We start from the raw sequence: 57,671 nt of genomic DNA, 5'->3' as shown, positions 1-57,671 counted from the left end.
CTCATTAAAGACCAATACCACTTCATCATACTTACCTTCAGCAAAATCAGCCATGGCTTCTTCGGCAGCTGCACGGGCAGAAGCAAAACTAAGTCTGGTGAAAATATCGGTATGATGGGTGTTTACTTTAAAACCTCTGCGGGCAAAAGCCTCTCCACCTTTTTTACCTAAAGCAAGTATCTCTACATTACCGGTTGCTACTAAAGAAGGGTACTTTTCATTGATAAAAGCGGTAGTCGCTTTAACAATGTTAGCATTGAAAGCTCCGCAAAGACCTCTGTCGGAAGTGACAACAACTATCAATACGTTTTTAAGTTCACGTACCTGAGTGTAAGGACTTTGAGAACCCACTTCAGTGTTAGCCGAAACGGTTGAGATTAAGTCATTAAGCTTATTGGCATAAGGTCTCATCTGCAGGATGCGATCCTGAGCCCTACGCAATTTTGCAGCCGCCACCATTTTCATGGCTTTGGTGATCTGCATGGTCGAGTTAACCGAACCTATTCTGTTTCTTACTTCTTTTAATGAAGGCATGGTATATCCTTTTGAAAACTATTTAATCCGGACGACTGAATCAGTCATCCGGATTTTCAAATGAATTAAGCGTATTTTAAAGCAAGCTCTTTTCCTGTTTTTACAATATAGTCTGTAATTTCAGAATCAAGTTTACCTGCAGCAAGGCTGCTTACAAATTCCGGTTTGGTTGACTTCAATAAAGTCAGGAATTCGCTTTCGAATTCTTTTACGCGTTCTACAGGAACGTTATCCATGATTCCGTTGATCGAACCATAAATGATAGCGATTTGCTCTCCTACAGAAACCGGCTGATATTGTCCTTGTTTCAAAATTTCCTGGTTACGACGACCACGCTCGATAACGAGTTTGGTAGCAGCATCAAGGTCTGAACCGAATTTAGAGAAGGCTTCCAATTCACGGAACTGAGCCTGATCCAGTTTCAAAGTACCTGCTACTTTCTTCATCGATTTAACCTGGGCATTACCACCTACACGTGATACCGAGATACCTACGTTGATCGCAGGACGGATACCTGAGTTAAACAAGTTAGACTCAAGGAAGATCTGTCCGTCAGTAATTGAGATTACGTTAGTCGGGATGTAAGCCGAAACGTCACCTGCCTGAGTTTCAATGATCGGAAGGGCTGTTAATGAACCACCACCTTTTACTTTCCCTTTCAATGAAGGAGGAAGGTCGTTCATTGCCTGTGCGATTTCGTCAGATTCGTTGACTTTCGCAGCACGTTCCAGCAATCTTGAGTGAAGGTAGAATACGTCACCTGGATAAGCCTCACGTCCCGGAGGACGACGAAGAAGCAATGAAACTTCACGGTAAGCTACCGCTTGTTTTGACAAATCGTCATATATTACTAAAGCCGGACGGCCAGTATCTCTGAAATATTCTCCGATGGCAGCACCTGTAAACGGAGAGAAGAATTGCATTGGAGAAGGATCTGAGGCACCTGCAGCAACGATAACTGTGTAGTCCATAGCTCCGTAACGACGCAAAGTCTGCTCAACAGCTTTGATCGTAGAGGCTTTCTGTCCACAAGCTACATAAATACAGTAAACCGGCTCACCTTTGTCGTAGAATTCTTTCTGGTTGATGATGGTGTCAATACAAACAGCTGTTTTACCTGTCTGACGGTCACCGATAACCAACTCACGCTGACCACGACCGATCGGAATCATCGCATCAATAGCTTTGATACCTGTCTGAAGAGGTTCTGTTACGGGCTGACGATAGATAACACCCGGTGCTTTACGCTCCAAAGGCATTTCAAAAGTTTCTCCCTGAATCGGACCGTTACCATCGATCGGCTCGGCCAATGTGTTCACTACACGTCCAACGATGCCTTCACCTACTTTGATAGAGGCGATTTCACCTGTACGTTTTGCAGTAGCTCCCTCTTTGATCCCTGATGAGTCTCCCAACAATACCGCTCCAACATTATCTTCTTCAAGGTTAAGGGCAAGAGCCTTAAGGCCGTTTTCGAATTCTATCAATTCACCGGCCTGTACTTTTGAAAGTCCGTAAATACGAGCTACACCGTCACCAATCTGGAGTACGGTACCAACTTCTTCGAGTTCCGCTTCGGTTTTTGAGCCTGCCAGTTGCTCACGCAAAATAGCCGAAACTTCGTCTGGTCTAACTGATGCCATGTTTATTTATGATGATTTTTTTGATTAATAACAAAGAGAAGAATGACGGATAAAAATAAAGTTTCATCAATTAGTCTTCTTTTTCGGGTGCGAAATAACTAAAAAAATTTCATAATTCCGATAAAAACTGAAAAAAATGTCTCCAAACCTTGCACTTTTTATAGATGTTGCCCCGTTCAAATGCCGGCTAACCTGCCGGATCTCTTTCAATCACGGAGACAAAAAATAGTAAAGTGTAGATGAGTGCATTCAGCTCCGCGGCTTATTCATCGAAAAAACAGACTTTTGTAAAGTATAAACAGGCATAACCTTCATACTTTTAAAGGCTTGACCAAGCCCTGAAATACCACTTATGTAATAAAAAAATGATTTATTCTTCAAAACCGGGGACTTATCAGATCTCTTTTCTGAAAGCAAAAAAGAAAACAACCCCGAAGGCCATAAAAACAAATCCGAGCCCGAATAATATCCAGAAAACGATGGATTCTCCTTTAATTCTGACATCACGGTCTTCGTCGGGATTTACGAGTATCTGGACTTTCTCACCGATCTCATAAGAAGGCGGGGTAGTATAAACATTGTGGTAATACAACCTGAAAGATCCGTCTTTGGTTTGATACTCAATCACCGGGGCCATTCCCCGTGACCTTCTCCCCGAAGATTCATAGTCAACCACCACTCCGGTCTTTTCGATGGCCTTTTTAGCAAAACTCCGGTTAGAATTGAAAATATACCCTGATATGCCCAAAAGCAATACCCCTACCAGGATGAATGTTAATATGACGTATTTCATGGGATAATAATGGTTTATTTTAGTTTAAATGTGACGCGTTTGGAAGCCAGGCCAATGACCAGGAAAATCAGGCCCATAAAACTTAAGATGGCCATAGCGATATAACTGTAACCCAACATGACATCCTCAGGATTTTGAGGATCATAATAGAGGGTGGTCTTTTCTCCTATGTGATAAGACGGAGGATTGGTACCTTCGGGATGATGATAAGTGTGCTTCAGGTTATCCGGTGTGTAATATTCAAATATGGGTTGGGGCAACCTTTTCCCTTGGGGTATTTCAAAATCAACGACCTCAGCCGTAGTCGTTTCCGCAGTCTTCATAAAGCGGGACTGGGAGTAGAAAATCCAGAGGACCGCCAGGAAGAAAAGTGATCCTGTCATGATAAAAATGAGCTTGAAATGCTTCTGAAAAAATGTTTCAGGAGGTTTTTGCTTAAATGGTATCTTGCTCATTACCAAGGCGATTTTTTATAATAACTCACATAGGTATCTCCATCAATCACTATCATAGGATCTCCGTTTTTAGGATGATTTCTTTTTTGAAAAGAATAGGTTTTATTGCCTTCAGACCTGGACTGCACCTGGATAGCATTGCCTGATACCCGCCAGGTGCCGCTGTCTGAACTCTGGCTGCTTGAACCCCCGTATCCGCCGCCTCCATACCCGCTGATTGAACCTTCTGCATAGTATTCATAGGTGCCGTTTCCGTTAATGACAATACATTTACTGCTGTTGTAGCTACTGGAATAGGTGGACGAAGTATTGACCCAGCACCACTTACCTACAATACTCTGGTCAATTCCACCTCCGGAATTTTGGCTATATGACCCTCCCGAGTTTTGTCCATAGGTTTGGTTATTGCCGGACGGTGCCGAATAGGCCGTCCCACCCTGGAGCATAACGGTAGTTCCGTTTCCACTGAGCGTCAGATAGTTTCCGTTAACTGCGAATTGAAGATCCGAAGACCCGGATGAACTTGAAATGGTCAGAACATCACCGCTGGTGGTGTAATTAAACGCAACACCATTGTACAATCCTTTTCCCCCGGCCTGAAAAACCATGGTTTCGCCATTTCCGCTCCAGGTGCCAGTAAGACCAGCCGCTGTATTTTTTGTATTACCGGGCTTCACCAAGGTTGTCGAATTCGGTGCAGGGCCGGAAACAGACGTGCCGTCCCTGGAAAAACTCAGGGGGGCGTCCAGGTCGCCTCCGGATAGGGTAAGTTTCCCGCCTTGAAGTGAGTAATTGTACCGGGTGGTTTCACCGTCCTGTTTTACGGAAAGGATATTGGAAGTGCTGGTGTAGGTTATTTTCTCTCCGTCAAAGCTTCCGCTTCCATCCTGATTCAATTGCAGGATCATCGCAAATCCGAATTGGTTATTGGTCCATTTGCCACTGAGAGAAGTTTTGCCTGATGGTACTTTGGAGCCGATCTGGGCCATCAGGAAAGTGGGAAATAATAAGCAGATGAATAAAGTTTTTTTCATGGCAGTGTTTTTTTAATCAGCCTGGTCTGTGTCTGGAAGACCACTTGTTTAGCTTTGACAAACCACCAAAAAAATTGCGATTCATTCAATACCTCAAATGTGGTATTTTGACTAAATTGCATTAATGTTACCTAAAAACCTGCTATTAATCATCTTGTTCCTTGCTTTTCCTCTTCAGGGAATTGCTGAATATGTAGTTGACAACCGGCAGCAAAAAGAAATTTTAAAAGACAGTCTGTTCGTTTTTAAGGACCAAAGCCAGTCTCTGACCATTCATGAAATCACTCAGCAGCCCTTTTCACTTTCCAAAACCACCATTCCAAATTTCGGGTGGGGTAAATCTGTCTGTTGGGTCAGGTTTTCTTTCAGTACTTCGGGGACTGTTTCCAATGAATTTCTTCTCCATGTCAATTCTGCCATTTTTGATGAAATCAGCTTTTATCTTTTTGAAGAAAATAAGATCGTGGATAAGTTTGAAGAAATCAGCAGCAAAACTCCCCTGACCGGGAGGTACTATCCGCATCGCGATTTTGTTTTTCCATTGAAAATACAACCCGGCCATCGTTACACGGTTTACCTCAAAGGGCGGAATCTTTTTAATAACAATAAATTCCCTTTGATCATCTGGGAAAAAGATGCTTTTGAGCAAAGCGAACGGATGTCCAATTTGTTCTGGGGTATTTTCCTGGGCATTTTCCTCCTGATCGCCATCCTCAATTTTACGATCGGATTTGTTTCAAAAATGAAAGTTTTCAATTACTACGGCATGTATGTCATCAGCCTCATGCTTATTTTCCTGAACCTTGAGGGCTATTTTTATGAATATGTCCCGAAAGGAATATTTCAGAACAGCGTTTATAACATTTATCCTTATTTTAATTACTCTTCCATTTTCTGGACAGCCCTGTTCATTCTTTCTTTTACCAAACTTTCCCTTACTTCAAAGCCTTACCTGGAGCGTGGACTAAGGATTCTGGCCATTTTTTTCTGGGTGTTACTGATACCATCGATATTCAGTCCGCTTTGGCAGAATGCTGCCGGCGACACCTTCTTATTGATCTGGGGCTGGTTAGGACGGATATTTATCCTTATCATCCTGGTCTGGTCTCTGGTTTCTATTCTTTACAGCACCTCCGGAAATCAAATGGCGGTGATTTACCTTATTGCAAGCATCCCTCCTATCCTGTCCTATATCATCCCCCAGTATTTTAACCCGGTGTTCAATTTCTGGATTGTACAGCCTTATGCATACCTGGTCGGCTTCCTGATCGAAATCATCATTTTGTCGGTGGCCATGATTTTCAGGATAAGGGCTTTTTTATTCCGCACCGAAGAAATACCGGAAACAGGTAAACCGGAACCGAAAGTCATCAGTGAATCCAACGGTATTTTATCAAAGCGGGAAACGGAGATCCTGAAAGCCTTTGCCAACGGATTTTCGTATCAGGAAATTGCCTCAGCCATGTTTATCAGCCCGCACACGGTCAGAACGCATATCAAAAATATATATACAAAACTGCAGATCAACTCCAAAGCAGAAGCTGTCCGGTATATCGTAGAACAGGAAAGAGCCGGTGATCAGTGAACCGGTTTATCCGGTGCGGGAGCAGAGGCATGATAGCCCAGGTCATAAATCATCCTGGCATACTTATCCAGCAGCTCAACTACCCTGGCCCTGCTGTCTGATTTTACAATGAGACCGACATGGTATTCATCATCCATTTTCCAGTAAATTTCCTCGTCATTAAAGGCCGATAAATCAGGATGCTGATGACTGGACAGGGAAATAATGATCCCGGAATACATTTTTTCAACCGGAGGAAGGGTATATGGTTTATTTTCTGCCACAGAAGTCTCTATCTTGGCCCACTCTTTCCACAGGTTTATGCCTGAAGAAGCCTCGACCATCTCGGCCAGATGTGCCCCACCTACCCTGGATGCCGTTTCCAGGAAATAGTAGTTGCCGTCTTCATAACATTTGATGACTTCGGTATGCGAAGCACTGAATTTCATACCAAAAGCCTTCATCACCTGGTAATTAACCAGGGTAAGGGCCTGTTCATCCAGAGAAGCATGTTCAACAGTGACCGACCCGAAAATCCCGCCACCATGGGCTACTTCAAAAGGAGTACTCAGGTACTGACTGCAGCGGCTGAAGACCACTTCACCACCAATGATCAGGGAATCTACATGGTATACATCACCGGGCTTGAATTGCTCTATTAAGAAATTGTGGCGTTCTTCTCCAAGGCTGTGAACGGTGTCCCAGGCTTCCTGAAACGCATAGACTTTCTTGATTCCCGCCGCAGAAGCTTCGGAACGGGGCTTGATCACCCATGGCGGGGTTGTTTTATGTAAATACTCTGTTATTTCAACGTCATTAAAAAGAGGACTGAACACCGGCACAGCGATGCCTTTATCTTCAGCCTGCACACGCATGGCCAGCTTGTCCCTGAAATATCTGGCGGTGGTCTGACCCATTCCCGGAATCCTGAAGTGTTCCCTGACCAATGCTGCTTTTTCCACATCAAAGTCGTCCAGTGCCACCACCAGGTCAATTTTTTTTGATCTCATCAAAAAAGACATCCCGTCTATGATCTTCCTGTAGGTGTCAAAGCTGTTTTCAACATTGTCAAGAAAAAAAAACTCATCGATACTTTCTCTGGGCCAGGGTTTGTATTCAAGGGCTTTGTTGGTCAGAAGCAGAACGGTGTTGCCCTCGGCTTTGGAGGCTCTTAAAAACTCGGCCCCTTTAAAGAATGTGCAAATGCATAGTATGGTCATAAGTTTCTTCGTTTTTTTTGAAATTCAATATAAAAGATTAAAAATTCAAAAAAAATAAAAGGCCATTCATTTTTAGATGAATGGCCTTAAAATTAATACAGGAATATATTATCTGGATCCGCTGCCTTTGGCATTAACAGACCCCTTGATGGTCAGAATTACAGTTCCGTTTTCAGCATTGCTGGTAACAGTAATGGTTTTGGTAAAGTTACCCGGACGACCCGCAGTGTTATAACCTACTTTGATAAGCCCTTTAGCACCTGGCATGATCGGATCTTTAGGCCATTCAGGTGTAGTACATCCGCATGAAGGCTGAGCGTTGTTAATGATCAACGGAGCAGTACCGGTGTTGGTTACTTCAAAGCTGTAAGTCGCGATCGGACCTTCGCTCAATTTTCCGAAATCATGAGCTTCTTTGTTAAATTTAGCACGTGCCTGAGCATTTGATGCCGCTGCAAAAGCCACAATGGCCATCAAGGTAAAAAGGAATTTTTTCATTGTTTTAACAGTTTTTTGTTTTGGTATTCTAATTTAAGTCTTTCTTGTTCTTTAATTTATACGCAAATAAAAGCCCAACTTCTGACAATCTGCAAATTTTTAACAATGCATTAACAAAGAACCAAACCTGCCCCTGCATATTGTAAACTCAAAAAAAAATCGTATTTTTACAAAAAATAGTTGTCATACTAATTATTCAATTGCGCCCTATGGGAGAATTATTGACTGAGTATTACACTTCATCTGATCTTATTATCTCAAGGAAAGAATTATTGGATGATTATCGTCTGGCTTGTGAAAGCAGGGCAGTCAGTTTATTAGGCAGGAAAGATGTTTTTATGGGCCGTGCCAAATTCGGAATTTTCGGAGACGGCAAAGAGATTGCCCAGATTGCCATGTCTAAAGTTTTCCGTAAAGGAGATTTCAGGTCCGGTTATTATCGCGACCAGACCTTTGTTGCGGCTGTAGACGGCCTTACCTGGCAACAATTCTATGCACAACTTTATGCCCATGCCGACGTCAAGCATGACATTTTCTCCGGAGGAAGGGCCATGAATGCCCACTTCGGCAACAGATGGATCGATGACAACGGTGAATGGCTGCCCCAGACAGACATGTATAACAATGTCATGGATGTTTCTTCAACAGCCGGGCAGATTCCCCGCAGTATAGGAATTGCCTATGCCTCCAAACTTTACAGGAACAATCCGGCATTAAAAAATCAGAATAAATTTTCTGTTAATGGTAACGAAGTGTGTTTCGCTACCATCGGCGATGCTTCTACCTCCCAGGGAATGTTTTTCGAATCGGTTAATGCTGCGGGCGTCCTTCAGATTCCTGTCGTGTTTTCTGTGTGGGATGATGGATACGGTATTTCTGTGCCGATTGAGTATCAAACTACCAAAAGCAGCATTTCAGAAGCCATGGCGGGTTTTCAGAAAACCGCCGAGTCAAATGGTATACATATTATCAAGGCCAGGGGCTGGGATTATCCCGAACTCCTCAGGGCTTATCAGCAGGCCGCCAGATTTGCAAGGGACGAGCATATTCCTGTACTGGTTCATATCACTGAAATGACCCAGCCGCAAGGCCATTCGGCATCCGGGTCGCATGAAAGGTATAAATCAAAAGACCGTCTGAACTGGGAGGATAAATTTGACTGTAACAGCAAATTCAGGGAGTGGATACTTAAAGAAGGCTATGCCAAAACCAGCGAACTGGAAAAAATAGAAGCCGAAGCCGGAGAAGTGGCTAAAAACGCCAGAAAAGACTCCTGGACTGCCTACAGGTCGGCTATTGATACAGAAAACAGGCTTGTTTTTGATATTCTCAATGAAGCAGAAAAAACATGCGTCAGAAAAGAAGAAATACGTCAGATCAAGCTCTCGATAGGGAAAAATCCTAACCTGTTAAGAAAAGATGGCATAGCAGCCCTCAAAAAACTGATCAGAATAACCCTCTCGGAAAAAGAGAGTTTTAAAATAAAGCTTCAGGGATTAATCAAAAAACTTGAAGAGAAAAACGAGTACAGGTACAGTTCACATCTTTACAGTGAATATCCTACTTCACCCATGCTGGTGAAGGAAGTAGCTCCTGAATACCTGCCTACCAGTCCGTTAAAAGACGGCCGGGAAATCATCAATCTCTATTTCGACAGTCTTTTTGAAAATAATCCCCTGGTATTTGCCCTGGGTGAGGATGTCGGAAAAATCGGTGATGTAAACCAGGGTTTTGCAGGTTTACAGGAAAAACACGGCGAACTGCGAATCACCGATACGGGTATCCGTGAGACCTCCATTATCGGTCAGGGTATTGGTGCAGCCATGCGTGGACTTAAACCTATCGCTGAGATACAGTACTTCGATTATATCTACTACGCATTACCGACCTTAACCGACGATCTGGCCTGCCTGAGATACAGGTCATTCGGTCAGCAAGCTGCTCCGCTGATCATCAGAACCCGCGGACACCGTCTGGAAGGTATCTGGCATTCAGGCTCACCTATGTCTGTTATGCTTCATGCTTTAAGGGGTATTCATATCATCGTGCCCCGTAATTTTGTTAAAGCAGCAGGCTTTTACAATACCCTTATCAAAGGTGACGACCCAGCCCTGGTTATCGAATGCCTCAACGGTTATCGCCTTAAAGAAAAATGCCCGGAAAACCTGGCAGATATCTGCGAGCCTTTGGGAATTCCCGAAGTGATCAGGGAAGGATCAGACATTACGATCGTTACTTACGGTTCTATGTGCCGCATTGTAATGGATGCTGCCGATCAGCTGCAGGAAGTCGGCATTAATGCGGAGGTCATTGACGTACAGACTTTGCTTCCTTTTGACATCAACAACCGCATCCTGGAATCCATCAAGAAAACCAACAGGGTTATTTTTGCGGATGAAGACATGCCGGGAGGAGGGTCTGCTTACATGATGCAGCAGGTGCTGGACAAACAGGACGCTTATCATTACCTGGACTCAAAACCGATAGCTATCAGTGCCAAAGAACATCGCCCGGCTTACGGTTCCGACGGGGATTATTTCTCAAAACCAAACGCAGAGATCATCTTTGATGAGGCTTATGCTTTAATGAGAGAGGCATTGCCGGCTAAGTTTCCCAAGCTTTATTAATTTTGAGCAGAAAGGTTAACGGAGGAGGAATTTAACTTAATACATATTGAAAAAGCCACGGCATGCCGTGGCTTTTTTTTTAATGCGATTTTATTTGGGTGATGAGCCTCCGTAGCCCGTTTCTTCGACTATTTTTCTGGCTCTTTCGCGGTACATTCCGGGATTGTCCGGGGCAAAGGTACCCAAACCGTCCACATAACGGTTAAACATACAAAACGCAGCCGCTATCAGAACCGTATCATGTATTTCAATGTCTGTAGCCCCAAGTGCCCTGGCGTCTTCCACCTGCTGTTCATATACAAATTTCCCACCTTTCTGAACATTGGCAGCTATAGAAAGCAGAGCTTTCATTTTCTCGGTTACAGGAGCATTTTTATAATCCCTTTTTACCTTATCCACGAGGTCCTCGTCTTCAGGATGATAATACCCTGCGACAGCTCCGTGAATATTCTGGCAGAAAAAACAATCGTTCAATGAAGAAACAAAAGTGGCAATCAGCTCTCTTTCTCCTTTACTCAGGCCTTCATCTGTACGGAGCAGTGCGTCTGCCAGAGCATTCAAAGGTTTGGCCGTTAAAGGCCTGAAATCCATCAGCCCCCTGATACCCGGCAATTGTTCGTCTACTTTTATATGAGCCATTTTTATGGGTGATTTGTGATTAAATCTTTTAGTGATCAAAGACCGACTCTTTCTAGCATCGTAATTTCTCTTTTCTTGGTACCATTCTCTGAAATCAATGCCCGTAGCCTTGTTCAGCCATCATTTTACCTCTTTGTTTCAATGATTCCGGGGTATCTTTCGAAACAATCCCCAGGCCATCTATATAACGGTTATAGAAACAGAAAAGGGCGGCAATCAATACGGTATCGTGAATTTCGAGATCAGTAGCCCCTTCCTCCTTAGCTTTGCTGACCTGTGCTTCGGTAACATATTTTCCACCTTTCTGCACACTTCCTGCAATGTCCAAAAGGGCCTTGAACTTATCAGATATTTCAGCAAATCTGAAATCTGCCTTAATCTGACTAATCAGGTCAGGCTGGCTTTCATAAAAACACTGAGCTACTTCACCATGGACGCTGTGGCAGTTATAACAATCATTAAGTGAAGAGACATAAGTAGCAATAACTTCCCTCTCTCCCATGCTCAGGCCTTCGTTGCTTCGCATAAGCACCTGCATCAGGCTCATTAAAGGCGGAGCAATAACGGGTCTGTAACTCAACAGCCCACGCATGCCAGGCAAGGCTTCATCCAGTGAAATATAGGCCATCAGGCAGGTTTTTGAGGTAATACATAGCCAATAGTCCCCATTCTCTCACCCATCTGTGCATAAGCAGCATCTTCTGTAGGAGTGAGCGTAGCGAGCCCGTCGACATAACGGTTAAACATACAGAAAGTAGCGGCAATCAATACGGTATCGTGAATATCACGGTCATTGGCACCAAAGCTTCTGGCCAGGGCCACGTCCTCATCACTTACAGTGCGGGCATCTTCCTGTACCCTCCCGGCAATGGTAAGCAATGCCTTCAGTTTATCAGAGATCGGTGCTGACTGATAATCATCCAGAACCAGGTCTACAACGCCTGATTCCTGGTCAAATAAATACCTGGCCGCTGCTGCATGGCTTGAGGCACAAAACTTACATGTGTTTTTATGCGAAACATAAGTAGCTATAAGTTCTCTTTCGGCAGGACTCAGAGGAGATTCGTCTCTCAGCAGCACCTGAGCGAGTTCATACAAAGGTTTACCTGTATCCGGTCTGTACATCACCAGGCTTCTGATACCCGGTACGCCTTCTTCTAATGGGATATGCGACATTTTATGTACTGTTTATATTTTTTTTAAATTCTGATTATTCGGCTTTTGTCGAGATCGTGGCAAATAAAATAGCGGCCAGAGCCATCAGGAAAGTCAGCGAAAACGACAACAGGGCATTTCCGAAACTTCCGAAGAAAGCTACCAGGCTGCCTACAAAAAAGACGGCTGTGGCAGTAAAAAACCGGCCGATATTAAAACAAAAACCTGTGGCCGTAGCCCTGATGTTAACCGGAAACAATTCCGGTATGAACCCGGACAAACTCCCCTGGCTGATGCCAAAGAAAAGAGAAAGGAAAGCTGTTTCAAGATAAATGACAGGGGTAAAAGTCTTGTTGGTCAGAAACAGGATAACGCAGGCAATAAAACACCCGGAGAATGTCATGGCCAGGGTTCTCTTTGCTCCCAGTTTTTTGATCAGAAAACCCGAGATCATTCCTCCGAGGATACCTCCGATTCCCAGCAGCATCATGGTGATGCCTCTTTCTTTCTGACCGTCTGACCCTGAAGGCAGAAGACTTTGTACCCAGGTCGGAAGCCACGAGAATATCGCCCACAGGCCGATCAGAACCGAACCGAATATCAACGATCCGATGGCCAGGTTGCCTTGTGACTCTTTTGAAAAAGTAGCCTTTTCCTTATTCTTGCTGTAGGCAAGGTTCTCCCATTTCTCAGACTCATTCAAAGTAAACCAGGCGATCAAGCCCAGGATAAGGGGGATAATTCCCAGCCAGAAGGCAGAACTCCAGTGTTTGAAAATTACATTCAAACCTCCGGTGAGCACAATCCCTATCGGGAATGAAACAGCCAGGATGCCCAAGGCTACCGGGCGGCCGCTTTCTTTCCAGATCTCAGAAATATAGACGGTGCTTACCAATAAAACCCCGCCTACTCCGAAACCAGTCAGGAAACGGTAGACCAGAAGTATCTGCCATGAACCCACAGAGGCTGTCAACAAAGTAAATAATCCATATAATACAGCCGAAAAAGCCAGGGTCCTGACTCTTCCGATTTTATCTCCTACAATACCCAAAATCAGACCTCCGGCCATCCATCCAAAAATAAACGAGGCGTTCAGATAGGCTCCTATAGAACCCAGCTCACTTTCCGTGGGGGTTCTGCCCATCAGATCAGGAATGGCCACGGGTAAATAAACCGACATCAAAGTAGAAGCCGTGCCACCTAAAAGATAGCAGATCATACAAATCGCGAAAGCTATTCCAAGCTTGGTACTTTTACTGTTTTGGGTTTTCATATTATAATTCAGGGTACAGGGGCCTTAAAGAGGCATTTTGCTGTTCATTTTTATTGGCTCGCAAATGGGGATATTGGATCCGGCATACTTAAAGACTGTTTCTTTTATGCCTTCACTTTTCAACTCCTGACTTCCTTGCCTGATTTTTAAAAACTGATTCGGTTTAACGTTCTTAAATACTTGTTTTCTGTTTTTACCACCCGGCCATGAAACCTCGATTTCATCAATCACCGTAGCCTGCCCGATACCGATGTCTCTTCTCAGAGAGCCTGATCCGAAGCTGCCACCTGAGTTAACATTGCGGTGAACGACACGTTTAACGCCATTTTCCCTGAAACTGATTTTAACATTGGTGCCTATGGCCGAACGATTGACCTCAGTACCTTCCAGTCTGAGACTTATCCACCGGTTGTCGTTCTGACCCGGATTCAGATAAAGTGAGTTGTTATAAGCGTCTCCTACATAAGCACCGCCTACTTCTATAAAAATATCCTGGTCACCGTCATTATCCATGTCATTGATCGCCACGGCGTGTCCCTTCTGAAGGTTTCCGACCCTGGCAGATACGGTTACATCCGCAAAACGGCCGTCTCCGGTGTTTTTGAACAGCCTGTTCGGTACAAGTGATTTATATTCAGGATTACCCGTTCCAAGATACATATCGAGGTATCCGTCGTTGTCAATGTCTCCGAAATTAGAGCCCATCGCAAAAACCGATTTTCCTAAACCTGCTTCCTCAGAAACATTGGTAAATGTTCCATCCTTATTATTATGGTATAAATACATCTTGCTTGACTGATTCAGCACACCCAGGGCCTCTGTTCCGGCTGAGTGGGCGATTGACTTACCGAATTGGTAACCACAAACAAAAATATCCTGCCAGCCATCGTTGTCATAGTCCCAGAACCAGGTCGGGAAAGTCTGAATCACGACATCCGCCAGTCCTGCGTATTGGGTAACATTCTCAAACTGAGGGATACCATCTTTATTGCCCATATTTTTCAGCAAAACCCTGCTCCCGCCAATGGTCGAAAGGAAAATATCTTCTCTTCCGTCATTATTATAATCAGCGGCTGTTACACCCTTCACATAATCAATGATCTGGCAATTTGCCTTACCGGCCACTTCTACAAACCCGCCTTTTTTATTATTGATGAACAGCTCATTCTGATACACCAGGCCTCCGTTCGGAAAACTTTCATACCCGATGTACAAATCAAGCCATCCGTCATTGTTAAAGTCTCTCCAGACTCCGGCCTGGGTAGGCTTCTTAGAAAACAAGCCGCTTTCAATCGTCACGTCGGTAAAAGTATCATCTCCGTTATTTCTCAGCAATGAGTTGGGTTGTTCTCCGAATTTTCCCATCCAGGCTCCTCTCAAAACAAATACATCCACATCCCCGTCGTTATCGTAATCAGCCTGTATGATATTCAGCCCTCCCTTAAACCTGCTCAGATCCGACAGTTTTGAAACGTCAATAAACCTGCCGTGGGTGTCATTCTTGAAGTAGTGCATAGACCCTTCCAGACTCCAGTCAGAAGTGATGATATCCAGGTACCCGTCATTATTAAAGTCTTCCACAATCACCCCGCCCGCAGTATTCCGCATGTTCAGGCCTAAACCCGGGGCGGCGTCTACAAACGGCTGAAGGGCATACCCCGACTTATCCTTATTCAGATCCGGGATAAGCCATTTCTTCGGCACACTCTGAGGGTATTCTCCCAAAGTCATATAAGCCACATTCATCAGCCATCTTGATTCATAGTCCAGCGGATCTCTCGTAAGCAACTCCGCATAAGCATCAATGGCCTTCGTTGAACCGTTTTTGTTTTTATGAATCCCCATACCCCTGATAGGAATCACACAGGACTCAGCACTGTGATCTCTCACACAGTTTTCTCTTTCTCCCAGACGCATGCAGGCAATGGCGTAATTTTTAAGCAATTCGTCATACGATGCGTTATTGTGATCCATATCTTTCAAGAGCTTCTCATACTCGGCTATAGCCTCTTTTTCCCGGCCTAATTTCAGGAAAGCACTGCCTTTATAATAATTGGCCTTGGCAATCATGTACGGATTTTCTAAAGTTCTGGAAACGGAATCAAAAAATGCCAGTTCAGCACCAGGGTAAAAGGTGTTTTCCTTGACATTCATCTGCTTGTTTATCGCTGAAAGAATATTGACCATCTCATCATTCGAATTTGAAGCAAATATGCAGGACTTAAGTATGACTGCTAAAAGCAGGTAAAGGAAAATGGCGGATGTTTTTTTAATTTTCATTTCTTTAAAATTTTCATGTGCTAAAAGTTGAGAAAGCCGGCAGGGCACACCCCTGCCGGTTGCCAGATTATCTGAATAATTCGTCAAATACAAGTGAAACATAATACAAAGCTCCAACTCCCGGAGAACCGAATGCCTGGGAAATGTAGGTATTACCGATGTTATTACCCCCGAGCTTAACCGTTGTTTTTATCGAGGGAACCCTGTAAGAAACCTGAGCGTCAATCACACTGTAAGCAGGGATAGTGCCCGGACGGTTTTCGTTGAAAGTACTGTACCAGTCAAAAGAGCTCTGCCAGTGCCAGGCTACGTTAAATCCTAAGTTTTCGGTCAGTTTTGCATTACCCACTGTCAGGTTGGTTTTCCATTTAGGCGTGTTAAATGCCGGGATGTTATTCGGGTTGGCATCCAGGATGCTGAAATCAGACCAGGTGGTATTGAACCCTAAACGGTAATTCTGAGGCAGGAAATAAGTAAGACCTAAAGTAGCCCCCTGAGCCGCTACTTTATCCGCAGCATTGGTATACAACTGATAAGCCTGTGTACTTCCGCCAAGGATCTCCTGTGCTGCAGCGATGTTGATCGCTCCGTTTGCCAGTACCTGGCTGTTTTTAGGCTTGATCACTACCTGGTTGATCAGGAAGTTGTTGTAACTGCTATGATAGTAATTGACATCCACCAGCAATTTATCTCCGAACAATCCTTTATAGCCGAATTCAAAGCCTTTTGTCTGTTCCGGTTTGATATAGGCTACGTTTGATTTAACCAGTTTATCCTTGTTATTGGCCACTGCAGTTGGGAAAGCAACGCCTTTAGCCAGGTCTGCTGAAAAACCACTCGCAAAAGCTCCGACTGAAGCCGCTGTAAATGAATTGTCATAAGCACCTGTTCCGACGCTGTTGGCAGGAGCTCCACCAAGGATAATGATAGGTCCGACGTTCAGCTTAATGTACTGATCAGGCACGGTCGGGTTACGGAAACCGGTCTGATACGATGCTCTGAAATTATGTTTGTCAGAAGGCGAAAATACCGCTGAGGCTCTCGGGGTAAAGCTTCCGTCAAAGTTCTCATTCTTATCATAACGAGCCGACGCCGTAAGTTTCAGCTTGTTGCTTAACAAAGATTTGTTGGCCTGAAGGAAAACACCGTATTCATTTACTCTCACTTTATTTACCAGGTCTTCAAACAGTGTTCCGTTCGTTTCCATGTCGTATTTTCTGAAGCTACCGCCTACTAATACGTTAACCACTTTCGTCAGGTCACTCAGGTCATACTGGGCATCGACATGATAAAGCTTACTGTTACTTAGAACCCCAGCTCCCTGTAGGCCTTTGGTATCAATATATTTCTGCTTCTGGGTTTCGAACTCAGCAGTACCCGGCACCAGGCGACCCTGATCAGCGAAGGCTCTTGCCGCTGCATGGCTGGCTGCACTGACGCCGTTAACGTTTCCTTTGAAGGCGGCTGTGTAACGGTTAAACCAGGTAGCATCTGCCGCGTTCGGAGCAACCGTATTACCCGACAGGTCTTTTACCCAGGTTCTGTTGATCAACTGACCCAATGACCTTGAGTTGTAGGCATCTGTAGATTCTTCGGCCGTTGAGTAAGCCCTGATAAAGAACCTGCTGCCACGAAGTTCAATCCTGTTTTGTGTAAGATTGAAATCTTTCAGACAGAAACGGCTGCTTCCGGTATAGTTACCTACGCCCTGGCTATAATTGATCTGATAAATAGCTTCCAGACCTTCTGTAATTTTATAATGTAGTGCTCCGCTAAGCTTGGTTGAATAAATATCATATTCCACCAGGCTTTTCTCTTCATATCCGGTTCTCGAAACCCTCCCGATACCTTCTATGGTCTGAGCCACCTCATCTCCGTAAATATTCAGGGCGTTTCTGCCCGGGTTATTGTCACCACGCAGGTTGGCCGGAGTATTCGGGTCAATATCTGTATAGTTATTAGCATGCCAGTCTGTTCCTTTCAGGTAAGAAGCGTTTAGTTTGAATGCAAAACGGTTTTTAAAAGCCTTCGCATATCTTACTGCCACGTCTGTAAAAGGTTTTACGCCAACAGCATCATCATTAATATGGTTGATACCGAATTTCGTCTGTACTGAAAGACCCTGATAGTCGAAAGGATTCTTTGTTTTGGTCATGAGCATTCCGTTAAAAGCCACCGGACCATAAAGTGCCGAGGCAGCTCCCGGGATAAGCTCTACGCTTTCCACATCAATATCTGACAAGCCGAAAAGGTTACCTACTGAAAAGCCGAGACCTGGTGACTGGTTGTCAACACCGTCTATCAATTGCAGAAAGCGGCTGTTACCTGTAGAGTTAAACCCGCGGGTGTTGATTTGCTTGTAGGTAAGGCCACTGGTAACCATGTCAAGAGATTTGACATTGAGCAGGGCATCATAAAAGCTGGCAGAAGGCGATTGCTGGATCTGTCTGATGTCCATTTTTTCAACACTCACCGGTGACTTCAGGATGTTCTCTTCCACACGGGATGCAGAAATTACCACTTGTTGTAGTAATTCTGAACCCGTTTTCAGGGCTATATTAATTTTAGCATCATTTTTAACATCGATCTCCTGGCGGTCATAACCTACCATCGATATCACTAAAGTGAAAGGAAAACTCTGAGAAGTTTTAAATGAGAAATTGCCATCTGAATCGGTAATTGTTCCTGACAATTTGCCTTTTACACTTACAGTGGCTCCGAATAGTGGTTTTTTGGTTTCTGCATCAGTGACTGTCCCTGAAATATTCTGGGCAAAGGTGACCGTGCCGATAAAAACTAAAATCAATGTAAATAATGTCTTCATACTTTAAGATTGGGTTTTTAACTGATCATATCCACCGGGCAGGCGGTTATAACCAACGGTTGTAATTCTTTCTCCGAGTTTTTTGTAAAAGGCGGGGTCAGTGGGAGTAAAACTGGCCATCCCGTCAACATATTTATTGTAAAGACAAAAAAGAGCGGCTATCAATACAGTATCATGAATTTCCCTGTCGGTAGCTCCGCAGTTTCTGGCTCTGATGACATCTCCTTCTGTTACATTCTTGCCGTTTTTCTGAACATGGGCAGCGATAGCCAGCAAGGATTTCATTTTTTCTCCAACAGGTGCAGATTCAAAGTCATTGATCACCATCTCACAGGTTTCAGATTCTCCCAGCAGAATATCTGCAGCTGATTTGTGGGCCGTAGTACAAAACCTGCATTGGTTCCTGGATGACACCAACGTGGCAATCAGCTCCCGCTCAGCTTCGGTGAGTGTTGACTCTCCCCGCAACAGCAACTGGGTCAGTTCTCTGATAGGCTTCGCTGAGTCCTGGCGGTATTCAAGCAAACCCGTAATCCCCGGCAAATGGCTCTCCAATGGAATATGTGACATGAATATTTGGTTTAAAAATTAAAGCATTTTTGAAAAATAAGGGCAAAACAATCCCAGCCGGCAGAAAACAGGGAGACACGTATATCGTCTTCCTGTTTCATTGCCGTGGTAGTATCTATCAGTAATTACCCTGATTAAATGTTAGAAATTATAAGCCTGATCCGTCGGCTTTTCCTCTTGCAATCGCATATTGACCGATCTTCTTACCATGCTCAAGACCTGCTGTAGCATCAAAACGGTAATGGATCAGACCATAAACTCTTGAGTTTGAGGCCTCCTGAGCCTGAGCAACCAATTCAGTCGCCCTGGTCGGGAATATAGAGCTCAATACTTCAGCCGCTGCTCCCGAGAAAGTAGAATGCCCTGAAGTATAAGAAGGGAAGTTGGGTAACCCAACTGAAGTTTTGGAGCCGAACTGCTGAGGACGAGGATAATAGTAATAATACTTAACCTCCCAGCATGCAATCCCGGCATCCATTTCTGCAGTACCTAATAAGGCCATGGTACGGGCAGTCCTGATTTCGCTGAATTTATTTTCATAGCATAATCTTGCTCCCGCTCGGTGCCAGTGTCCCGGAGGCGTATAGCTGCCTACACCATCGGCCCAGTAGTTGGCGATGCGTGCCTGTTCACGGGTCTGATTTTTCTCTATGTCTCTTAATTCATTCAGGTCTTTGTTAAAGGCTTCGCTGTGCAATACCGGTGGTGCAGCCGGACGAATCGACACCAAAGTCGCTTTGTCAAAATTCCAGGTGGCCACGTTACCATAAGTCGGCAACATACCAGGTCTGAGCGGGGTCTCCTGGCTCAGCCATGTTTCAGGAATTCCCAGTTTCTTGGCATTCGCGATCATATCAGCTGTAGCAGCCTGATTGTTGGCAGCTCCCATACCGTCAGCTCTCGCCTTTGTCATCACTTTCTGACCTACAGAAGTTCCTAAAGAAGCACCTGCCGTTACATCACTTTCCACGTTCATACCACCCCAAAGTCTTGAATTCTTGTGTTCGGCCAGTTTGGCATCCAGGAAAGGAACCTCACCAGGGAACATCGCCTTAAGGATTTCATATGAAGCAGAAGCCACTACGGCATCTTCTGACGGATAAGACGGCAGATCACTTACAGCCAGTAAAGCTTTTACAGAAGCATCTACTTTTGAAGGAGCCTTGCGGTTGTATTTGTATTTGTAATTCCATGCCGAAACCAGGGCATCATACTGGGCGACACTCAGGTAAGCCAAAGCACGGGCAGCATAAGGAGGGTTAGCAAATGGAAAACGGGGATCTTTAAGTGGGTTGGCAGCATCCGGAAGGGGATATTTACCATCTGGAGTAGAAGCAGGCGGGCTGTTATACCTCGCACACAATTCACGGCCGATTTCATTCCAGCGGAATACGGCTCCCGCACCCCAGTACTCAACCACTGTTTTTTGTTCAGGAGTTATACCGTCTACGGCCGCCTTGAGTTTCTTAATTTCATCAGCATAGGCTGCTGATCCTGTTGCAGTTGGCTCTGCCACTGCTATTTCAGTAGCCGAAGCCAGTACATAAGTTTTCCATGTACCGCCTTTTTCATCCAAAGCAGCCGGAACGTACGAATCATAAGCGGGGTCCTTGACAACGGTGTCACATGAGCTGACAAACAGCGTCAGACCTAAAAAAAGTATAAATAATTGTTTACCGGAATTCTTCATTTTTAATATATCGTTATTGATACTCAACTGCGTCAAAATTTTACTTGTCTTTCTTTTTAATGTCAAATATGTACAATAAACCTACAGAATAACTGGTGCTTTGTCCCATGTTACGGCCATTGGTAACATACGCTACTCTTGCATTAACTCCTAAATGTCTCGGCTGAAACTTGGCATAAGCTCCTACAGATGTCGCTTCCATTTTATTGGTCACAAAAGGCATGTCGTTACGTCGGATATCATCCCCTGTCAGAGCCGCAAAACGCTCAACAAAAACCTCAGCCTGAAAACTCTTGTTTTCAAATCCCAGTCTGGCGGCGGCATCCATCGCATCAGGAACATCCACTTTATCGGTGTTAAAAACCTGCCCGTGTGCCTGGTATCCGTCTTTATCGAGCTTTATATTGCTTCTTACATTATAAGCGGCATGTGTAGTCAGGTAAATGCCTGATTTGTGGGCATAACTGGCGATCAGCCTTCCGGTCGCCGTCTTTGCTTTTAAACCGATAGACATCGGTAAGAAATCAGCCGTGTAATTACTCGCCGGCAGGGAGCCTCCGATAACTCCGTGTAAAACAAATCCGTTTTTCACAAACATCTGGTATTTCAGGACCGCTGAGAAGTCCTGTATCCCTTTCATACCCATCAGGTTTCCGGCACTGTTGGATGTCTTGATGTAAGGTAACCCCACAATCACATTCAGTTTATCCGTAATACCTGCAGCTACCATCACCATGGCATTCTGGGTAGTGTTTTTACCCATGTTAAAGTTTTCACGCTTAAAGGTTCCTTCCCAGTACTCTGTCCAGCTGCTGCTGCCATAACTCAGAGCGGCACAAACAGAATTTTTAGACATGTAAATAGCATCGTGGGGCATTTGAGCTTTCGTCGCTATTGACGCCCCCATCAACAGCAGAAATACTGACTTAAAAATCAACTTCATTTTTTTTTGTAAATTTAAAAACATAGACAAACGGTTTAACTAGGTTAGAAAAATGAGAACTTCTTAGATGTTGTGAGAAAAACAGTATTTCCGGATATCCGGATTATATAGAAATTATAATTTTTATCTTTTTGGTATCCAGGTGCATGAAAAATGACGGGAAAAGTCCGCTAAATTTTTAGGTTATCTTATCATTTAATCATTTATCCTCAGGTATTTCCCCCTTAAAGGATGTTAGTATTTTTATAAACTCTGCACAGCAAAATGCTGTGCAGAGTCTTTAGTTACTAACCTATGATTAAACCATAAAGATGATTCAATATCTTTTTAGTTGTGATGTCAGGCTGAAACATGATTTCCAGCTTCTAAAACAGGTTCTGAACAAATTTCAGTGAACAAACGAGAACAGCATTGATGAAAAATAAACAGGGAAGTATCCTTTTTGGAAAATAGCACAGAGGTCCAATTACGATTGATTAACCGGTAGAAACTCTTTGGGGCATGCTGCAATAACTGACAACCTGCTCAACAATATTCTGATAAAAGGAAATAAAAACAGGTTACTAGCACCTGGGTGGAGGAGCGGTGATAACACCGGCGTGGGAGTGGTATAAACTTATCGGCTCTGTATGGCTGAATTTCAACCAGTCAGTCCAGAAAAAAGTATAATAGCTAACTGAAGTAGTATGGTAATTACTTGAAAAAGTCTTTAAGATATCAATAATATTCTGAATAGGATCAACAGGTTTTTTGTCATAGTTTTTGGTTACCTGGCTCACCATATCAAAGAGATTACTTCTGTCGATCGATTCTTTTTTAAGCTGGGTGTACAAAGTGTCGTTTTCAAACACCCTCTTGACAGTTCTGTAGAAATTACCTTTATAAACTACCACATCCTGTACATCTTCAAAATTGTAGGAAGCACTCTGATAAGGTAACTGAAAAGGCACTTTTACTGTTAATTTGTCCCCGTTTTCTTCGAAAAACACTGTTTCTTCACTCAAAGAAGACTTCACCTCTTCCTGATAATATTCAAGAAGGGGCTTACCGATCATGTTCATGACCAGCAAAAGACTCAGTGATATGCCAAATAGTTTCTTCAACGGTTTCTTAAAAAATACCCGCAAATATAAATATAATTAAATTAAATCCTACAAACTTACAATAAAATTTATCAAGATTTTTATAGCTCCAAAATTCCTGCTTTTAGTACTTTTCTGTAGCAGGATGGAAGGTTTTCCAGCTGTGCCAGAACTCCTGATAGGCTTTTATTTTCTTTAAAGATCCTGATTTTGAATCAGTTGCTTTACCGTTAAAATCATATTTCTGATCCTTCAGCAACAAGGTATCCTGCTTTAAGGTAAAAATAGCCGACTTGTCCGGACGCTCAAAGGCAAAGAAACTTTTATTGTCCTTACCCAAAACCAGCACCACAGGCTTGTCTCCTACTTCTGCGTTGATTACTTTTTCTTTCTGAAGTCTGACCCAGTCAAAGGCTTTGCTGCCTTTTCCGGTTTCAATACCCACCACCCATGATTTATCTTTCCACGACAATGAGTCTGTACGGGTCAGGTCACTTTTGCTTTTACCTTTTTCATATTTGGCGGTGCTGTCGTATTTCTCTTTAAAGGTAGGGTCAGGCTGCATGATTTTGCTTTCAGGATATAACTTCAGCCATTGCTCCACCGTAGTTTGCTGAGAAAGCATCTCAGGGAGCGTCTGACCCTTCAGTTTCCCGGTGATGGCCTCTCCGTTGGCCTGTCTCCACCAGCTTTTCGTGGTTTCATCTTCAAACATCGCGTTGAAATGATCCATCCCCACCAGTCTGAATTTTTCAGGCTTGCCGTTTACCATTGGCTCAAATACCCGCCCGGTCCGGCAAACGGTACAATATGTCACCATTATAGGTTTTCCCCCAAGGGTATCCAATACCTGGTGGTGATAGCCGATCAGTGAAATCGGATACGCTTTGGCTTCGCCGTTGTGCTCCACACCTATCACAAGCCTGTCTTTTTCTACCTTACTTTCTCTGGCGTTTAAAATCCTGAAGTCTTCAGGCTGATAAAACATGGCATCTGCTGCCATTACAAAATTGAATGCGTAGGTAACGCCTGCCACCAGTACCAACGCAATGATGGTTACCCATTTGGATGACTTGAGGGAGGTAAAAAAAGTAGCCAACAGGATAAGACCGAAAAACACCCGGAAAACCCATCTCCAGGTATACAAAAAGTAAGCCAGGTCGATGCTTCTCATCCGCTGACTTCCGGGCATGGGCATAATAAAGTAGACATTGAGCACCTCGAACAGTATCAGTCCGATGGCGGCCAGAAGAAAGAGTTTTTTTGTCATATTAATTGATATTTATCTTCTCAGACGGCCGGAGGCATCGCCGGCAACCAAAGCCTCCACTTCTGCAATCCCCACAAGATTCTGATCTCCTTCAATGGTATGTTTCAGAGCCGAAGCCGCGTTTCCATATTCCAGAGATTTAAAATCATCCTTAAACATCACCTGAGCATAAATAAAACCGGCCAGGAAAGCGTCTCCGCTGCCTATCCGGTCTATGATATGGGTAATGTCCTGATTGCCTGTTTTGAGATACTCTTCCCCGTTCCACATCCTGGCGTTCATCCGGTTATGCGAGGCACTGATCTGTATTCTTTCTGTATCTATGACTTTCTTTACTGAAGGATAAGCTTCCATCAGTTTTCTTCCGGCTTCCTGAAACCTTCCTTTTTCTTCAACACTCTTTATGCCGAAAATTTCTTCAATATTCTTTCTGCTGGCCAGGATGACATTAGAGTAAGAAGCTAATTCCGGAAGAATATCCTGGGGTGTTTTACCGTAATTCCAGAGATTGCTTCTGTAATAAATATCTGAAGAAACAGTTATTCCTAATTTCTGTGCAGCCTTTACTGCCTCAAGACAAGCCTGGGCAGCTTCCTTACTTAAGGCAGGGGTAATGCCGCACCAGTGAAACCAGTCCGCCCCTTTCAGGATTTCCTCCCAGTCAAACCAATCAGGATTGAGATTGGCGAATGCGGAATCAGCCCGGTCATACACAATCTGGCTGGCACGCATCACTGCTCCCTTTTCCTGGAAAAACAAGCCTATTCTTTTGCCGTCGAGAATGACCTTCGAATCATCGATACCCAGCTGACGGACAAATGCTTTGGCCTTCTGCCCTACGAGGTTGTCAGGAAAAACCCCGACATGCTGAGCCTCAAAACCAAATTTAACCAAAGAAGCGGCCACATTCATTTCAGTGCCTCCAAAAGTGGCCTCAAATGACTGGGCTTGTTCTATTTTCTGATAATTCGGAGCTGATAACCTCAGCAGGATTTCACCGAAGGTGACGATTTTAGGCATTAGTCAAGACTTTATTTCACAAATCTAATAAATTTCTATGCATTTAAAAGACTTCTTCTTATACCTAATTCGAGACCTCTCAATTCGGCAAGGCCACGCAGACGGCCGATGGCGGTGTAGCCCGGGTTTGTTTTCTTATCCGGCGAAAGGTCATCCAACATCCTGTGACCGTGATCCGGCCTGAAAGGCATCCTTAAATCCTCACGTCCGGCTTCTTTTCTGCTTTCCTGTTCCAGTACGAGGGCTTTCATGACGGCATACATATCTACATCTCCATCCAGGTGGTCGGCTTCGTAGAAATTGCCTTCTTCATCTCTCCTGGTCGCTCTCAGGTGAATAAAATTGATTTTGTTGCCATACCTGTTTACCATACCGGCCAGGTCATTATCCGGTCTCACACCATAGCTTCCTGTACAGAAACACAAGCCGTTGGCTTTGCTGTCATAAGCATCCAGAAGTCTTTTGGCGTCTTCTTCTGTACTGACCACACGGGGCAGCCCAAGAATAGGATAAGGAGGATCATCCGGGTGAATAGCCAGCAAAAGATCATTCTCTTCTGCCACCGGGGCTACCTCACGGATGAAACTATATAAATTATTGCGTAAGTCTTCGTCAGAAATGCCGTCATACTGCTTTAAAACCTTGCCGAATTCTTCTACCGTAAAGCTTTCTTCACTGCCTGGCAGACCAGCAATGATATTTTTTACGAGTTTGGCTTTTTTTTCTTCAGAGGCTTCTGAAAACCATTTTTCAGATTTCTGATAAACCGCCTCGGTGTATGAAGACCTTGCATCTTCCCTTTTCAGGATAAAGCATTCAAAAGCACAGAATTCCACCACATCAAATCTCAGGGCAGTGGAACCGTCCGGAAGTTCAAAATCAAGGTCTGTTCTCGTCCAGTCAAGCACCGGCATAAAATTATAGCAAACCGTATCTATCCCGCAAGCAGCAAGGTTGGTCAGGCTTTCTTTATAATTCTCGATGTACTGCTGATAATTACCGGACCTCTTTTTGATGTCTTCATGAACCGGCACACTTTCTACGACCGACCATACGAGGCCATTGGCTTCAATGAGGTTTTTCCTGATAAGGATTTCTTCCTTTGACCATACCTGTCCGTTGGGTACATGATGCAGTGCGGTGACGATCCCGGTAGCACCGGCTTGTTTGATATCTGATAAACTGACCGGATCATTTGGCCCGTACCACCTCCAGGTTTGTTCTAATGGCATAATTTTAAAAAATTAGGATGACAGTTTGAATTTTTGATTGTTGTTCCCCTTAATAAGCTATATCGCAAAACAATAAAGTTACTATTTTTGATTTTTCAAACTGCCATCCGGAAAAAATGTAAAATGGTCGAATAAATGATTTACAAATGTATTTATGACATTTATTCTTCACTACGATTATTTTGATGATAAATTGTACTATTCTGCTGATGTTTGAAAAGGGGGCTGCGAAATTTAATTTTCAGAAAAAAAATTAAATTTTTTTCACAGAATATTTGGAAATAAAAAAACGACCCTGCATCTTTGCAGTCCCTTAGGGAAACAAGGAATAAGGGAGTTTAGCTCAGTTGGTTCAGAGCATCTGCCTTACAAGCAGAGGGTCGGGGGTTCGAATCCCTCAACTCCCACAAAAGAGAGTCGTTTACGGCTCTCTTTTTTTGTTTTTCAGCCTGTTGAAAAAGCTCTGGAGATACTTGTGAGCATTATTTCCCAGAGTTTGTCTTCGATGCCTATAAAATCCTCAAATAAAAAAAACTTACAAACAGAAGTTCGGGTACGGAAGGCCGCCCCGTCCGAATCCCCCAACTCCCACAAAAGAGAGTCGTTTACGGCTCTCTTTTTTTTGTTTTTCAGCCTGTTGAAAAAGCTCTGGAGATACTTGTGAGCATTATTTCCCAGAGTTTATCTTCGATGCCTATAAAATCCTCAAATAAAAAAAACTTACAAACAGAAGTTCGGGTACGGAAGGCCGCTGCACGGAAGGCCGCCCCGTCCGAATCCCTCAAGCCCGAAACACTTAGAATCCCAGTATTTACCGGGTTTTATTTTCAGTTAAGTGGGTGTCAGATTATAGATACTGTAGTGTATCGCCATTTCGCTCAGAGTTTAGCCTGTTAAGCAGACGCGTTCTGCAGAACATTAAGATTTGAGCTTGTTACGTTAATTTTTTTGCGGATTGCTCAATATCATTGAGTAGATACCCTAATACAACCGCGTCCTCAAAAGCAGGTGCTGTTTTCGTTTTATTCCTTATATCGGCAGCTACTCTTTTGTAAATCTGCACCACGTTTCTAACTACCGGATTATCCGGCAAACCCTCATACATTTCATTTGGAATCGGCAAGGTTTGCAATTCCCTTTCTTTCCCCTGAGCTCCCCGAATTGTCAACGGTACAAACTGCCCATGTCCAAGTGGTCCTGTTACCTGTATATCACCTTCCGTTCCATTAATCTCCCACAGAAGGTTAGTGCCTCTTGAAACGCCGCCGCGGTAATGAATAGAAATTGCAGCCCCATTTTTCAATCGGCCTATTACCATAATCTGGTCTTCAGAGGTCTTAGGCTTTATTTCACCACTATCTGTAAGTTTTACTGTCGTGAAATTGCTTATCATTTTTGCTTTCAAACTATCAAAACCACCTAAAACTTTAGTAACGCCGGCCAATGTATGCCCTAAGGGAATGGTTAGCATCGTAGCACCGTTAGCTTTATCGTACAGATAATAGTCAGCGGCAGTTGCTTCATCTGACCAAGGACCTCCCGACCCTATAAGTGTAGTAGATAAAACCGTGCCTACATAGCCATTTCTAATAAGATGCTCCAGGTAAATCACTTCCGGTGATGCAACCATTTGTGTTCCCACTGCTGCAACTAGGTTTTCCCGTGCCGCAATAGCTGCCAATTGCTTCGTTTCAGTAAGGCCATTGCCTAAGGGATGTTCACAGTACACATGTTTGCCTGCTTCAAGTGCAGCCTTTACAAAGTCATAATGGTAAGGAACTTTTACAGTAATTACAACCAGATCTATATCGTCTGATGCAATTAAGGCCGCCGGGTTTTCATAGGCGATTGGTATCTGTAACTCATCTGCAGCTTTTACCGAACTTTCATGAGTAGAATTGGCTACTCCGATGATCTCAAAGGTATCAGACAGATGCCTTAATGCCGGAAGGTGCGACTTTGATGCCCACTGGCTGTAAGGATTAAGTCCTATAATGCCTACTTTTATTTTTTCTGTTTTCATTTGTTTATTTTATATTGATTGTAAAATTACAAAGAACACCATAATTTTGTGACGTACACAACCCAGTGTGTGTACATACAATATTGTAAGTAATGACAAACAAAAAAGAAAATACCACAAATAGCATCAATCGGAATTTCCTTTCAGATTGCAATCTCACCTACGCCGTACAACTCATGGGCGGACGGTGGAAACTCCCGATTTTAACGCGTTTAAGTGATGGTAAAAAACGTTTTGGGGAGCTTAAAAGGATCATCCCGAACATTACCGAAAGGATGCTAACGTTACAGCTTCGTGAACTGGAACGTGATGGATTGGTAATACGAACCGTGTATCATGAAGTACCTCCCCGTGTTGAATATGAACTGACCCACTTAAGCAGTGCACTCATTCCGATATGCCTGCAACTGGATGATTGGGGAGCAAAGCACAAAGATGTCCATGCAGGAATTTCTTCAACCTTAATTCCCTGAACAAACAGAGAAGGATAAGGTGTATATAAAACCCACCTTAATTAGCGGAACACGCGGCTAAAAAGTGGAATTTAACTTCGCCCCTTACTTTCGTCAAATCTTCCGCATAATATCCGTGCTCCCGATACTCAGGGAATCATAGAAGCCCGTTACTGAAATACTTTAAACAGAGTTAAAACCGGAACCTGGTGTTCGACCGTGGTTCCCGATACTCCGCAAAAGAAAGGCGTCTGCCGTTCTCTTTTTTTATTTTTCAGCCCGTCAAAGAGAAGGCCCGGAAGTACTTCCGGGCAATGAATCTGTTATACGCTCCTTGTCACTTTCCACCGGATGTGATTCCCCAGTTATATGATTTTCACTCCTGCCCGGTCTCTTTCTTAAAGCCGGATTTCAGTTCATTTTCCAACAGCCCCGGGATATCCTATTCAACTCACCCTTCCCGATTCAGGCGTGAAGCACTTTTTCTCAGATTAATAAAATCGGAAAAGAAATTATCAGCCTTATTAACAATTATTTCAACAAAAAAATCATAATTTTGCAATCGATTGCAAAGACATAAAGAAGGTATAAATCACATGATTAGTATCGAATTATCAGATTCGCTCTCCTTTCTCATGTTATCGGTATACTTTCCCATGTTTTAAACTTTTAATTACCTTAAAATATATTAAACATGAAGAAAACTTCATTCGGACAAGTGCTCCTGTCAGTGCTGATCCTTTCCGCCTGTGCAGGAAACAAAAATTTACCGGGCAACTCTGACATTCCTGAATTAAAACAAGTTTACAAGAAAGATTTTGACATCGGAACAGCCATAAATGCTCCTCAGATTGAAGAAAAAGATGCCCGTGTAGCGGCTTTTATCCCTCAACAATTTAATGCGGTAACACCGGAAAACATTATGAAGGCCGAGATCATTCACCCGGAATGGAACCGTTACGATTTTGACCTCGCAGATAAACTGGTGGCCTATGCTCAGAAATATCACATGAAACTGAACGCACACACGCTGATCTGGCACAGCCAGCTGCCTCCGTTTGTCAGGCAAATCAAAAGTGCAGACTCGGTACGCTTATTTCTCAACAACCACATCAGTACCGTGGCAGGCAGATATGACGGCAAAGTTTACTCGTGGGATGTCGTGAATGAGGCCCTCAATGAAGACGGCACCATGCGGAAATCCATATTCCTGAATATGCTTGGTGATGATTTTGTGACAGAGGCATTCCGTGCAGCACAAAAAGCCGCACCCAACACCAAGCTCTTCTATAATGATTACAACAACGAACAACCCGCCAAAAGGGCAGGTTGTATTGCTCTTATAAAGAAAATACAGGCTGCCGGAGTCCGTATAGATGGCGTCGGCATTCAGGGTCACTGGCATCTGGGGAAAGTCCCGCTGAAAGACATTGAAGAAAGCATCATCCAATATGCGGCACTGGGTATAAAAGTTGACATCACCGAACTTGATATTGAGGTACTTCAACGCAACTTCCAGGGAGCAGAGGTGAGTCAGCGTATGAAAGACGACCCTTCCCTCAATCCTTATAAAGATGGATTGCCTGACGCTGTTCAGCAGCAGCTGGCCAGTGACTATGAAGCCCTTTTCAAGCTGCTTTTAAAACACAGGGATAAAATTTCGAGAGTTACCTTCTGGGGTGTGCATGATGGTCAGAGCTGGTTAAATGGCTGGCCTGTAAGAGGACGGACCAATCATCCCCTGCTTTTTGACAGAAATCTGAAACCAAAACCGGCTTTCTATAAAGTCATTGAAGCAAAAAAAAGCAAATAACCCGGAAATCATTTTAATACCGACCCAATATGAACAATAACTCATCCCATAAATTGTCAGTAACCGAAAAGATCGGCTACAGCCTCGGTGACCTGGCTGCCAATCTTATTTTTCAAACGCTGATGGCCTTCCTCTCCTTCTTTTATACAGATATCTATAAAATCCCGGCTTCAAAAGCCAGTCTCATTATGCTGATGGGTGGGTTTGCAGGAGCGATCTTTAACCTCCTGATGGGAGCTATCGCCGACAGGACCAACACCCGCTGGGGGAAATTCCGCCCGTGGGTTTTATGGACATCCATTCCTTTTGGTGTAATCGCCCTCTTGGCTTTTTCTACTCCTGACTTTAATGAATCCGGTAAGGTCGTGTATGCCTTCATCACTTACATACTACTCGTGGTCATTTACTCAGCCAACAATCTTCCCTATTCTGCCCTGAGTGGGGTAATGACCGGGAGCATGCAGGAAAGGAACAGCCTTTCCTCATACAGATTTGTGGCCGTAATGCTCGCTCAGTTTATTATCCAGGTGCTTCTTCTGCCTTTAGCCATATCACTTGGACATGGCGATAAGGCTGCGGGTTTTGAAAAAGTGATGCTGGTTTTTGCTATCACGGGCGTCATCTGTTTTCTGATAACTTTTCTGACCACCAGGGAAAGGATCTCGCCGCCAAAAGAACAAAAAACCCCGCTTATCCTGGACCTGAAAGATTTAATAAAAAACAAACCCTGGCTGATCATGCTTACCCTGACGGTCATGGTGTTTATTACGCTTTCTATCAAAGGAGGGATGAATATCTACTTCTATAAATACTACCTCTCTGAAGAAAGCCAGGTACTATTCTTAAAAAATGTCGGGTTTGATACGTTTCTTAGTCAACTGAGCGGCATCTTCGGACCCGCCGCATTTGAAGAGTTCAGCCGCCCGGACAGTGCTCCTTATGCTACTGCCAGTATCACAAGTGCAGCGAGCACGATAGCGATGATCATCGGTATTTTCTTTTCCAAGCCCCTGGCCGACAGGTTTGGTAAGCGAAATATATTCGGAATTTTTATTTCGCTCTCTGCATTATGCCTGATCAGCATCGCCTTTTTGTCCGACACGGCGGTATCACCGGTATTTATACTCCAGACTTTACATGGTTTTATCTATGGCATCACCATTCCTTTGCTTTGGGCAATGATAGCGGATGTGGCAGACTACAGCGAATGGAAAAACAAAAGAAGAGCCACTGCCATCATTTTTTCAGCCATGATCTTCGGTCTGAAAGTAGGCCTCAGCCTCGGAGGTGCCATTTCGGCTTTTCTGCTCAGCTTATTTGGTTATGATGCGGAAGCTGTTCACCAGACAGCGAGTGCGGTTAATGGCATTAAACTCATGATCAGCGTCATCCCGGGAGTTATATTTATTATAGGAGCGGGCTTGCTATTCTGGTATGCGATTGACAAACAAACCGAGCTGAAGATTGAGGCCGATTTAAAGGAAAGACGCAATTAATATATCTTTAAACCTATTTTCTTTTTTTTTTATGCCTGAAGATTCTATTGAACATATTGATTTTGACGACCTCAACAAAAGAGCAATATCAAAACCACTGATAAGCAGTTTTTATACAGCCGACCCGTCTGCACATGTATTTGACGGGAAAATATACATCTATCCTTCCCACGATATCGATGCAGGAATACCTTTTGATGACCTTGGAAGTCATTTTGCTATGGAAGACTACCGTGTCATTTCCATGGAAAACCCTGAAGCTGAGGCCATCGACCATGGCGTTGCTCTTCACATCAAGGATGTGCCATGGGCGGAAAAACAAATGTGGGCACCGGATGCTGCTTATAAAAACGGTAAGTATTACCTTTATTTTCCTGCTAAAAGAGCCGATGGAATCTTCCAGATCGGCGTGGCTGTCAGCGACTCTCCCACCGGTCCTTTTACAGCACAGCCTGAGGCCATAAAAAACAGTTATTCTATTGATCCCGCTGTATTTATGGATGACGATAACAAAGCATATATGTATTTCGGGGGGCTATGGGGAGGTCAGCTTCAATCCTATCGCGGGAATGAATATGATGTAAATAACCTGGAACCTGGTTCTGACGAACCGGCTCTTGGCCCCTTGGTGGCAAGACTTACAGACGACATGCTTGAATTTGATGAGGACGTTAAAGAGATTGTGATTACAGACGAAAACGGTCAGCCCTTAAAAGCCGGAGATAACGAAAGACGTTTTTTTGAAGCCAGCTGGTTACACAAATACCAGGGCAAATACTATTTTTCTTACTCCACCGGTGATACCCATTTCATATGCTATGCCACAGGAGACAACCCTTACGGCCCGTTTACCTACCAGGGTAAAATACTGAATCCTGTAGTCGGATGGACCTCACACCACTCTATCTGCGAATATTCGGGCAAATGGTACCTGTTTTACCACGACAGCAGTTTGAGTGAAGGGGTTACACATCTTCGCAGTATAAAAGTCGCTGAAATCACTTATGACGAAAATGGTGTCATCAGGACCCTTGATCCGTATTCTTTATAAATGGAACTGATAAGCACTCCGGCCATTCCCGTTTACTATCCGCATCAATTATAGAAAGATCTGCGACACCTCTGCAATAACGGCTTCTTGAGAAAAGAAGCCGTATCATTTTACAGAAATTCCTGTTGGTACCTATCAAATCATTACAGATATCCTTCCGAAAAAACTGACAAAATAAAAAAGTCTGACGCCCGAGAAGCAAGGGCGTCAGACTGACTTAATTCTAGATTTCCCACTTTATCCTAGTCCATAAAGTATCTTTTTCCGTATTTTTTAAACAGCCGTAGTTCAGGCAAAATCGATAATCTTAATACCCTGGATTCTGCGGAAACTTAGGTCCTTCCACAGTACGGTCTATCTGAGATTGAGGTATCGGCCTCAGCATATGAAAATCTTTTATATTAGGGCCTGCCTCAGGATTCCATGCTTTAACCCTTCTCACAAGTGATTTGGTACGAACCAGATCCTGGTATCTCAACCACTCTCCAAAAAACTCACGGCTTCTTTCATCCAGGATGAAGTCGACTGTAACATCATTTGCCGTGATCTTCATAGCCTCTGCTGCGGCTGCATTCTGAGCAGCCGAGTTAGTTTTACGATAAGCTGCCCTTTGGCGTACTACATTCAGAAGCTCAGCAGCTTTAGCTTTATCCCCTGCCTGAAGATATGCCTCTGCTCCTACCAGATAAACCTCAGAGAAACGGGTAATGACCACCGGGCGGGTAGACGGGTCATTAAAGTTACTGCCACGGCTCGGATCCATCTGTTTTTTAACGGCCGGGTATAAGTCAGATTTCCACAGGCTTGGAGGAGCAACTATCCCTTTAAATGGTCTTGTGCCAACAAACTGAGGAGCTCCCGCTACCTCGAAGTCAGGCAGCCAGACCGCCGTGTCAACTCCCATAACCATGGTGTATCCGATACCTCTTTTGTTATTGGCAGCCGTTGGCGTGTTGGTAACCGTAGTATTGGATATGTATACTGAATAAAAAGTATTGGCATATCTTGAGTCAATGTCTCTTTTTACAAATGCCTGGTCAAGGAAGTAATTTTTGCCTGCCAATTCTCCCGAAGTCTGTTTTACACTATTCGGACGGATACGCTGATAAGGACGGCCATAGTAAGAATCCCTGATCATGGTTGAAGTCCCTGAGTTGGCTAGAATACCACTGGCATTGACAAACGAGTTGATACCACTGTTATTCGGATAGTTCCAGTTGGTAAACCAGGGAGTCAGGTTTTGAGCGGCTCCGGCACTGGCTCCGCCACCCACCGCGTAGTAACCAAATTTAGCGTCATTTGAGTGATCGCTCACAAACATCGTTTCTTTGCCATAGTCATTGGCGGGCACAAATGCATCTCCAAAGTCCTGCCACAGGTCCAGACCGTATTTTTCCTTGTCGGCAATAAGACTGCTGGCTATTTTGGCAGCCTCAGCAAAATCAGCCTGTGAATTAGTGAGCCACCCGCGGGTCAGATAAGCCTTCGAAAGGAAAAAGAGAGCCACAGGTTTGGTGGCCGCTTTTCCCAGGAACGGAGCCGTTGGTTTATCCGGCAAATCGGCAGCGGACTCTGTCAAATCCTTAATGATCAGCTTATAAACCTCAGAAGCAGGGTCTCTTTTAGCACTTTGTGACGGCACGGTGATAAACTCGGTATGTAAAGGCACATCTCCCCATGTCTGAACCAGGTAAAAATACCAGAACGCCCTTAAAAACTTGGCCTGGGCCAGGTATTGCTTTTTTGTTTCTGCCGGCAGATTGATCTCCTGCCCAAACTTCAAAACACCATTGATCGTGTTGATACTGGTAAATGACGCTGCCCATGCGGATCCAAAGTTGGTACCATTGAGTCCGTTAAAGGTATGAACCGGTCCACCACCACTGCTGGCTCCCTGGATGAATTCGTCTGTTCCTGCCTGTAATTCGGAAGAAAAACCTTCTGTCCCCCACTGACCGCGGATCTCATTATAAACGCCTGCAATCCCACCCAATACGCCAGCAGGACTATTGAAGAACGAAGGAACAATCTGCGATTGAGGGTGTTCTTCCAGGACTTTCTCACAGCCCAGACTCAGGAACAAAGAACAGGCGAGAATTGAAATTTTTATTTTTTTCATATTTTTATCTATCATTAAAATTTAAGATTCAGACCTAAGGTAAATTGACGGACAGGCGGATTATTCAGGTTTACACTGATAACACGGTTGAAATTGCCCCCCTGTATGGTATTACCGTATCCGTTTCCTTCCGGATCAACCGCAAGCCCAGCCTTCACTAAAGGTGAATAAATAATAAAAGGATTCGTGGCATTCAGATAAATGCGGGCTGAACTCATGCCTAATTTTGATAAAGACTTACTACTGATGGTATATCCCAGGTTTATACTTCTCATTTTGATAAACGACCCGTCCTGGTATTGGGTAGTAGAGGTAAAGTCTCTCACACCACCGCCCGCATTAGGCTTGGGAAATGCATTCGTAGGATTGTCTGTCGTCCAGTAATCCATCACCAGTTGGTTTGAGCGTCCCTGGTTCAGGAAGCCAAATCCGGAACCACCACCCGAAGTACCTGACAGATAAGGAACCAGAACCTTCATTCCTATCCTGGCGTAGGTTACAGCCGAAAGGTCAAAGCCTTTAAAACTGATCCTGTTGGTTATACCTCCTTCCCACTTAGGCTGAAAATTCCCTATGATTTTACGGTCATTGGCATCAATTTTACCGTTATTATCCACATCTTCTACCCTGATTTCTCCGGGAACCTGAAGAGGCGAAGTTTGCTTGGCCAACGTGCCGTTATCCAAATCCGATTGCTGCCAGATACCTATCTTATTGTAATCATAGATGACCGTAAGCGGATGTCCGACAAACCAGAAGTTACCTTTATTGTCCAGTTCTGTCGGAGTAGTCAGCTGCGTGATTTTCTCACGGTTGTAGAAGTAGGTTACATCGGTGCTCCAGTTGAATCCGTTCCTGTTTCTGATGATGTCAAACGATAATGAAGCTTCAAATCCCTTACCTTCTGTTTTCCCCAGGTTTTTCAAGGTAGAACCCGCCCCGTTACTTTCCGGAAGGTTAACCGAAAGCAGGATATCTTTGGTGTTTTGCTTATAGATATCAAATGAACCGGTAACACGGTTATTGAAAAGCCCTATTTCCATACCGATATCATACTGTGAGGTAGACTGCCATCCTAAATCACTGGCCGGTAAACTGGTCACCATATAGCCAAGAACCTGCCCGGCAGCTGCAGTACCAAAGTTATAATATCTCGAAGAAAGAGCTCCAAGGGTAGAATAAGCTCCTACATTACGGTTTCCTGAAATACCCCAGCCTCCTCTGATTTTCAGATTGGATAAAAAGGTAAGGTCCTGCATAAACGGCTCATCGATGATATTCCAGCTTGCCCCTATGGCTGGGTAATTAAAGTACTTGTTCCCATCAGATAAAGTAGAAGACCCGTCTCTCCGGAAAGTAGCTGTCAGGGTATATTTATCATTGAAAGTATAGTTCAGACGGCCCATGTAAGACAATAAACCGGTTTCAGAAAAGAAGTTGCCGTTATCCGGGTTGGCTGTTACCGTTCCTGAGGCCAATGCAAAGTTAGCGGTTTTCACATAATCAGCAGGTACACCCTTTACATTGAAGTTTGAGCCTAAACTATGGTTTTTAGTAACTTCATACAGAGCCGTAAAACCAATTTTATGCTTTTTGGCAAATGTCTTGTCATAATATAACAAGTGTTGCAGGTTCACGTCCCAATATTCTGTATTTCTGATGTCAGCATTCGACACACTTTGTTCAGTTCCTGAATTTACAAAGGTATTAGGCGGACCATAGCCGTTAAAGTGTGACTGGCTGAAGTTAAGACCTGCGTTGAAACGGTATTTAAGACCATCCAGAATATTAACTTCACCATATAAGCTATTGAAAGTCCTGATTGCACGGTCATTGGAAAGAATATCGGCTCCACGCGAAATGAGCGTCAGCGGACTTACAGCCTGGGCTTCGATGGTACCTTTCTTCGGATTTAAGTTCACCGTTCCGTCCTCATTATAAGGTTTAACTAACGGAGACAAGCGAACAAGCTCAGTAGGTATACCCCCGCCCGCAGGGTCATTTCTTCTTGTCAAGGTATTGATGGTATTCAAACCTACTTTCACTCTTTTGCCGATCTTTTGATCTATCGTTGCACGAATGCTCATACGGTCAAAGTTTTGATTCGGCATAATACCGGTTTCGTTAAAATAACCGATACCCATGCCATACTGTGTGCTCTCCACACCACCTTGCAGACCCAGTTGATGGCTGGTGTTAAAACCCGGCTTGTAGAGCAGATCCTGCCAGTCGGTTGAAACACCAGCTGCAAGATTAGCCTTTTCTTCTTCTGTCAGGGGATAAGCGGTGGTACCCGCCCCTTGTGTATTATACGCAGCAGATAATTCTTTAAATTTGGCGTACTGCTCTCCATTCATGACATTATACTTGCCCATGATGCTCGTAACACCATGATAGCCATCATAAGTCAGCACCGGCTTGCCTACTTTCCCTCTTTTAGTAGTGACCAATATTACCCCACCCGCACCTCTTGAGCCATAAATCGCTGTGGCTGAGGCGTCTTTCAGTATCTCAATGTTGGCAATATCATCAGGGTTGATATCATTTAACCCTCCATAGGGTATGCCGTCAACCACAACCAGCGGCCCGTCAAGGCCATCTCCGTTTCCTGTGGTCAAAGAGCGGTTACCACGGATACGGATGGAAGCCTGGCTACCCGGAGTGGAGCCATTACTTACAATCGAAACACCGGCAGCCCTGCCTTTCAGTGCATTTAGTAAATTGGGAGCCGGAACTTCTTTAATGGTGGCTTCCGAAACCGAGATAACCGAGCCGGTTATGTCCCGCTTCTTCTGGGTACCATAACCCACCACAATTACTTCGTCAAGCTTGATATCATCGCCAACCTTCAGTTCTACGTTAATAACTGTTCTCTCTCCGACAATTAATTCCTGCGTTGCATAACCGATAAAACTAAAAACCAGGGTCTCTTTCGGAGAAGCCTCAATCCTGTAATTCCCTGAAGGGTCAGTGAGTGACCCTCTCGTAGAACCTTTGACCTGAATACTTACACCAGGCAAGGCCTCATTGCTTGATGCGTCTTTCACATTTCCGGTAATAAACTTAGCCTGTGCTAACAGAGACAGGGGACTCAGCAAAAATAGCAGTGCCGTAAAGCCCCATCTCCTGTGAATGTTTTTCACTTTGTAGTTTTTTTTCATTTTTCAATCGATTTCAATGTTTAAATAATACAATTATTTGTAACTTGAATGATAATTCAGGGTTTTAGGTCAAATCGGCATTTTCGTTACATTGATATGAATGTATTGCCCGGACATCGCTTTGTCAAACAAATAGTGTCGAATTGACACCAATTAAAAAACGTCAACTATCGGAAAGCTTTGCGGAAACCTTTCCGATAGCTATAAAAAAAAATACAGAATAATAATTAAATAATTATAAATGAAAAAGAATGTCCCGACGGCTTATTGCCCTGATAAAAAAACAATGAAATTAATCTTAGAAAAATACAAATAGCCTTATGCAAAAGTGTACTAAATGTCATCAGGTGGACGGAGTAATAAAAGCAGGTTTTATCAGGGGAAACCAAAGATTCTTCTGCAAAATATGCAGTCAGCACTTCATCCTGGAAAATGCTTTTAAAAGTGATCTGAAAAAAAACGGCCAGAGTACGATTACGGATGTGGCCAATGCTTTAGGCGTTTCCATTTCTACCGTATCCAGAGCTTTAAACGATAAATCCGATATTAACCCGGATACCAAAAAAGCTATTTTACAAGCCGCCATGGAGCTGGACTACCGGCCTAATTTGTTAGCACAAAGCCTCCATAAAGGCAAAACCAATACCATAGGTGTGATCATCCCGGATGTGGAACACCCGTTTTTTGCCAAAGTACTGGCGGGCATCCAACAGGTAGCCAATAGTTCCTGCTTCAGGATTATTGTTTGCCACTCCAACGAATCAAAATCCGCAGAAATCCTCAATACAGAAACCCTTATTGACTGCAGGGTAGACGGATTAATCATCAGTCATTCAAAAGAAACGACCTCTTTTGAACACATAAAAAAAATCATTGATAAAGGTATTCCGGTTGTTCAGTTCGACAGGATCATTACGGAACTCAATACCCACAATGTAATGCACCAGGACTATAAAGGCAGTTTTGACCTGGTGGAACACCTGATCCTCCAGGGCTGTGAAAGGATAGCCATCATGTCGGGTCCACAAGAAATGTACATCTGTAAACAACGACTCGAAGGATATAAAGCGGCCTTTCAAAAGTACGGAAGGGAAATAAACGAAGAGTACATTGTCCACTCCAATATCGCAAAAAAGGACTGTTTAGACGTCTTTGATTATTTTATGAGCCTGGAATACCCCCCCGATGGTATATTCACGATCCTCAACAGAAACGGGGTTGAAATGATGAAAATCGCGAAGGAAAGAGGCATCAGAATTCCACAGGAAATAGCCTTTGCGGGATTCGGAGATGATATTCTGGCTGAATATTTTGAACCGTCTCTGACCGTTTTCAATCATTTCCCGCCGGCTATCGGCCAGGAAGTGATGAAAGTCCTCATCAGATTGATAGAAAACAAGACTCATTTCCCGGCATATAATCATTTTATAGAAGGGGAACTGGTTGTAAGACAGTCTTCTCAGAAGGGGGGCTACATCAAATAACACACTCTGCGAACAGAAAAGAACATTTTCCTTTCGCAATTAAAAAAAGCAATTTAATTTATGCCCTTAATCAATCCGGATTTTTCCATGAAATACGCAAAATTCATTCTATTTCTCTCCTTGTATCAATTTAGTTTCTTTTCGATCTTCAGTCAGGGAAATGCTCCCAAGGCCTTTGGCCCGGTCCCGACAGAGAATCAATTGAACTGGCAAAAATTAGAGTATTATGCCTTTGTCCATTTATCGGTAAACACTTACACTGACATGGCATGGGGCCTGGGTAATGAGGACCCAAAAATTTTTAATCCGACCGAACTGGATTGTCGCCAATGGGCACGCATAGCTAAAAAGGCAGGCATGAAAGGAATCATTATTACAGCAAAACACCACAGCGGTTTTTGTTTGTGGCCTTCAAAATATACGGATTACTCGGTAGAAAACTCTCCCTGGAAGAATGGAAAAGGGGATATTGTGCGTGAAATGGCTGAAGCCTGTAAAGAGTACGGGCTGAAACTTGGCATTTATTTATCGCCTTGGGACAGGAATCATCCCGACTATGGAAAACCCGAATACATTACCTACTTCCGCAATCAGCTCCGCGAACTTCTGACCAATTATGGAGAAGTCTTTGAAGTGTGGTTTGACGGTGCCAACGGAGGATCAGGCTACTACGGAGGGGCAAATGAAACCCGTAAAATAGACCGTAACACCTACTATGACTGGGAAAACACCTATAAGCTCGTGCGGGAATTGCAACCCAATATCATGATCTGGAACGATGGAGGCAACCGGGCCGACCTCCGCTGGGTAGGCACAGAATCGGGTTATGTTGGCGAAACCAACTGGAGTCTGTTAAATGCCACCGGCGATGTCCCTGACGAAATGCTCAGACATGGCGTAGAAAATGGCGACTCATGGGTGCCGGGAGAGGTTAATACTTCTGTCCGCCCGGAATGGTTCTATCACAAAAAAGAAGACGATAAGGTGAAAACCTTGCCCCACTTGATGGATATCTACTACCATTCCATAGGCAGAAATGGCACCCTGCTGCTTAATTTCCCGATCATGCCCAATGGCCTGATCCATGAAAAAGATGAAAAGGCCGTTTCAGACCTCGCCGCGGCAGTAAAAGAAGCATTTAAGGTAAACCTGGCCACTAAAGCAAAGGCCGGTGCCAGCAATGTGCGTTTAAAACAACCGGAGTTTGATGCAAAAAAGGCTATAGATGCTGATACCGAAACATATTGGACAACCGATGACCTGATCAAAACCGGAGCCTTGACTTTGAGCTTCGATAAGCCAACTTCCTTTAACCGCTTTTTGGTACAGGAATATATCAGGCTGGGTCAGCGGGTAAAATCGTTTACCGTGGAAGTTTTCGAAAACGGCCAATGGAAACAAGTGGCCAAAGAAACCACCATTGGTTACAAACGCATCCTGAGATTCCCGTCTGTTACTGCCACGAAACTTCGTCTCACAATAACCGACTCAAAAAGCAGTCCTTTAATTTCAGAAATAGGCATTTACAAGGCTCCCCAAATACTGACCCCTCCTTCTATCGTCCGCGAAAAATCGGGTGATGTCCGTATTACACCCGCCGACCCCGAGTCAGATATTTATTATACTACGGACGGGAGTATTCCTTCAAAAGATTCGAAAAAATACAATGGCCCGGTCACAACCGACGGGGGAAAAATTCAGATAAAAAGTATCGCCTATAATCCGTTAACTAAAAAAAGCAGTGAGGTTAATGGCGAAAAATTCGATATTGCCAGGAAAAACTGGACAATCACAAGCATAGAAGACTCCAAGGTTAATGCTATTTTAGATGGAGACGTCAATACGAACTGGCATCAGCCTAACCGGGTTAAAATGCCGGCAGACCTGATCATCGATCTTGGTAAAACTGAAAAGCTGAAAGGATTCAAATACCTCCCTGATCAAAACTGGTGGGCCAATGGTATCGTCAGTAAATATCAATTTTATGTTTCGCAGGATAACAAGACCTGGGCATTGGTGAGCGAGGGAGAATTCTCAAATATTAAGAACAACCCGGTTTGGCAAACCATATCTTTTAATCCGGTACATGCACGGTACATCAAATTTACAGCCACAGGAAATACCGAAGACAATCATGCTGCGGGATATGCAGAGGTAGATGTGGTGACGGAGTAGAGAGATTTAAATCGTGAAGGCCATGGTATGGAGATGGTCAAAGGAGGTTTTGTGTAACTTTCAGGACTTGCTTTTGGCCATTTCCCTATTATTAGCAGATTCCCGATTAAGCATTTTTTAGCTGATTAGATGAAGAATCGCTGGATACAGTGCCGACAATTAAACCTCTTCAAAAAATATAAAAAGTAAAGAAAAACGAAAAATCAAGCTCAAAAAACTCAATCAAAAAATGGCAGATCAATTCAAAGACATCATCAGAAAGGCGTATTCAGCTTTTAATGAGAGGAACATTGGCAAGGCATTGTCCACCATGCAAACAGATGTGCAGTGGTCAAAAGCCTGGGAAGGGGGCTATATCAGCGGGTACAATGAAATTAAGGAATATTGGACGAGACAATGGACTGAGATAAATCCGATTGTGGAGCCTGTTGGCTTTATCGAAAGGGAGAATGGAAGCCTGGAGGTTAAAGTTCATCAGCATGTGAAAGACCTGCAGGGTAACCTACTGTTTGACGGCCTGGTAAAACATATTTACACTTTTCAGGACGGACTCATCAAAACCATGGACATCGAACTTTTTGATGAGGAGAAGTCGTTTCAGGACAACAAGGTCTCCGCTAAAAACGATGAGCAGTTTGTCATTCCTGACGAATGTGGAGACACGCTGTGGGATGCCGTTCTGAAACAGGAAGAAGAAAAAGACAGGCAAGCCGCTGAAGAAAAGAAATAAAAATCCGGTTTTTAATGACCGGGGAACCCGCTTTTGTTATCCGGGTATAATATTCTGAATTTCCCGTTTTAAATTTAAAAAATATGGCAAAGAGTTATGCAGACATTGCGTTCAGCCAGGCCAGCAAGGTACTCCAGAAACAAATGGGAAGCCTTGAAGCGTATGAACGAAGATACACGCCCTTTGAGGGATTAGGCGAAAGGGAAATACAGTTCATTTCTTCAATCGAAAGTTTTTACATGGCCACTTCCGGAGAAAACGGCTATCCATACATTCAGCACCGGGGCGGTCCGGCTGGTTTTCTTAAAATTCTGGATGGCAACCGCATAGGTTTTATGGATTTCAGCGGCAACAGACAATATATTTCGGCTGGAAATCTGATGACCAATGAAAAAGTATCCCTTTTCCTGATGGATTATGCAGCAAAAAGAAGGTTGAAAATTTACGGTACTGCCGGGCTGATTGATTTACATGACGACGACGCACTATTTGATTTTCTGGCTTTAAAAGACTACCCTGCACGCCCCGAACGCATGATGATATTCCACGTCGAAGCTTTTGACTGGAATTGCCCCAAGCATATTCCGGTCAGGTATTCAGTGCATGACATGGAAAGGATAACAAAAGAAAAAAATCAATACATATCAAAATTAGAATCAGAAATAGAGGTTTTAAAGCTTGAATTGCTTAGGTTATCTCAAGCAGACAAAATTTAAATCCATGCGGCCGGTAACATAAAAAGTGTGTGGAATTAACTATAACCTTAATTAGCTGAAAATTTATACACGGTTACCGTGTTGTATCTTTCCCCAGGTTTCAATACTGTAGATGGAAACCCGGATTGATTTGGCGAATCAGGATAATGCTGTGTTTCCAGGCACAAGCCGGACCGGTGCTTATAAACTATTCCTCCCTTTCCTTTTATCGTTCCGTCAAGAAAATTACCTGAATAAAACTGTATCGCCGGTTCTGTTGTCAACACTTCCATCAATCTTCCTGATGCAGGTTCGTAAACTTTCGCTACGCTTTTGAGTGTTTTACTGGTGTCTGAAAACACCCAGCAATGATCATATCCTTTTCCGTAGACAATCTGCTGGTCCTTTAAATTGTTAATCCCAGTACCAATTTTGGTTGACTTGTTGAAGTCAAATACTGTTCCGGAAACCGATTTTAACTCACCCGTGGGTATGAGCGTCTCATTCACGGGTAAAAACTTATCTGCTTTGATGCTTACTTCATGATCAAGAATCTCCCGGCTCATGTCTCCGCTAAGGTTAAAATAAGCATGATTGGTAAGGTTCACCACGGTTGCTTTATCTGTAGCGGCAGAATATTCTATTTTAAGTGAATTGTCTTTCAGAAGGGTATAAGTCACTTCGGTCGTCAACGTTCCGGGATAACCCTCCTCGCCGTCTGCGGAAATATATTTCAACATCAACTGAGGCTCTTCTCCGTCTACCGGGGTGGCTTCCCAAAGGACCTTGTCAAATCCTTTTATGCCTCCATGAAGGGCGTTTACCCCATTGTTTTTTGCCAGTAAATATGCTTTGCCTTCCAGCGTAAACTTACCGTTGGCAATGCGGTTGCCATAACGGCCAATCAGTGCACCGAAGTACGGAACACCTTTCAGATAACCTTGCAGCGAATCACAACCCAGTGTAATGTCGGCATATTTTCCCTCTTTGTCGGGAGCCGACCAGTAGGTAATTGTTCCGCCGTAATTACTAATTTTTACGACCATCCCATTGGCATTTTTAAGCGTATACAAATCTGCTGACCTGCCATCGGGCAGGGCACCAAAAACACTTTTGCTTATGTTAACCTCCGTCGCTTCCTGCGACTCTTTATCTTCTGATTTTCCGGAAGAACAGCCCTGCAACAACAGGCAGATTAAAATGAGCTGCTTTAAATAAAGCACAGGATTTATTCCTGGCTGCCTAAAAATATTTTTAAAAACCAATACATTCATAATTAATAGTTTTTTTACCAGAATATGGCGTAAATGACCACGAAAATGACACAAACTGCTACTGCTCCGATTTTGAAAGTGTTATCCACTTTAAACCATTCCCTGCGAACTTCAAATGCATTTTCCTGGTCTTTTCCTTTCGCCTGCAACAAACTGATTCCAATGTGGACCAGTGAACAAATCCAGAACACCACACCCATGCGGTTCATGAAAGGGAAATCAGGGTACACTTTGGCAATAACAGCAGACAACACCACACTTAAAACTGCTGCGGCCAGGGCTCCGTTGGCGGTGGCCTTCTTCCAGAAGAAACCCAGTAAGAAAATACTTAAAATTCCGGGAGATATATAACCGGTATACACCTGTATATATTCAAATGCCTGACCAAAATTGGCAAGCAGGGGACTCACCATCAGAGCGATAATGAAAGCTACAATAATAGCCATACGTCCTGTCCAGATCGTCTGTTTCTCTGTAAGGTTCTTGTTGAAAAACTTCTGATGTATGTCCAATACATAAATCGTTGAAATACTGTTGGCCTTCCCAGCCAATGAGGCTACAATCGCAGCCGTAAGGGCGGCAAATGCAAGACCCTTCAGACCCACAGGCAGCAGGTTTAACAAAACCGGATAGGCATTATCAGGCTTCACTATGCCGTTCTGGGTAATGCCGTTGACAATGGCAGGTTCCGCATTTTCCTGGAAAAGCACATAAGCTGCCAGGCCAGGAAGCACCACAATAAAGGGCATCAGCATCTTCAGAAATGCCGCAAACAAGACACCCCTGCGGGCAGTTTTGATATCAGCCCCCAAAGCCCTCTGTGTCATGTATTGATTACATCCGAAATAATTCAGGTTATTTACCCACTGTCCTCCGATGATAAACATCATGATGCCCGGAAGCTGGTTATAAGCATCCATAAAACCGCCCCTGCCGTCATGAACCTCGTACTCACCTTTCTCAAAAATCATATGAAGATGGCTGTCGGCTTTCTGGGCAATCAGTGAAAATCCTTCGAATAAACCGGAACCTGTACCGACTCTGTCAGAAAGCAACTGAAGGGCCAGATAAGTGGTAGCAAGGCCACCGAAAATCAAACAAACCACCTGGATAACATCCGTATAACCAATCACCTTCATTCCACCCAGTGTAATGATAACTGCAAACACCGTCAGAAAAATGGCACAACTCATAAAACTGAACCCTGTCATTTTTTCAAGACTCAGGCCTCCGAGGTAAATGATGGAGGTAAGATTGACGAAAATATACAGAAACAGCCAGAAAACGGCCATGATCGTCGCCAGCCGGTCATTATACCGTTTGGCCAGAAACTGTGGCATGGTATAAATCTTGTTGTTCAGGTACATCGGCAGAAAATATACTGCGACGATCAGCAATGACACCCCACCGAGTAATTCATACACTGAAATAGCAATACCCAGCTGAAAAGCCTGGCCGCTCATCCCGATAAATTGTTCTGCAGAGATATTAGAGGCTATAATAGATGCTCCTATCGCCCACCAGGTCAGGGAGCCTTCAGCAAGAAAGAAGTCTTTGCTGTCGGCAGATTGCTTTCCCTTGTTTTTATAGACCCAATAGCCATAGGAGGCAACGATAACAAAATAGACAAAAAAAATGCCATAGTCCAGGGATTCCAGTCCTAATTTCATAGTAATTTTAAGGTTAAGGTTTTGTTTATTTAGATGCCAGCACTTCCCTGACTGCAGAGACTATATGATCTTTACTGAGTCCGTATTTATCCATCAACTCAGCCGGGGTACCGCTCTCACCGAAAGTGTCATTGACGGCCACATACCTCATCGGCGTAGGCAGCTTCGTTGAAAGTAGCTGAGCGACCGAGTCTCCCAGGCCTCCGAATCTGTTATGCTCCTCAGCAGTAACGACGCACCTGGTTTTAGAAGCCGACTTCAAAATAGCTTCCTCATCCAGTGGTTTGATGGTGTGGATATTAATCACCTCGCATGAAATCCCTTCAGCCTCCAGGATTTCTGCCGCTTCAATAGCATTCCATACCATATGCCCGGTGGCTATAATACTTACATCAGAGCCTTCATTCACCATCCAGGCTTTACCGATTTCAAACTTCTGATCAGCCGGTGTAAAGACAGGGATAACCGGCCGCCCAAACCTCAGGTAAACCGGCCCATCGTATTCGGCTATGGCAATAGTGGCTGCTTTGGTTTGGTTAAAATCACACGGATTGATCACCACCATACCAGGCAAGGACTTCATCATACCGATATCTTCCAGTATCTGGTGGGTAGCACCATCTTCGCCTAAAGTCAGACCGGCATGTGAAACACATATCTTCACATTCTTTTTAGAATATGCTACCGATTGCCTGATCTGGTCATAAACCCTGCCCGAACCAAAATTGGCAAACGTAGTGGCAAATGGAATATTACCACTCAGCGAGAGCCCGGCAGAGAGACTGATCATGTTGGCCTCGGCAATACCACACTGGATAAACCGCTCCGGATTTTCTTTGATGAAAGTATCCAGTTTTAAAGATGCCACAAGGTCAGCACACAAAGCCACTACATTTTGATTGGTTCTTCCCAAAACGGCCATCCCTTCTCCAAATCCTGATCGTGTGTCCTTTTTTTCTGTAAAGGTATATTTTTTCATAGTTTTAATCTTTTTAATAATCGCCCAGGGTTTCAGGTAATTGAGACAGAGCCGCCGCCAGTTGGTCATCATTAGGAGCTGCACCGTGCCATTTGTGGGTGTGCATCATAAAATCAACGCCCTGCCCCATCTCTGTTTTCATAATGATACATACAGGCAGACCCTGCCCGGACTCTGTTCTGGCCTGGCCAAGCACTTCCCTGATGCTGTCAAAATCATTGCCATCCATATGCAATACTTTCCAGCCGAAAGCGTCATATTTTTTCCCTAAGTCCCTGTTGTTCATTACTTTTTCGGTGGGTCCGTCTATCTGTTGCCCGTTAAAGTCAATGATGGCCACCAGGTTGTCAAGCCGGTGATGAGGAGCAAACGTGGCAGCTTCCCAAACCTGGCCTTCCTGCTGCTCGCCGTCACCCATCAGGCAATACACCAGGTTATTGTCTTTTCTGAGCTTTTTGCCATAGGCAGCTCCGGCCGCTACGGACAGCCCCTGACCCAGAGAACCTGAGGCAATCCTTATGCCCGGAAGATGCTCGGCAGTGGCCGGGTGTCCCTGCAAACGGGAATTTAACTTCCTGAAAGTAGCGAGCTCCCGGACCGGAAAATAGCCCCGACGGGCCAGCACTGAATAAAGAAGCGGAGAAATGTGCCCGTTGGACAAGAAAAACATATCTTCATGCTCTCCGGACATGTCAAAAACGACCTGTTTATCCTCGCCGGTTTTGAGATTCATTTGCTCAAAAAATAAGCTGACAAGCAGATCTGTGCAACCCAATGAACCACCCGGGTGTCCGGAAGAACAGGCATGGACCATCCGGAGGATGTCACGACGTACCTGAGAAGAAATTTGTTCCAGTTTTTCCATTATCCGTTTACTTTTTTATGGTCTGCTAAAAATTTCGCTAATCCGCTGTCTGTCAACGGGTGATTGAGTAAGGATAACATAGCACTTAACGGGCCTGTCATAACATCGGATCCCAGTTCTGCACATTTGATGATGTGCATGGCATGCCGCACAGAAGCTGCAAGAATCTGGGTTTCATAGCCGTAATTATCAAAAATAAGGCGGATCTGTTTAATCAGCTCCAGGCCATCCACCGAGATGTCGTCCAGCCGGCCGATAAAAGGAGAAACATAGGTCGCTCCGGCTTTGGCAGCCAGAAGGGCTTGTCCTGCAGAAAAAATCAAGGTACAGTTCGTTTTGATTCCTTTGGAACTGAAATACCTGATTGCCTTCACCCCGTCTTTAATCATCGGTATCTTCACCACTATATTCTCATGAAGAGCTGCCAGCACCTCTCCTTCCCTGATCATACCTTCAAAATCGGTCGAAATAACTTCAGCTGAAATAGGGCCGTCTACTATCCCGCAAATTGCCTTGTAATGATTCAGAACGTTTTCGGCTCCGGAAATACCTTCCTTAGCCATCAGCGACGGATTGGTGGTTACTCCATCCAAAACACCAAGTGCATTGGCTTCTGTAATTTCCTCTAAATTGGCGGTGTCAATAAAAAACTTCATTTTTTTAGATAAATTTAAATGTACTGATATCGTTAAACCAGCTGCTTAACAACCCTGCCCGTAATAGGCATTTTTGCCGTGCTTCCTTTCATAATGTTTTAATCGCAATGTATCTTTTATCCTGGGAGTATCAGGGTTAACCTGAAGTGTAAGTAAGGCCATACGGGCTATTTCCTCCAAAACGGCCGCATTATAAACCGACTTTGCGGCGTCTTTTCCCCAGGTAAAAGGCCCATGATTCTGCAGTAAGACCATCTCCAGTTCCTGGTGCGACAGACCCCGCTCCCCGAAGCAATCGATGATCTGATTTCCGGTTTCAAACTCATAATTCCCCTTGATCATTTCATCGGTAAGCACTTCAGCACAAGGAATATCCTGGTGCGTATGATCCGCATGTGTAGTGCCGAGTACGGGAATATCCTTGCCGGCTTGTGCCCATGCCACAGCATAGGTACTGTGTGTGTGGGTTATACCTCCGATATCGTCCCATGTCTTGTAAAGCAGAGCATGTGTTTTGGTATCTGACGAGGGCCTGAGTTTTCCTTCGACCACCCTGGCCTCAAAATCCATGATAACAATATCTTCGGGTTTCAATATTTCGTAAGGTACGCCGCTTGGTTTAATAGCAAATACCGATTTTTCCCTGTCAACCGTACTCACGTTCCCAAACGTAAACAATACAAGCCCCAGTTTCGGCAGCATCATATTCGCTTCAAAGCACTCCTCTTTTAATGACTTATACATAACTGATAATTTTATACTTTACTCGTGATCAGCAGCTTCAATGAACATTTCATTCACTGCCGTCCAATCTTCAATCTGCGTGCACAATACTACACTTCAACCTATTCACGCACAGCAAGCCTGCATGGGCAAGCCCATCATAATACCATTTTCAAGAAACAAGCCTCCGTTAATTATCTTAACAGAGGCCATAGGCCCGGCTGATTATCTGAAGGCTACGTCGTTGTATTTCAATTCATTCTTCAGGCTTCTGATCCTGGTGTCTTTATCTATCACCACGAGTTCGACATCGAACATCGCAGCCAGATCATCTATGTAATCAGTGGTAAGATTCTGGCTGTACACGGTATGATGGGCTCCTCCCGCCAGAATCCAGGCCTGCAAGCCTACTTCCATACTTGGATACGGTTTCCACAAGGCACGTGCCGTCGGTAGTTTAGGAAATTCTTCTTTCACTTCCACTGCCTCCACCTCATTGACAATCAAACGGAAACGATTGCCCAGATCAACCAAAGAGACATTCAGAGCAGGACCAGCTGCCGCGTTAAACACCAGGCGGACAGGGTCTTCTTTGCCTCCGATTCCCAGCGGATGTACTTCACATTTTACTTTCTGTCCTGAAATGGAAGGGCATATCTCGAGCATGTGTGATCCTAAAACCATAGGATTGGCAGGGTCAAAGTGGTAGGTGTAATCTTCCATAAATGAATTGCCCCCTTTCATGCCGCTCGCCATAACTTTCATGACATGAACCATGGCAGATGTTTTCCAGTCACCTTCGCCGCCATAGCCATAGCCTGCTGCCATCATTCTCTGTGAACCGATTCCCGGCAACTGCTTCATACCGTGAAGATCTTCGAAAGTATTGGTATAAGCAGAAAAACCGCCGTCTTCGAGGAATGCTTTTAAACCCAGTTCTATCCGGGCTGCTTCAATGAGGGAGCTTCTTCTGTCACCGCTCTTGCTCAAAGAAGGCATCAGATCATAGGTATCCTCATATTCCTGTATCAACGTTCCGATTTCAGCATCTGAAACCTGGCTGATCACCTGGACCAGGTCACCGACAGCAAAAGTATTGACCGAAAACCCGAACTTCATTTCCGCAGCCACCTTATCACCGTCAGTTACCGCCACCTGACGCATATTATCTCCAAAACGGGCCACTTTCATGGTTTGCATTTTGTGCCTGGCCACTGCCACACGGGCCCAGACGTTAATTTTCTCCACAACAGCTCCTGACTCCCAATGTCCTACGACAACCTTGCGGTTTATCCCCATTTTTGTCATGATGTGCCCGAATTCACGGTCGCCGTGAGCTGACTGGTTCAGATTCATAAAATCCATATCAATTTCAGCATAGGGGATGTCGCGATTGAACTGGGTATGCAGATGTAAAATAGGAAGCTTGAGGGCGTTCAAACCACCGATCCACATTTTGGCAGGAGAAAAAGTATGCATCCAGGTAATTATACCGACACAGTTATCGGTATTATTTGCGGCCCGGCAAATGGAAAGAATTTCTTCAGAGGTCTTTACGACAGGCTTAAAGACCACCTTTATTGGAATAAGTGGTGAATTATTAAAAAAACCGGCGATGATCTTAGAGTGCTCATCAACCTTCCGGAGAGTTTCCTCCCCGTATAAATGTTGGCTGCCAGTTACGAACCAAACTTCAAACGATTTTAAATCAAGCATTGTTTTCTATAAATTTTCCTATTTTCTGATACTTTTCATATAGCTTCCGGTAAATCTTCACATACTGAGCCCGGGGTTGATAACTGGCATCAAAACCTGAGCCCATGGCCTCCTGGGCCCTGGAAATATGAGGATGAATACCTGCCGCCACGGAAGCGTTCATTGCTGCTCCCAACGCACAAGCCTGATCTGAACTTGCCACTTTAATAGGCATGTCCAATACGTCACAAAGGGTCTGCATCACGAAAGGTGATTTTTTTGCCACCCCTCCGATCGCAATCACCTGCCTGATAGGTACCCCTTCCTGCTGAAACCTGTCAACTATAGCTCTGGAACCAAAGGCGGTGGCTTCAACAACCATCTTGAAAAACCTGACGGCATCTGTCCCTAAACTTAATCCTGTAAATCCTGCTTTCAGGGCATGGTTGGCATCAGGGGTTCTGCGGCCATTGATCCAGTCGGTGGCTACCGGGTCACTGTCAGACAAGGGTAAAAGTGCCGCCTTCTCAGACAGATGCGGGATAAGCCTTGAGGCTAATTCATCGGCAGCGGCATCTCCCAGAAGCTCGCGGACCGGTTCGGTAATGATCTGCTGAAACCACGCATAATAATCGCCGTACGCCGATTGTCCGGCCTCCATGCCCAACATGCCAGGTACGATAGAACCATCTACCTGCCCGCAAATTCCTTTGATCAGCAAATGCCCGATTTCTTCATTCGGAGCGATGAGCATGTCGCAGGTCGAAGTCCCCATGACACGCACAAAATCATAGGGCTGAATTTCAGCCCCTACCGCACCCATATGACAATCAAAAGCCCCTACACCAATAATAACCTCTTCAGGAATGCCTAATTTCAAGGCCCATTCCTGCGAAATTTTACCCATTGGAGTGTCCGAAGTGTAGGTATCCCTGAAAAGTCTGGCACGCAGGCCACTTAAAAGCGGATCAAGTTTTGAAAGGAATTCTTCCGAGGGCAGTCCTTCGAATTCTTCATGCCACATAGCCTTATGGCCCGCAGCACACCTGGACCGCTTCATGATAAGCGGATCAGTATTCCCTGTAAGAACCGCCGAAACCCAGTCGCAATGCTCTACCCAGGACCATGCCTTTTCGCGAACCTCTTCGTCTGTCCTCAAAATGTGCAGGATTTTAGCCCAATACCATTCTGAAGAATAAATACCGCCTACATATTTTGTATAATCAATATTCCAGTGATGTGCAAGATCGTTGATTTCCTGTGCTTCAAGATTAGACGTGTGATCTTTCCAAAGCACAAACATAGCATTGGGATTTTCTTCAAACCCCTCAAGCAAAGCCAATGGCGTTCCGTTTGCATCAACTGCCACAGGGGTTGAGCCTGTGGTATCCACAGATATCCCCACTATATTTTTTCTGGTCACTTCATCTGATGCGGACAATGCTTCTTTAATGGAAGCCTCCAAGCCCTCAAGATAATCCAAAGGGTGTTGTCTGAACTGAGAAACCGAAGGATCACAGAATAATCCCTGTCCCCAACGCCTGTAATAATGTACCCCGCTGCCTATACATTCACCACTTTGAGTATTGACTATCAATGCCCTGACTGAATCTGTCCCGAAATCAACTCCTATCGTAAATGTACTCTTCATCCATGTCTGTGTTAAAATGACACAATTTAATTCAATTATTTTTTAAAACCGGTCTTTTTTCAAAAAAAATATTTTATCTCATTGAATCTGAGATAAAATAATGGAAAGCATTAAACTGTCTTTGATATTTTTCTTTGTCCAGCTTGTACAGGATTGCCTTTTTTGTCGTTCCGTATTGGTTCTTTTCCCCGGTATCAATTAACAGGTGGGTAGAAAGGATTTTACGACTGAAGTTACGCCTGTCAAGCGGGCTATCATAAATGGCTTCATATAATTTCTGCAGCTGGGGAATGGTAAATTGTTCCGGCAGCAACTCGAAGCCGATTGGGTGCAATGCGGCCTTGTAGCGTAATCTTTCCAGGGCGATATTGACCATCTCATTGTGGTCAAAAATAAGATCCGGCCGGCTCTTTAAATCAATCCAATAGGCATTCTGGGCCCGGGCTGAATCCTGATCGTGGGCATGGATATTAATCAATGCAAAAAAACAGACGGAAAGCGTCCGCTCCACCGGGTCCCTGTCAACCTTTCCAAAACTCTTAATTTCCTCAAAGTAAATATCCTTTAACCCTGTCAGGTCATATAAAATGCGGTTAGTTGCCACCTCGAGGTCTTCATTTGATTCTAAAAAACCACCCATTAATGACCATTTGCCCATTTCAGGTTCAAAATTCCTTTTTATCAGAAGCAACTTCAGCTGTTCTCCATCGAAACCAAAAACTATGCAATCCAAAGCAACAAGTATCCTGGTCGAGTGAGGATATTTTTTCATCAATACGTTATTCATTGCCTAAAAATGCACAAAAAAATTGAATAAATATATATCCAATTTTAAATTCGTGAAAATCAAAGACTTTCACGAATTTCACAATATTAACCTTTCAATTCAGCCGATTCCAATTCATAGAAATCAGCATAAATCGAAAGTATTTCAACCTCTCCGGATAATGACTTATTTCGTTACCTTCAAAGTGATTACAGAATAAGCCGGAATCACCAGTTTCAGTATTCCTTTATCCAGTACAGCTCCTGAAAATGACTTTATTGAAACCTTCTGAGGGTTCTCGAAAGTATTGTGATCTCTTATCTTTGCAGCACTCAGGATTTGCCCTGAAACCCTGGCAAAACTTTCACCTCTCAGGTTGATAACCACCTCATGAGCTTTGCTGTAATCAATGTTGGTCAATGAAATATTTATAGCCCCTGACTCATCTTTGGAAGCTGACGATGACACTGCTTTCAAGGCCTTACCCTGGAATTCATATAAAGGCGACTCTATATTTATCGGTACGAGGGCTGCATCCTGGTGGACATTGTACATTTTCATCACATGATAGGTAGGAGTAAGCAGCATTTTTTCTTCATTGGTAAGAATCACCGATTGCAGCACATTCACCACCTGGGCCAGGTTTGCTCCACGCACACGATCCGCATGGTTATTGAAAATATTCAGTGTTAAACCGGCAATCACAGCATCTCTCATGGTGTTTTGCTGATATAAAAACCCGGGGTTTGTACCTGGCTCAACGTTATACCACCCACCCCATTCATCGACAATCAGGGCTACCTTTTTTTCAGGGTCATATTTATCCATGATTGTGCTGTGGCCTGTGATAAATTCGTCCATTTGCGATGCTTCCTGCATGCTTTTAAAATACTGGGCTTCTGTAAAATCTACCGACGGACCCTTATCTTCCCAGCTTAAAACCGAGTAATGATGCAATGCCACCCCAGCAAGCATTTTATGAGGAATATTTTTCATAAGGGTTTCTGTCCAGCCATAATCACCGTCAGTGGCCCCGGACGCAATTTTGTAAAGTTTAGCGTTGTTATCCCAGTCAGTCATGAACGTAGCATACTGGCGATAGATATTTGCATAGTATTCGGCGGTCATATTTCCCCCGCAACCCCAGGCCTCATTCCCGACACCCCACAACTTAACGTTCCATGGTTTTTCGCGGCCATTTTTCTTCCTGAGTTCAGACATCGGGCTTCCACCGGGATTGTTCACGTATGATACCCAGTCTGACAGATCCTTTACCGTGCCGCTTCCGACATTTCCGGCCAGGTAGGGCTCTGCCCCGATGCGTTCACAGAGATCCAGGAAATCGTGTGTCCCGAAGCTGTTGTCTTCAGTAACACCGCCCCACCAGACATTCACCATTTTAGGCCGGTCTGCTTTAGGCCCGATACCATCTTTCCACTGATAGGTATCGGCAAAACATCCGCCAGGCCATCTTAAATTAGGCACTTTCAGTTCTTTAAGAGCCTGAACCACATCGTTCCGGATTCCCTGTACATTCGGAATTTTGGTATTATTTTCTCCTACATATATGCCCCCATAAATACATTTCCCGAGGTGTTCCGCAAAATGCCCGTAAATGTGTTTATTGATCCGTGGGCCGGTTAAGTCTGTATTAAATGTAATCTTGGTCTGGGCACCGGCGGTCAGACCGGCAAATAGCAGAACAGATAAAAAAAACCTCATTTTCATAATTAATCACTGTTTTAGTTTAGATACGAAATGCTTTTTTGAATTAACCTGCCTGTCCGGCATGTTCATTTGTCATGTAATGGCTTGCTAAAATATTCTTCCTGAAGGCAGGCTATCTTAAACAAGCACATTACTCTTCCTGGCTATAAAGTCATTTTATTTAAACAATACCTGGGCGAATCCGAACAAATCATGTCTCCACACCGGCCAGGTGTGGCCTCCGGCATACTCGCTGTAGGTATACCTGATCTTCATGTCATCAAATTTGCCCATCATGATTTTGCAATTTTCATAGGCGATATCCTGCTTCCCACCCATTGAAATCCATAGGCTTTTCAGATTACTGTTAATTTCAGAAGCGTTATTTTTCATGAATTCATACTGGGGGTCTGATAGCTTGGTATTGTTGGCAAACCACCCCGAACTGAACACCCCGAGGTAAGAAAACATGTTTGTGTTTTTGATACCTGCATATAAGGTCTGCAGCCCTCCCATGGATAAGCCTGCCAATGCCCTGTTTTTAGCATCTGTTTCTACACGGTAATTGCTTTCTACAAATGGTATAGCTCCGACTTTGAGCTCATTTTCAAAAGCCTTTAATACATTCTCATTGAAGCCCGCCAGTCCTCCTGAAAAATTCATATTTCCATCCAGCATGGCTATCACCATAGGTTTAGCCTTATTAGCAGCAATAAGATTGTCAAGAATCAAATCTGTTTTGCCCTGTGTGGCCCATCCTCTCTGGTCTTCTCCTCCACCGTGTAAAAGATACAATACCGGATATTTAGAGGTCGACTGATCGTAGCCAGGCGGTGTATAGATGTACATTTCACGCCATGAATTTGAAGCTTTCGAAAAATACTTTTTAATCCTGATATCACCATGAGGTACATCTTTCAGAGCATAAAAATCGCCTTCTCTGTAAGGAATCTCAATACCGCTGGCCATGCGGCTCATCCCGTAAAAGGATTCGCTGGACGGATCTGCCACTGCGACGCCGTCTATCAACAAGGAATAATAATGAAACCCTCTGCTTACAGAATCTGTGGTTACATTCCAGAATCCGCTCGTATCTTTTACCATATCGTATTTTTTACCCAGGTCTATCTGCACCTTTTGTGCTTCCGGGGCCTTAACCCTGAACACTACGCGGTTGTCCGGAAGAACCTGCGGATACTTGGCGTTTCTTATGTTAGTTGCCGCAGGGGTTCCCAGCACTGAATATTTTGTAAACTCCTCTGGTTTGACCGGTTTAAACAGAAATTGCGAAAACATATAGAGTCCGTTTTTCCAGACTTTGAAATCATGCACCCCTGTTTCGAGGTAATAGATATGAGGCACGTTGTTTTCGTACAGATAGTCATGAGTACGCTTGCTGAAACTCAAAAGCCCGTCGCCATCGCCGCAGCTGATCCAGAGCAGCTTGAGTTTCTCCCTGGCACTGGCCGGATCCGGCACCAGCTCTTTGGGTATTTTTGTATTCGGGGCAGACGAAAACCCACCTACCCAGGCAAATTTGTCAAGGTTTCCCAGACCAAAATTCAAAGACTGTCCGCCGCCCATAGACAAACCTGCGATAGCCCGGTTTTCACGGTTGGTAAGTGCCGGGTACTTTTTCTCAATAAAAGGGACAAGATCATTCAGCAGATCTTTTTCGAAAGTGGCAAAGGCTTCTACTTTGTCTTTGTCGAATATATTACCCACGGCCCGGTCGTCTTTCATGGCACGTCCGTTGGGCATCACGACGATCATCGGTTCTATTTTGCCTTCTGCATAAAGATTGTCCAGGATATTTTGCGGATTGGCCCCTTTAAACCACTCCAAATGATCCCCGCCAATGCCATGTAAGAGGTAAAATACCGGGTATTTCTTCTTTTTATCGAAGTTTGGTGGCGTGTAAACCAGCGTCTTGCGTTTGCTGCCGACGGTTTTTGAATCATATAATACGGTATCTATTTTACCTTTGGATACATTTTCACGGGCCTGATCAAATCCTTTTGGCATTTCTTTCTCCATTTTCTGAGCAAAAATATGAAGAGAAAATACCGTATTGATCCATATTAAAAAGAGTATTCTTTGCATTGTTTGAATAATTTATTTTTAGTTTTTAAAAGCAAAT

Annotated in this window: 44 protein-coding genes and 1 tRNA gene (1 of these 45 only partly in view); 11 read left to right on the top strand and 34 right to left on the bottom strand. The window is 44.1% G+C overall.

Going from position 1 to position 57,671, the window contains the following annotated elements; all coding sequences use genetic code 11:
• The 5 genes from atpG to GVN16_RS22995 form a co-directional block, all read right to left on the bottom strand.
• Window positions 1-534, bottom strand: partial view of an ATP synthase F1 subunit gamma gene (atpG, locus tag GVN16_RS23015; RefSeq protein ID WP_166566313.1) — the 5' portion only. 354 nt of this gene lie to the left of the window's left edge; the window shows 534 of its 888 coding nt (coding positions 1-534); the start codon lies at window positions 532-534; the stop codon falls past the left edge of the window.
• Between the two features lie 65 nt (window positions 535-599).
• A complete protein-coding gene (gene atpA, locus GVN16_RS23010; RefSeq protein ID WP_166566312.1) occupies window positions 600-2,177 on the bottom strand; it encodes a F0F1 ATP synthase subunit alpha in 1,578 nt (525 codons plus the stop codon).
• Window positions 2,178-2,571: 394 nt separating this feature from the next.
• Entirely contained in the window at window positions 2,572-2,970 is a 399-nt protein-coding gene (locus tag GVN16_RS23005) for a DUF3592 domain-containing protein (protein WP_166566311.1), read from the bottom strand.
• A gap of 14 nt (window positions 2,971-2,984) precedes the next feature.
• Window positions 2,985-3,425, bottom strand: coding sequence for a DUF3592 domain-containing protein (locus tag GVN16_RS23000; RefSeq protein WP_166566310.1), 441 nt, complete (start codon window positions 3,423-3,425; stop codon window positions 2,985-2,987).
• Window positions 3,425-4,459, bottom strand: a complete 1,035-nt coding sequence (locus GVN16_RS22995) for a hypothetical protein (RefSeq protein WP_166566309.1) — start codon at window positions 4,457-4,459, stop codon at window positions 3,425-3,427. Before GVN16_RS22995 ends, GVN16_RS23000 begins: the two co-directional genes overlap by 1 nt.
• Before the next feature lie 124 nt (window positions 4,460-4,583).
• On the opposite strand from GVN16_RS22995, the gene GVN16_RS22990 reads away from it, so the two are divergent.
• The gene (locus GVN16_RS22990; protein ID WP_166566308.1) at window positions 4,584-6,044 is read left to right on the top strand and encodes a 7TM-DISM domain-containing protein; all 1,461 of its coding nucleotides are present in this window, start codon (window positions 4,584-4,586) and stop codon (window positions 6,042-6,044) included.
• On the opposite strand, the gene GVN16_RS22985 is transcribed toward GVN16_RS22990, so the two are convergent.
• Both GVN16_RS22985 and GVN16_RS22980 read right to left on the bottom strand, forming a co-directional pair.
• The gene (locus GVN16_RS22985; protein ID WP_166566307.1) at window positions 6,038-7,243 is read right to left on the bottom strand and encodes an acetyl-CoA carboxylase biotin carboxylase subunit family protein; all 1,206 of its coding nucleotides are present in this window, start codon (window positions 7,241-7,243) and stop codon (window positions 6,038-6,040) included. The genes GVN16_RS22990 and GVN16_RS22985 overlap by 7 nt on opposite strands.
• 108 nt (window positions 7,244-7,351) lie before the next feature.
• The gene (locus GVN16_RS22980) at window positions 7,352-7,741 is read right to left on the bottom strand and encodes a DUF1573 domain-containing protein (RefSeq protein ID WP_166566306.1); all 390 of its coding nucleotides are present in this window, start codon (window positions 7,739-7,741) and stop codon (window positions 7,352-7,354) included.
• Window positions 7,742-7,950: 209 nt separating this feature from the next.
• Here GVN16_RS22980 and GVN16_RS22975 point away from each other — a divergent pair, with 209 nt between their 5' ends.
• A complete protein-coding gene (locus GVN16_RS22975; RefSeq protein WP_166566305.1) occupies window positions 7,951-10,368 on the top strand; it encodes a thiamine pyrophosphate-dependent enzyme in 2,418 nt (805 codons plus the stop codon).
• 90 nt (window positions 10,369-10,458) lie between these two features.
• On the opposite strand, the gene GVN16_RS22970 is transcribed toward GVN16_RS22975, so the two are convergent.
• The 13 genes from GVN16_RS22970 to uxuA form a co-directional block, all read right to left on the bottom strand.
• The gene (locus GVN16_RS22970) at window positions 10,459-11,007 is read right to left on the bottom strand and encodes a carboxymuconolactone decarboxylase family protein (protein WP_166566304.1); all 549 of its coding nucleotides are present in this window, start codon (window positions 11,005-11,007) and stop codon (window positions 10,459-10,461) included.
• 94 nt (window positions 11,008-11,101) lie between these two features.
• Window positions 11,102-11,635 carry a carboxymuconolactone decarboxylase family protein gene (locus GVN16_RS22965; RefSeq protein WP_166566303.1) on the bottom strand — a complete coding sequence of 178 codons (534 nt, stop codon included), beginning with the start codon at window positions 11,633-11,635 and terminating at the stop codon, window positions 11,102-11,104.
• Window positions 11,635-12,183 carry a carboxymuconolactone decarboxylase family protein gene (locus GVN16_RS22960; RefSeq protein WP_166566302.1) on the bottom strand — a complete coding sequence of 183 codons (549 nt, stop codon included), beginning with the start codon at window positions 12,181-12,183 and terminating at the stop codon, window positions 11,635-11,637. Before GVN16_RS22960 ends, GVN16_RS22965 begins: the two co-directional genes overlap by 1 nt.
• Before the next feature lie 34 nt (window positions 12,184-12,217).
• Window positions 12,218-13,435 carry an MFS transporter gene (locus GVN16_RS22955; RefSeq protein WP_166566301.1) on the bottom strand — a complete coding sequence of 406 codons (1,218 nt, stop codon included), beginning with the start codon at window positions 13,433-13,435 and terminating at the stop codon, window positions 12,218-12,220.
• Between the two features lie 24 nt (window positions 13,436-13,459).
• Window positions 13,460-15,715: an FG-GAP-like repeat-containing protein gene (locus GVN16_RS22950; protein WP_166566300.1), complete on the bottom strand. Its 2,256-nt coding sequence runs from the start codon at window positions 15,713-15,715 to the stop codon at window positions 13,460-13,462.
• A gap of 67 nt (window positions 15,716-15,782) precedes the next feature.
• Window positions 15,783-18,539: a TonB-dependent receptor gene (locus GVN16_RS22945; protein WP_166566299.1), complete on the bottom strand. Its 2,757-nt coding sequence runs from the start codon at window positions 18,537-18,539 to the stop codon at window positions 15,783-15,785.
• A 3-nt stretch (window positions 18,540-18,542) separates the two neighbouring features.
• Window positions 18,543-19,109 carry a carboxymuconolactone decarboxylase family protein gene (locus tag GVN16_RS22940; protein ID WP_166566298.1) on the bottom strand — a complete coding sequence of 189 codons (567 nt, stop codon included), beginning with the start codon at window positions 19,107-19,109 and terminating at the stop codon, window positions 18,543-18,545.
• 148 nt (window positions 19,110-19,257) lie between these two features.
• A complete protein-coding gene (locus GVN16_RS22935; RefSeq protein WP_166566297.1) occupies window positions 19,258-20,799 on the bottom strand; it encodes a phosphatase PAP2 family protein in 1,542 nt (513 codons plus the stop codon).
• Between the two features lie 40 nt (window positions 20,800-20,839).
• The gene (locus GVN16_RS22930; RefSeq protein WP_166566296.1) at window positions 20,840-21,742 is read right to left on the bottom strand and encodes a hypothetical protein; all 903 of its coding nucleotides are present in this window, start codon (window positions 21,740-21,742) and stop codon (window positions 20,840-20,842) included.
• Between the two features lie 563 nt (window positions 21,743-22,305).
• Window positions 22,306-22,845: a hypothetical protein gene (locus GVN16_RS22925; RefSeq protein WP_166566295.1), complete on the bottom strand. Its 540-nt coding sequence runs from the start codon at window positions 22,843-22,845 to the stop codon at window positions 22,306-22,308.
• Between the two features lie 103 nt (window positions 22,846-22,948).
• Window positions 22,949-24,094 carry a DUF3179 domain-containing (seleno)protein gene (locus GVN16_RS22920; protein ID WP_166566294.1) on the bottom strand — a complete coding sequence of 382 codons (1,146 nt, stop codon included), beginning with the start codon at window positions 24,092-24,094 and terminating at the stop codon, window positions 22,949-22,951.
• A gap of 12 nt (window positions 24,095-24,106) precedes the next feature.
• Window positions 24,107-25,114: a sugar kinase gene (locus tag GVN16_RS22915; RefSeq protein ID WP_166566293.1), complete on the bottom strand. Its 1,008-nt coding sequence runs from the start codon at window positions 25,112-25,114 to the stop codon at window positions 24,107-24,109.
• A 35-nt stretch (window positions 25,115-25,149) separates the two neighbouring features.
• A complete protein-coding gene (uxuA, locus tag GVN16_RS22910) occupies window positions 25,150-26,346 on the bottom strand; it encodes a mannonate dehydratase (RefSeq protein WP_166566292.1) in 1,197 nt (398 codons plus the stop codon).
• Window positions 26,347-26,678: 332 nt separating this feature from the next.
• On the opposite strand from uxuA, the gene GVN16_RS22905 reads away from it, so the two are divergent.
• Window positions 26,679-26,753, top strand: a tRNA-Val gene (locus GVN16_RS22905).
• 527 nt (window positions 26,754-27,280) lie between these two features.
• On the opposite strand, the gene GVN16_RS22900 is transcribed toward GVN16_RS22905, so the two are convergent.
• Window positions 27,281-28,369 (bottom strand): Gfo/Idh/MocA family protein, encoded by a 1,089-nt coding sequence (locus GVN16_RS22900; RefSeq protein WP_166566291.1) that lies wholly within the window; start codon window positions 28,367-28,369, stop codon window positions 27,281-27,283.
• A 92-nt stretch (window positions 28,370-28,461) separates the two neighbouring features.
• Between GVN16_RS22900 and GVN16_RS22895 the strand changes: the two genes are divergently transcribed.
• From GVN16_RS22895 to GVN16_RS22880, 4 genes are all read left to right on the top strand, one after another.
• The gene (locus GVN16_RS22895; RefSeq protein ID WP_166566290.1) at window positions 28,462-28,842 is read left to right on the top strand and encodes a helix-turn-helix domain-containing protein; all 381 of its coding nucleotides are present in this window, start codon (window positions 28,462-28,464) and stop codon (window positions 28,840-28,842) included.
• Between the two features lie 673 nt (window positions 28,843-29,515).
• Entirely contained in the window at window positions 29,516-30,634 is a 1,119-nt protein-coding gene (locus GVN16_RS22890) for an endo-1,4-beta-xylanase (protein WP_166566289.1), read from the top strand.
• A 29-nt stretch (window positions 30,635-30,663) separates the two neighbouring features.
• Window positions 30,664-32,130 (top strand): MFS transporter, encoded by a 1,467-nt coding sequence (locus GVN16_RS22885; RefSeq protein ID WP_166566288.1) that lies wholly within the window; start codon window positions 30,664-30,666, stop codon window positions 32,128-32,130.
• 31 nt (window positions 32,131-32,161) lie between these two features.
• Window positions 32,162-33,181: a glycoside hydrolase family 43 protein gene (locus tag GVN16_RS22880; RefSeq protein ID WP_166566287.1), complete on the top strand. Its 1,020-nt coding sequence runs from the start codon at window positions 32,162-32,164 to the stop codon at window positions 33,179-33,181.
• A gap of 307 nt (window positions 33,182-33,488) precedes the next feature.
• Here the strand turns inward: GVN16_RS22880 and GVN16_RS22875 are convergent, their stop codons facing one another.
• Complete coding sequence (locus GVN16_RS22875; protein ID WP_166566286.1) at window positions 33,489-35,300, bottom strand: RagB/SusD family nutrient uptake outer membrane protein; 1,812 nt, start codon at window positions 35,298-35,300, stop codon at window positions 33,489-33,491.
• Window positions 35,301-35,314: 14 nt separating this feature from the next.
• Complete coding sequence (locus GVN16_RS22870) at window positions 35,315-38,461, bottom strand: TonB-dependent receptor (protein WP_166566285.1); 3,147 nt, start codon at window positions 38,459-38,461, stop codon at window positions 35,315-35,317.
• A gap of 347 nt (window positions 38,462-38,808) precedes the next feature.
• Between GVN16_RS22870 and GVN16_RS22865 the strand changes: the two genes are divergently transcribed.
• From GVN16_RS22865 to GVN16_RS22850, 4 genes are all read left to right on the top strand, one after another.
• Window positions 38,809-39,945 (top strand): LacI family DNA-binding transcriptional regulator, encoded by a 1,137-nt coding sequence (locus tag GVN16_RS22865; protein WP_310587464.1) that lies wholly within the window; start codon window positions 38,809-38,811, stop codon window positions 39,943-39,945.
• A gap of 87 nt (window positions 39,946-40,032) precedes the next feature.
• Window positions 40,033-42,120 carry an alpha-L-fucosidase gene (locus GVN16_RS22860; RefSeq protein ID WP_166566283.1) on the top strand — a complete coding sequence of 696 codons (2,088 nt, stop codon included), beginning with the start codon at window positions 40,033-40,035 and terminating at the stop codon, window positions 42,118-42,120.
• A gap of 229 nt (window positions 42,121-42,349) precedes the next feature.
• Entirely contained in the window at window positions 42,350-42,850 is a 501-nt protein-coding gene (locus GVN16_RS22855) for a hypothetical protein (RefSeq protein ID WP_205748958.1), read from the top strand.
• Window positions 42,851-42,933: 83 nt separating this feature from the next.
• Window positions 42,934-43,566, top strand: coding sequence for a pyridoxamine 5'-phosphate oxidase family protein (locus GVN16_RS22850; protein WP_166566282.1), 633 nt, complete (start codon window positions 42,934-42,936; stop codon window positions 43,564-43,566).
• Window positions 43,567-43,613: 47 nt separating this feature from the next.
• Here the strand turns inward: GVN16_RS22850 and GVN16_RS22845 are convergent, their stop codons facing one another.
• The 11 genes from GVN16_RS22845 to GVN16_RS22795 all read right to left on the bottom strand — a co-directional run bounded on the left by GVN16_RS22845 (window position 43,614) and on the right by GVN16_RS22795 (window position 57,634).
• The gene (locus tag GVN16_RS22845) at window positions 43,614-44,777 is read right to left on the bottom strand and encodes an aldose epimerase family protein (protein WP_409013198.1); all 1,164 of its coding nucleotides are present in this window, start codon (window positions 44,775-44,777) and stop codon (window positions 43,614-43,616) included.
• Window positions 44,778-44,833: 56 nt separating this feature from the next.
• Window positions 44,834-46,489: a sodium/sugar symporter gene (locus tag GVN16_RS22840; RefSeq protein WP_166566280.1), complete on the bottom strand. Its 1,656-nt coding sequence runs from the start codon at window positions 46,487-46,489 to the stop codon at window positions 44,834-44,836.
• Window positions 46,490-46,514: 25 nt separating this feature from the next.
• Window positions 46,515-47,468 (bottom strand): transketolase family protein, encoded by a 954-nt coding sequence (locus tag GVN16_RS22835; RefSeq protein ID WP_166566279.1) that lies wholly within the window; start codon window positions 47,466-47,468, stop codon window positions 46,515-46,517.
• A gap of 13 nt (window positions 47,469-47,481) precedes the next feature.
• Window positions 47,482-48,333 carry a transketolase gene (locus GVN16_RS22830; RefSeq protein WP_166566278.1) on the bottom strand — a complete coding sequence of 284 codons (852 nt, stop codon included), beginning with the start codon at window positions 48,331-48,333 and terminating at the stop codon, window positions 47,482-47,484.
• Window positions 48,333-48,989 (bottom strand): fructose-6-phosphate aldolase, encoded by a 657-nt coding sequence (gene fsa / locus GVN16_RS22825; protein WP_166566277.1) that lies wholly within the window; start codon window positions 48,987-48,989, stop codon window positions 48,333-48,335. Before fsa ends, GVN16_RS22830 begins: the two co-directional genes overlap by 1 nt.
• Before the next feature lie 45 nt (window positions 48,990-49,034).
• A complete protein-coding gene (locus tag GVN16_RS22820; protein ID WP_166566276.1) occupies window positions 49,035-49,733 on the bottom strand; it encodes an L-ribulose-5-phosphate 4-epimerase in 699 nt (232 codons plus the stop codon).
• Window positions 49,734-49,937: 204 nt separating this feature from the next.
• Entirely contained in the window at window positions 49,938-51,428 is a 1,491-nt protein-coding gene (gene araA / locus GVN16_RS22815) for an L-arabinose isomerase (RefSeq protein ID WP_166566275.1), read from the bottom strand.
• Window positions 51,421-53,058: a ribulokinase gene (locus tag GVN16_RS22810; protein WP_166566274.1), complete on the bottom strand. Its 1,638-nt coding sequence runs from the start codon at window positions 53,056-53,058 to the stop codon at window positions 51,421-51,423. The genes araA and GVN16_RS22810 overlap by 8 nt, the downstream gene beginning before the upstream one ends.
• Before the next feature lie 73 nt (window positions 53,059-53,131).
• On the bottom strand, window positions 53,132-53,830 hold the full coding sequence (locus GVN16_RS22805; protein ID WP_166566273.1) for an NrtR DNA-binding winged helix domain-containing protein: 699 nt from the start codon (window positions 53,828-53,830) through the stop codon (window positions 53,132-53,134).
• A gap of 180 nt (window positions 53,831-54,010) precedes the next feature.
• Window positions 54,011-55,546 (bottom strand): alpha-N-arabinofuranosidase, encoded by a 1,536-nt coding sequence (locus GVN16_RS22800; protein WP_409013197.1) that lies wholly within the window; start codon window positions 55,544-55,546, stop codon window positions 54,011-54,013.
• Between the two features lie 162 nt (window positions 55,547-55,708).
• Complete coding sequence (locus tag GVN16_RS22795) at window positions 55,709-57,634, bottom strand: alpha/beta hydrolase-fold protein (protein WP_166566271.1); 1,926 nt, start codon at window positions 57,632-57,634, stop codon at window positions 55,709-55,711.
• Window positions 57,635-57,671: the final 37 nt, after the last annotated feature.

The organism is Emticicia sp. CRIBPO, from assembly GCF_009905725.1.
Lineage (GTDB): Bacteria > Bacteroidota > Bacteroidia > Cytophagales > Spirosomataceae > Leadbetterella.
The sequence above is the reverse complement of the archived record's forward strand: the minus strand, read 5'-3'. Positions and strand labels throughout refer to the sequence as shown.

What these genes read in the sequence shown, in the direction of transcription:
- GVN16_RS22965 (WP_166566303.1), bottom strand. Translation starts at nt 11,635, where the DNA reads ATGGCCTATATTTCACTGGATGAAGCCTTGCCTGGCATGCGTGGGCTG.
- uxuA (WP_166566292.1), bottom strand. Translation starts at nt 26,346, where the DNA reads ATGCCATTAGAACAAACCTGGAGGTGGTACGGGCCAAATGATCCGGTC.
- GVN16_RS22795 (WP_166566271.1), bottom strand. Translation starts at nt 57,634, where the DNA reads ATGCAAAGAATACTCTTTTTAATATGGATCAATACGGTATTTTCTCTT.
- GVN16_RS22985 (WP_166566307.1), bottom strand. Translation starts at nt 7,243, where the DNA reads ATGACCATACTATGCATTTGCACATTCTTTAAAGGGGCCGAGTTTTTA.
- GVN16_RS22990 (WP_166566308.1), top strand. Translation starts at nt 4,584, where the DNA reads ATGTTACCTAAAAACCTGCTATTAATCATCTTGTTCCTTGCTTTTCCT.
- GVN16_RS22960 (WP_166566302.1), bottom strand. Translation starts at nt 12,183, where the DNA reads ATGTCGCATATCCCATTAGAAGAAGGCGTACCGGGTATCAGAAGCCTG.
- atpA (WP_166566312.1), bottom strand. Translation starts at nt 2,177, where the DNA reads ATGGCATCAGTTAGACCAGACGAAGTTTCGGCTATTTTGCGTGAGCAA.
- GVN16_RS22950 (WP_166566300.1), bottom strand. Translation starts at nt 15,715, where the DNA reads ATGAAAATTAAAAAAACATCCGCCATTTTCCTTTACCTGCTTTTAGCA.
- GVN16_RS22840 (WP_166566280.1), bottom strand. Translation starts at nt 46,489, where the DNA reads ATGAAATTAGGACTGGAATCCCTGGACTATGGCATTTTTTTTGTCTAT.
- GVN16_RS22895 (WP_166566290.1), top strand. Translation starts at nt 28,462, where the DNA reads ATGACAAACAAAAAAGAAAATACCACAAATAGCATCAATCGGAATTTC.
- GVN16_RS22980 (WP_166566306.1), bottom strand. Translation starts at nt 7,741, where the DNA reads ATGAAAAAATTCCTTTTTACCTTGATGGCCATTGTGGCTTTTGCAGCG.
- GVN16_RS22920 (WP_166566294.1), bottom strand. Translation starts at nt 24,094, where the DNA reads ATGACAAAAAAACTCTTTCTTCTGGCCGCCATCGGACTGATACTGTTC.
- GVN16_RS22850 (WP_166566282.1), top strand. Translation starts at nt 42,934, where the DNA reads ATGGCAAAGAGTTATGCAGACATTGCGTTCAGCCAGGCCAGCAAGGTA.
- GVN16_RS22885 (WP_166566288.1), top strand. Translation starts at nt 30,664, where the DNA reads ATGAACAATAACTCATCCCATAAATTGTCAGTAACCGAAAAGATCGGC.
- GVN16_RS22860 (WP_166566283.1), top strand. Translation starts at nt 40,033, where the DNA reads ATGAAATACGCAAAATTCATTCTATTTCTCTCCTTGTATCAATTTAGT.
- GVN16_RS22870 (WP_166566285.1), bottom strand. Translation starts at nt 38,461, where the DNA reads ATGAAAAAAAACTACAAAGTGAAAAACATTCACAGGAGATGGGGCTTT.
- GVN16_RS22820 (WP_166566276.1), bottom strand. Translation starts at nt 49,733, where the DNA reads ATGTATAAGTCATTAAAAGAGGAGTGCTTTGAAGCGAATATGATGCTG.
- GVN16_RS23000 (WP_166566310.1), bottom strand. Translation starts at nt 3,425, where the DNA reads ATGAGCAAGATACCATTTAAGCAAAAACCTCCTGAAACATTTTTTCAG.
- GVN16_RS22940 (WP_166566298.1), bottom strand. Translation starts at nt 19,109, where the DNA reads ATGTCACATATTCCATTGGAGAGCCATTTGCCGGGGATTACGGGTTTG.
- GVN16_RS22890 (WP_166566289.1), top strand. Translation starts at nt 29,516, where the DNA reads ATGAAGAAAACTTCATTCGGACAAGTGCTCCTGTCAGTGCTGATCCTT.
- GVN16_RS22995 (WP_166566309.1), bottom strand. Translation starts at nt 4,459, where the DNA reads ATGAAAAAAACTTTATTCATCTGCTTATTATTTCCCACTTTCCTGATG.
- araA (WP_166566275.1), bottom strand. Translation starts at nt 51,428, where the DNA reads ATGCTTGATTTAAAATCGTTTGAAGTTTGGTTCGTAACTGGCAGCCAA.
- GVN16_RS22855 (WP_205748958.1), top strand. Translation starts at nt 42,350, where the DNA reads ATGGCAGATCAATTCAAAGACATCATCAGAAAGGCGTATTCAGCTTTT.
- GVN16_RS22880 (WP_166566287.1), top strand. Translation starts at nt 32,162, where the DNA reads ATGCCTGAAGATTCTATTGAACATATTGATTTTGACGACCTCAACAAA.
- GVN16_RS22835 (WP_166566279.1), bottom strand. Translation starts at nt 47,468, where the DNA reads ATGAAAAAATATACCTTTACAGAAAAAAAGGACACACGATCAGGATTT.
- GVN16_RS22915 (WP_166566293.1), bottom strand. Translation starts at nt 25,114, where the DNA reads ATGCCTAAAATCGTCACCTTCGGTGAAATCCTGCTGAGGTTATCAGCT.
- GVN16_RS22970 (WP_166566304.1), bottom strand. Translation starts at nt 11,007, where the DNA reads ATGGCTCATATAAAAGTAGACGAACAATTGCCGGGTATCAGGGGGCTG.
- GVN16_RS22875 (WP_166566286.1), bottom strand. Translation starts at nt 35,300, where the DNA reads ATGAAAAAAATAAAAATTTCAATTCTCGCCTGTTCTTTGTTCCTGAGT.
- GVN16_RS22930 (WP_166566296.1), bottom strand. Translation starts at nt 21,742, where the DNA reads ATGAAGTTGATTTTTAAGTCAGTATTTCTGCTGTTGATGGGGGCGTCA.
- GVN16_RS23005 (WP_166566311.1), bottom strand. Translation starts at nt 2,970, where the DNA reads ATGAAATACGTCATATTAACATTCATCCTGGTAGGGGTATTGCTTTTG.
- GVN16_RS22810 (WP_166566274.1), bottom strand. Translation starts at nt 53,058, where the DNA reads ATGAAGAGTACATTTACGATAGGAGTTGATTTCGGGACAGATTCAGTC.
- GVN16_RS22830 (WP_166566278.1), bottom strand. Translation starts at nt 48,333, where the DNA reads ATGGAAAAACTGGAACAAATTTCTTCTCAGGTACGTCGTGACATCCTC.
- GVN16_RS22805 (WP_166566273.1), bottom strand. Translation starts at nt 53,830, where the DNA reads ATGAAAAAATATCCTCACTCGACCAGGATACTTGTTGCTTTGGATTGC.
- GVN16_RS22945 (WP_166566299.1), bottom strand. Translation starts at nt 18,539, where the DNA reads ATGAAGACATTATTTACATTGATTTTAGTTTTTATCGGCACGGTCACC.
- fsa (WP_166566277.1), bottom strand. Translation starts at nt 48,989, where the DNA reads ATGAAGTTTTTTATTGACACCGCCAATTTAGAGGAAATTACAGAAGCC.
- GVN16_RS22900 (WP_166566291.1), bottom strand. Translation starts at nt 28,369, where the DNA reads ATGAAAACAGAAAAAATAAAAGTAGGCATTATAGGACTTAATCCTTAC.
- GVN16_RS22800 (WP_409013197.1), bottom strand. Translation starts at nt 55,546, where the DNA reads ATGAGGTTTTTTTTATCTGTTCTGCTATTTGCCGGTCTGACCGCCGGT.
- GVN16_RS22935 (WP_166566297.1), bottom strand. Translation starts at nt 20,799, where the DNA reads ATGAAGAATTCCGGTAAACAATTATTTATACTTTTTTTAGGTCTGACG.
- GVN16_RS22975 (WP_166566305.1), top strand. Translation starts at nt 7,951, where the DNA reads ATGGGAGAATTATTGACTGAGTATTACACTTCATCTGATCTTATTATC.
- GVN16_RS22955 (WP_166566301.1), bottom strand. Translation starts at nt 13,435, where the DNA reads ATGAAAACCCAAAACAGTAAAAGTACCAAGCTTGGAATAGCTTTCGCG.